Here is a 56,277-nt window from a genome sequence, read left to right as displayed (position 1 = left end):
GAGGGTGGACGTGGTGGAGCTCGAACCCCAGGTGATCGCCTGGCACGACGGCGAGCTGGGAGAGGCCGCCGAGTACGTGCACCAGGACCCGCGATGCAGGGTCGTCAACGCCGACATCGTCGCGTGGCTGGAGGAGGCCGCCTCCGCCGACAAGCCCGTCCGCTACGACGTGATCTGCCTGGACACCGACAACGGGCCCGACTGGACGGTGGTGGAGAACAACAACCGCCTCTACGAGGCCTCGGGGCTGGAGCGGCTCACCCGACTGCTCACCCCCGGCGGGGCGCTGGTCTTCTGGAGCGCCAACGCGGTGCCCTCCTTCGAGGAGCTGCTGCGCGGGCGGTTCGCGTCGGTGGAGGTCATCGAGGTCCCGGTCGCCCGGGGCGTGCCCGACAACCTCTACCTGGCACGCGAACCGCTGACGTGACCGGGGACGCGCGGCGCCACCGTCAGTGCGGGGCCTGCCGGGGCGCCCGGGCCTCCCGGGGCGCCCGCGCACGCGCCCAGGAGCCCCGGACACGTGCGAGCGGGACGGCGGCGTAGGGCGAGTCCACCGGAGGCTCAGCTCCGGGTGTCGGACATGTAGGCCGTGAACTCGTCCAGGGTGATCAGCCCGTCGCCGTCCTCGTCCATGGCCTTGATCGCCCCCAGGGCCTGGTCCTCGGTGCAGCTGTCCCCCAGGCGGTGCATCAGGTCGGCGTACTCCTGGGCGGAGATGCGCCCGTCGCTGTCGGCGTCGACGAACGCGAAGGTCGTCGCGTACTCGTTGGTGTCGGGCATCTTCGTCTCCAGGGGCTCGCGGGGCGGGATCCGGCGAAAGGCTACCGGTAGGCGCCGCCCGTGTGGAGTGCGCCACGGCGTCCGGCACCCAGCGGACCACTCGACATGGACCAAGGGTCACCGGGCCGGTGCTTTCGGTGGCGCCACGCGGCCGACACAGTGAATCGAGTCGTCGCCTTCATCTTTCGTTCACCTTTTCTCTCTTCGCTGCTCAGACGAGGGCTCTTGCATGGGAGTGTGCCCGGCGAACGCGCCGGGACTTCCCGAAACGGGTCGGCGGTCCCCCTGCCGGCTGAGGTTCAAGAGTCAAGGATTTCTACGTGATCTCTAAGAAGTGGCTTCAGGTCGCCGGTGTCGCCGGAGCTTTTCCTTTCATCCTCACCGCCTGCGGTGGCGGCGATGACGCCGATGCCTCCGGTGGAGGCAGCGAGCTGTCCGGACAGATCCAGATCGACGGCTCCAGCACCGTGGGCCCGCTCTCCGAGGTCGCCGCCGAACTGTTCATGCAGAAGAACTCCGGAGTCCAGGTCTCGGTCGCCATGTCGGGCACCGGCGGCGGCTTCGAGCGGTTCTGCAACGGCGAGACCGACATGAACGACGCCTCCCGCGAGATCTCGGAGGAGGAGGTCGCACTCTGCGAGGAGAACGGCATCGCCTACGAGGACGTCCAGGTCGCCAACGACGCCCTGGCCCTCGTCGTCAACCCCGAGAACCCGGTCGACTGCCTGACCGTCGACCAGGCCAAGCAGATCTGGGACGAGGGCTCCTCCGTCACCACCTGGGGTGACGTCGAAGGCCTGGAGAGCGGTGACATCGCGGACTCGGAGATCACCCTCTACGGCCCCGGTACGGACTCCGGCACCTTCGACTACTTCACCGAGGCGATCAACGGTGAGGAGGGCCGCATCCGCACCGACTACACCGACATCGGCGAGGACGACCAGGCCGCCGTGGTCGGCGTCGAGGGCGACGTCAACGCCATGGCCTACATCCCCTACTCCTACTTCACCGAGGCCGGCGACTCGATCAAGCCGCTCCAGATCGACAGCGGCGAGGGCTGCGTCGAGCCGACCCTGGAGAACGTCCAGTCGGGCGCCTACACCCCGCTGGGCCGCGGCCTCTTCGTCTACGCCAGCGACGTCGCCCTGGAGCGCGAGGAGTCGGTGGCCTTCATGAACTTCTACATCGAGAACTCCACCGAGATCACCGAGACCGCCGGCTTCATCCCGCTGACCGAGGAGCAGATGACCGCCAGCAACGAGCAGATCGCCTCGCTCACCGGTAACTGACGAACCCCGACCTGAGAGCCAATCAGCCATGGCACACAGCAGCATGGCGGCTTCCACGGCCGGCGCGAGCCCGCGCCGGCCGTTGGCGGGCGCCGGAACATCCCGCTGGGGGGAGAAGGTCATCAAGACCTTCCTCGCCCTGTGCGCGGCCTTCTCCATCCTGGTCACGACGGGGATCGTCATCTCCCTCGTCGTCCCGACGGTGAACTTCTTCGGCCAGATCCCGCTGGTGGAGTTCCTGACCGGCACGACCTGGGCCCCGGCGTTCGCCAACCCCTCCTTCGGCGTCCTGCCGATCGTCGTGGGCACCCTGATCGTCGTCGTCACCGCGCTGGCGGTCGCGATCCCGGTCGGCCTCGCCTCGGCCATCTACCTGTCGGAGTACGCCTCCTCCCGGGTGCGCAAGGTGGTCAAGCCCGCGCTGGAGGTCCTGGAGGGCATCCCGACCGTCGCGATCGGCCTCTTCGCGTTCTTCTTCATGCGTCCGCTGGCCGAGCGGTACCTCCCGTTCCTCCCCTGGGACACCCCGTTCTCCATCGGTATCGCCGGTGTGGCCGTGGGCCTGCTGATCGTCCCGCTGGTCGCCTCCGTCTCCGAGGACGCGATGCGCTCGGTCCCCGCCGGACTGCGTGAGGGCGCCTACGCCCTGGGCGCCAGCAAGATGCGGGTGTCGATGCGTGTGATCTTCCCGGCCGCGATCTCCGGCATCATCGCCGCGGTCGTCCTGGGCACGTCGCGCGCCATCGGCGAGACGATGGTCGTCCTCATCGCCGCGGGCGCCGGAAACCCGAACCTGACGTTCAACTGGTTCGGCTCGGCCCAGACCATGACCGCCTACATCGGCGGCACCGCCACGGGTGACATCTCGCAGGGCACGGTCGTCTACGACACGATCTTCGCGGTCGGCGCCCTGCTGTTCACGATGACCCTGACCATGAACATCATCGCGACCCGCCTGGTCCGCCGCTTCCGTGAGGTGTACGAGTAATGGTCATCCAGAAGGGCAAGCAGCCCCAGAGGGCGCGCCTGGCCGTGGCGGGGGCACGCAACGCCACCGAGAGCGTGTTCGGCGCGAGTTCGCGCGCGGACCGCATCGGCAACGTGCTCTTCCGCTCCCTGCTGCTGCTCGGCATGGGATTCGCCCTCCTCGGCATGGTGTCCATCATCGTCTGGTCGTTCGTCGACGGCGCACCCCGGCTGGACATGAACCTGATCACCGCGGGCCCCTCCTCCATCACGCCGGAGACCGCCGGATACCGCACCGCGATCCTCGGGTCGCTGTACGTGATCGGCGGCGTCATCCTGTTCATCGTCCCCGTGGGCGTGGGCGCGGCGGTCTACCTGGAGGAGTACGCCGACCAGACCCGGTGGTGGAACCGCCTCATCGAGGTCAACATCCAAAACCTCGCCGCGGTGCCCTCCATCGTCTTCGGCATCCTGGGCCTGGCGTTCATCGTGCGCGGCCCGCTCGACCTCGGCTTCGTCGCCGCGGCGGGGTCGCTCACACTGTCGCTGCTGGTCCTGCCCACCGTCATCCTCGCCTCCCGCGAGGCGATCCGGGCCGTGCCGCCGTCCACCCGCCTGGGCTCCCTCGGGCTGGGGGCCACCCAGTGGCAGACCATCTGGCACCACGTCCTGCCCGGAGCGCTGCCCGGCATCATCACCGGCGTCATCCTGTCCGTGTCCCGCGCCATCGGTGAGGCGGCACCGCTGCTGCTGGTCGGCGCGGTCACCTTCGTGATGTTCGACCCGTCGTTCTTCGAGGGCCAGTTCTCCGTGCTCCCCGTCCAGATCTTCAACTACGCGGGCCGCCCCCAGGAGGAGTTCCGCGTGCTGGCGTCCGCGGGCGTCATCCTCATGCTGGCCGTGCTCCTGGTGATGAACTCCTTCGCCATCTGGCTGCGCAACCACTACGAGAACAAGAACGCGAGGTGAGCACGGTGCCGGACAACAGTGGGCACGAGACCACCGGGACCGCTCCCGGGACCACCGGGACGGCTCCCGGGACCGCTCCCGGAGGCGTCGGCACCGCCTCCCCGGACGAGGTCCCCGTGTTCGAGCTCGGTGACGTGTCGGTCTCCTACAACGGGAACCCCGCCCTGGCGGGCGTGACCATGGACATCGGCGCCAAGGAGATCACCGCGTTCATCGGTCCCTCCGGCTGCGGCAAGTCGACCCTGCTGCGCTCCCTGAACCGGATGAACGACCTCATCCCGGGAGCGCGGGTGCGGGGGGAGCTGCTGTACAAGGGCACCGACCTGTACGGCGCCTCCGTGGACGCGGTCCAGGTCCGCAAGCGCATCGGCATGGTCTTCCAGAAGCCCAACCCCTTCCCCAAGTCGATCTACGACAACGTCGCCTTCGGCCCCCGCACCGTGGGGATGAAGGGCAGCATGGACGAGATCGTGGAGAAGGCGCTGCGGGGGGCCGCGCTGTGGGAGGAGGTCAGCGACCGGCTCCGGGAGAGCGCGTACAGCCTCTCCGGCGGACAGCAGCAGCGGCTGTGCATCGCCCGCGCGATCGCGGTGGAGCCCGACGTCATCCTGATGGACGAGCCCTGCTCGGCGCTCGACCCCATCTCGACGGTCCGGGTCGAGGACCTCATGGCGGAGCTGAAGAACCACTACTCGATCGTCATCGTCACCCACAACATGCACCAGGCCGCGCGTGTGGCCGACCGCACGGCCTTCTTCTCGGTCCAGGTCGACGACACGGGACGCCGGATCGGCCAGTTGATCGAGGCCGACGAGACGGGGACGATCTTCACCAAGCCGACGGACAAGAGGACTGAGGACTACATCAGCGGCAGAGTCGGATGAGCCGGGTGTCTCAGAGTGTCGCCACACAGAACAGGACCACGGAGCACGGACGGGGCCCGGCCCCTGCTGCTCGCCGCGGAAGGGGACCGGGAGGTGGCCGCCGAGCTCGGTGAGGTGCTCTCGGCCGAACCGGTCAACGTCCTGTACTGCGCCGACACCCGGGACGCGCTGGCGCTCCTGGAACGCAGCGCCCCCGACGCCGTGCTCGTGGGCCCCTTCCCGGGGCCCTTCAGCACGCCGGACTTCCTGAGGTCGGTGCGACTCTCGGACCGCGCCCTGCCCATCGCCGTGGGGGCGCCGGCGGGGGACGCGGGATACGCGGACCGGGCGCGTGCCCTGGGCGCGACCCTCGTGGTGCAGAGGCCGTACCGGAGGGAGGGCCTGGTCACCGCGCTGAGATCGCTGCTCGGCGGACACGCCGGGCACACGGGGCCCTCCGCGGTCCTGGGGCCCATAGAGCTCGGGAGACTGCGCATCGAGGGCACCGCGCCGGAGTTCCTGCTCGACGGCCGGCCGGTGCCCGTTCCCCCCACCGAGTTCCTGCTGCTGCGGTACCTGGCGGAGCGGGTGGGCGCCGTCGTTCCCCGGCACGAGCTGGTCCGTGCCGCCTGGGGGGACGCCGCGGTACGCGGCAACACCCTCAACGTCCACATCATGCGTCTGCGCAAGAGGCTGGAGGACGGCGGGCCCCGGGCGCGGTGGATCACCACGGTCCACGGGATCGGTTACCGCTTCACGGTTCCCGGAGCCGACGGGGAGTGAACGGCCGGGGACGGGGGGCGCGCGGACCTTCGGCGTCAGGAGGCCGCGTCCGCGTCGAGCCGGTAACCGATGCCCCGCACCGTGTGGATGAACCTGGGCCGGGCCTCGGAGTCGCCCAGCTTGTGCCGCAGGCGGCGGATGTGCACGGCGATCGTGTTGTTGACCGGGGGCAGCGGCTTGTGCCAGACCTCGGTCCACAGCTCCTCGCGGCTGACCACCCTGCCGTTGTTCCTGAGCAGGAAGTCCATGATCCCGAACTCCCGCAGCGCCAGGTTGACCGGCTCGCCGTCCACGAACAGCCGGTGTCCCAGCGCGTCCAGCTCCAGCGCGCCCGAGCGCAGCGCGGTGGGGGAGACGGAGCGGTCGGAGCCGCCTCCGTCCGGCCCCGGCAGCGATCCGCGCAGCAGGGCCGCCAGCTCCGGGATCCGGTAGGGGCGGCTGACGCAGGCGGTGGCCCCCACGGCCAGCGCGCGCATCGCCCGCTGGGAGTCGCCGGGGCCCACTCCGATGAGGATGGGGATCTCCGTCGCCCGCCGGGTCACCCGTACCAGCGTCTCCAGGTCCACCTCCGGCGGGTCCGCGCTGGTCACCAGGGTGTCCGGGCGCATCATCCCCACCCGCAGCAGCGCCTCGGCGCCGTCCACGCACACCGTGATGTCCACGTCGTGTCCGCTCAGCGACAGCACCAGTTGGTGGGACTGCTCCGACTCCGGCTCCACCAGGAGCACGCGAATGGGCCCCTCGGGCCGCCCCGCGCGCTCCATCACGCCGTCCTCGGCCGGTGCGGCCGGGAACGGAACGGTGGCGGAGGATGTGAGCGCGGTCATGGGAGGTCCACTTCGTCTAAGAGGGGACTGCGGCAGACTGGCCGGCCCGGCCCGGTGGAGCCCCTGCCTGCGGCCACATCTGTCCGGAGGGGGCTGCGATGGGCGGTCCAGTCCGGTTCAGCGCGGCTCAGCCGAAGCGGCCCCCTGTCGGCGGCCACATCTGTTCGGAAGAGCTGCGTCGGGCGGTCAGCGCGGCTCAGCCGAGGCGGCCCCCTGTCGGCGGCCACATCTGTTCGGAAGAGCTGCGTCGGGCGGTCAGCGCGGCTCAGCCGAGGCGGCCCCCTGTCAGCGGCCACATCTGTTCGGAAGAGCTGCGTCGGGCGGTCCAGGTCGGCTCAGCCGAAGCGGCCCCCTGTCGGCGGCCACATCTGTTCGGAAGAGCTGCGTCGGGCGGTCAGCGCGGCTCAGCCGAAGCGGCCGCTGATATAGTCCTCGGTCCTCTGGTCGGAGGGCTTGCTGAAGATCGTCGCGGTCTCGTCGAATTCCACGAGGCTGCCGTAGCGGTCGCCCCCGTCGTCCACGCCGGCGGTGAAGAACGCCGTACGGTCGGACACGCGCGCCGCCTGCTGCATGTTGTGCGTGACGATCACGATGGTGTACTCGCTGGCCAGCTCGTACATCAGGTCCTCGATCTTGAGGGTCGCGATGGGGTCGAGCGCCGAGCAGGGCTCGTCCATCAGGATCACCTCGGGGTTGACCGCGATCGCGCGGGCGATGCACAGCCGCTGCTGCTGTCCGCCGGAGAGGGCGAAGGCACTGGCCTTCAGCTTGTCCTTGACCTCGTCCCACAGCGCGGCCTTCGTGAGCGACTCCTCGACGATCTCGTCCAGGCCGTTCCGGACACCCATGATGCGCGGGCCGAAGGCCACGTTGTCGTAGATCGACTTGGGGAACGGGTTGGGCTTCTGGAAGACCATGCCGATGCGGCGGCGCACCTCGATGGGGTCCACCTCGGGGCCGTACAGGTCCTCACCGTGGTAGGTGACCTCTCCCTCGACGCGTGCGCCGGGGATGAGGTCGTTCATGCGGTTGAGGGTGCGCAGGACGGTGCTCTTGCCGCAGCCGGACGGGCCGATCATGGCGGTGATCTGGCGGGGGCCCACCTTCAGGTCCACGTCGCGCACGGCCTTGTTGTCCCCGTAGTAGACCGAGAGGCCGGAAACGTCGAAGACGGGGTCGCCCAGGCCGGGAACCTCGCGGTTGTACCGGATGGTGTCGGGGACGACGCGACCGGTCTCGGTTCCCGAGAGGGATGCGGTGTTGCTGACAGACATGGGGCCACTTCCGTGTCGGACGGTGCTCGCGCGTTCATGGAGGGCGGAACCGGCGGAGCGCGGTCGTATCCCATGGAAATATGCCTGTGTGAAGTGTGGGTGAACGAACCCCGTGACCGAGGTGAACGTGGGCGGTGGACTCGGCGGACCCGTGAACGCCGGGCGTGGTCCGCCCGTCACCGAAGGAGTTCGCCAGGGGACTCTCCGCCTCGCGGCCGCGCCGACCAGCCCGCCCGCGGGACCTCCTCGCCCCCTCCCACCACGGCGGAGAGCGAGCACGGGCAGATGACCGGGTACGAACCCGTTGGTGACCTCCCGTCCTGTCTGGACGGATTTCTCCGCTTCCCCGGGCGGCCCGAGGGCTCGCGACGGGAAGCGGATCGGAGTCCGTGCGTCCGGCCCCGGACACACGAGTGCCCCGGACACCCCACCGTGGCGGGGTGTCCGGGGCACTCGGGATGTGGGTCTACTCCTGGGCGTCCTGGGACTCGGCGCCCTGCTCGTCGATCTTCTGGCGGACCTCGTCCATGTCCAGCTCCCGGGCCTGGGTGACCAGGCTCTCCAGAGCCTCGGCGGGCAGTGCGCCGGGCTCGTTGTAGATGACGGTGCGCTCGCGCACGATCATCAGGGTCGGGATGGACTGGATCTTGAACTCGAAGGCGAGTTCGCGCTGCGCCTCGGTGTCCACCTTGGCGTGCACGATGTCGGTGTGCTTCTCCGAGGAGGTCTCGAACACCGGGGCGAACTGCCGGCAGGGACCGCACCAGTCCGCCCAGAAGTCGATGAGGACGAAGTCGTTGTCCTTCAGCGTTTCCGCGAAGTTGTCCTTGGTGAGCTCGACCGTGGGCACGTGGTCTCCTGTATCTGTTCGTTGGTTGGTGTCGACCGTCGGCCAACCGCCATCTCTCGTGACTACAGCGGTCGTGCCCACTCGTTTGTTCCGCATGCGTCCCGAAGACTACGGGCCGTGCCGGTCGACCGGTTGTTTTCCGCCTAAACAAGCTCTACATACCTGTTTGGGCGGAAAGATGAGTGATGGTTAGTGTCAGAGGGGTACGTGCCCGGCATGGCGGCCCTCGTGGACCTCACGGAGGCCGGACACACGAGTTCCCTGGTGAAAGGGGTGAGCGATTGGGTTCCGAGACGCGCCCGGAGGACTCACGGGGGGCGAAGCGGTTGGTCGACTACCGTTTCACCCTCGCCAACGAGCGGACCTTCCTCGCATGGATCCGCACCGCGCTGGCCATCCTCGCCGGTGCCGTCGCCGTCCTGCACCTGCTCCCACTCGACTGGGCCCAGGTGCCGCGCACCGCGGTCGGCCTGGTGCTGGCGGGGCTGGCCGGGGTCATCACCGTCTACGCCCCCCTGCGCTGGTACCGCGTGCAGAAGCTCATGAGCCGTGGCGAGGCCCTGAAGATGAGCGTGCTGCCGGTGATCACCACCTTCGCGGTGGGACTGGTGTGCGCCCTGGTGCTGTTGGGCAACCTGCTGTGACTTCTTCCGCCGAGCCCCCCAACGAACCCTTCGCCGAGTCTCCCGACGAACCCCCTGCCGAACCCCCCACCGAACACAACGGCTCCGGCCTGCAACCCGAGCGCACGCTGCTGGCCTGGCAGCGCACGATCGCCCTGTTGGTCGTGGTGGGGCTGCTGTTCCTGCGCGGCTCGCTGGTGCCCGGCGGTGACAACGTTCCGGAGGCGCCCCTCGTGGTGCGCGTGGCGACGATGGCCGTGCTGCTGGTCATCGGGCTGGTGCTGGGGTTGCACCTGTGGTTTCGGTGGCGCGCCTGCGAGCACGGTACGCGTGTTCCGGAGACGGGAAGGCCGCCGCTGTACCTGGCGCGTCCGTGGGCGATGGCGGTCCTGTGCGCGGGTGTCCTCGCCCTGGTCGGTGTTCTGGTGCTGACGGTGCTTCTGGGCCTCTGAGGGAGGATGGGGCGGTTCGGAACGCGTCCGCGTCGATCCGGTCCTCCCCGTGCTCCCGGTGCCTTCCGGTACCGCCGTGTCCCTCGTGCCGCCGTGCTCCCTCGGGAGCCGGGGCGGACTCGTCGCAGGGGGAGTCGCTCCGCCGGACGGGTGGTGCGTCCGGCGGGTCCTATGCCCTTGTCGGGCCCGCGGCCGGGTACCCGGTGCGGCTGCCCTCGGCGGGCGTGGAGCGCACCGTGTCCGGGGTGGGTGGCCGCCCCTTCCGCGGAAGGGGGCGCGACTGCCCCGGTACCCGTCCGTTCACGGGTCGTGTGGACCAGCCGGGGCGGAGAGGGCGCCCGGGCCGGCGGCGGCTCGGCTCACACCGGCTCGGGGACCGGTCCCTCCGTGCGGCGGTGCTCCACGATCGACCGGATGATGTCGTTGAGGTCGCGCTCGGGCCGGTACCCGATCAGCCGCGCGGCCAGCGACGTGTCCGGGTAGCGGCGCTGCATGTCCTCGTAGCCCTCGCCGTAGGCCTCCTCGTAGCCGACGAAGGTGATCGGGCTCCTGGACCCGGTCAGTTCCACGACCCGGTCGGCGAGCCCCTTGATGGAGACCTCCTCGTGTCCGCCGAGGTTGACCGCCTGGTTGTAGGCCTCCGGTGCGTCCATCAGCAGCGGGAGCGCGGGCACCACGTCGAACACCGAACCGAAGCAGCGGCGCTGCGTGCCCGTGCCGTACACGGTGATGGGCTCGTCCGACATCGCCTGGTCGACGAAGCGGGGCACCACCATCCCGTAGCGGCCCGTCTGGCGGGGGCCGACCACGTTGAAGAAGCGGGTGATGACGCACGGCACGCCGGACTCGACGCCGTGCACGTAGGCCACCAGTTCGTCCAGGCTCTTCGCCGCGGCGTAGGACCAGCGGCTCTTGGTGGCCGGGCCGTAGACGCGGTCGTCGCCCTCCTTGAGCCCGTCGGCGTCGTTCTTGCCGTAGACCTCGCTGGTCGAGGCGACCATGTAGGGCACCCGGTGCGCCACGGCCGACTCCACCACGTTCTCAGTCCCGTGCAGGTTGACCCGCAGGGAGCGCAGCGGGTTGTCGACGATGTTGTACACGCCCACGGCCGCGGCCAGGTGAAACACGGTGTCCGCCTCCGAGACCAGGGAGTCGACCAGGTCGCGGTCCAGAACGTCGCCTTCCACGAAACGGAATCCGGGTGAACCCTGTGCCTGCACCAGGTTTCCCAGGGACCCGGTCGACAGGTCGTCCAGGACGGTGACCCGATGGCCCCGGGCGATCAGGTGATCGCACAGGTGCGAGCCGATGAAACCGGCTCCACCAGTGACTACAGCTCTCATGGTTTCCCCTCCACTACGGTGTGCCTCTGTCTTCTTCACTGGGACGGTTCGTATGCGGCCGGCCGGGCCGCATGTGGGACGGGAACGATGCGCCGGGACACACGTGAGGCGCGGGACGCGGTCCCGGAGCGGTCAGGCCAGGCAGCGCAGTACGTGGAAGCCCTCTCCGAGCGCGACCCCGGCCTGCATGCCCCGCAGGACGGCGAGGCTGCGCAGGGTGGCCTCGGAGCGCGTGTGCGGGTGCTGGTGGTGCTGCGACCCGTACAGCTCCATGCCGTGGAGCTTGTCGGCCATCTGAACCTCGTCCAGTTCCACGACGAGGTTGGGCGGGCACAGCGGCTCCGAGCGCCAGTGGTCGGCGGCCTCCTCGTAGGCCAGCACCAGCCGCGGGTGGTGGCGCAGCGCGGCGTTGGACGGGCGCAGGGCGGTGTGCACGGCCTCGGCCGTGGCCTGGTGGTCCTGGTTGTAGCTGGCGCGGTGCGGAGTGAGCACCACGGTGGGACGGATCCGCTCGACCGCCAGCGGGCTCTCGCGCTCGATCAACTGGGTGAGGTCCACCCGGGCGACGGAGTCGAGTCGCAGGTGGTACTGGTCGCCGGGGAAGGCCATGTGCCAGTCGTCCCAGCGGAAGTGGTCGGCGACCTTCTTGATCTCCGCGTAGCGCTCCTCTGCGGTGGAGAAGCCCTTGGGAGACAGGTCGGCGGTGTCCCCGACGGTGAGGAACTGTACGAAGACCTCCGCGCCCGCGGCCTTGGCCTTGCTGATGAGGCCGCCGCAGCCGAGCATCTCGTCGTCGGGATGGGGTGCGTACACCAGTATGCGTTCCTGTGACCAGTCCGTCGTCATGCGGTTTCCGTTCCTTGCCCAGAGGGCGATCGATGGTTGCCAGGACCTTGCGAGCGGGGCCGCGCGCGGTGGCGCGGAAGTGTCGTGGACCCGTCCGGGTCAGTTCTGGGCTCTCGCCCGCCGGAGTACGTCCAGTGCCTCCGGTCCGGTGTTGAGAAGGAGGTCGATCGCCGACAGGCGGGGCACGAAGTCGTCCGGGCCGCGCGCGTGCTGCGGGTACACCGGGTGCCGGAAGTCCTGCCACTGGACGTCGATCCCGTAGCGTCGCAGGACCTCGGGCTCCAGGTAGTCCCTCGCCCCGTCGCCGGAGAGCATGGTGGTGGCCCCCGCCTTGGCGCAGATCTGGGCGAGGAGCTCGCTCTTGTGCCCGGGGAAGTCCCCCATCTCGCTGGCGAGCAGCAGCGGCGTGTCGATGCCGAGTCCCCGCATCAGCATGCGTGTCGTCGCGATGGCCAGGTCGGCGAGGCCGTTCCACTCCTGTTCGTACAAATGGGTGATCTCGTCACGGTAATCCCGCCAGTACGGTGACTTGCGGTAACAGTGTTCCGCGAGTGCCTTGTAGTGTCTGGTCTTCCATTTCTGGCCGTTGTCAACGATCTTGTCCCGTATGCGGTCGTTCCGGCGGCCCTGGACGACCGGGACGGTGAGCAGGACGGGCTCTCCGCTTCCTGCCACATAGTTTCGGTTCTGCCACCCGCGCCGTTCGAACTGAACATTATCCAGCATTACGAAACGGTCGGAACGGTCAATCTTGTCCAAAAGTCCGAGCCATGGCAGGTAGTGCGGTTGATGGAGCGCCACAGTGGCGCCAGCGGTCCTCCCGCCGGTCGCGGCGTCACGGCTCCCCGGCACGGAGTCCCGGGAGCCGCCGGCACGGTCAGGCGACGGGGATGACGGTACGCCGATCACGCCAGGCATTCTCCTTCTCTCCGTAGGTCACTTTGCGCGGATTTTCCCGGGACCTGTACGTTCCGGGGTAAACCTGTGTCGCTCCGCGTTCCCGGCTCACAAATATCTTCTTATGGGTACCACCTAACGCAAGCTCGTGCATACGATTTGCGTGGCCTACATAGGACGTGAAACCGGGTGAACCTCTCGGTGTCGTAAGGCGTCAATCTAACACCGGCTTTGTGGGTTAATGCCGGTCCGAAATCGAGAACTTCGGAAGGTCCTAGCGCTGTGCGTACCGCACGTTTCATCGGTGGCCTGCTGACAGGGCTGGTCGCCCTGGCCCTGGCCGTTGCAATCTTCGTCTACTGGTTCGGCTTCGCGACGGACATGGCCGCGGCCTCGGGCCTGGGCGCCCTCGGCTACGCGTTCCTGTGGCTGTCCTTCGGCGCCAACCTGCTGCTGTGGACCGTCATCGGGCTCATGCGCCTGGGTGAGGACTCGGTGCGCGCCGCGGTCCGGCCGCTGGGGTCCGGGCGCCGCCGTGCCGTCGGGGGGAAGGCGGACGACCGCGTCCTGGTCGGCGCGGGCACCGCCCGGGCCGAGCGGGGCGGGGACGCCGCCGAGGGGGAGTTCGCGCGCGCCCCCGCGGAGCGGCCCGAGGTCACCGGCCCCGCCGGAGCCGCCTCACTGGCCGTCGTCATCCCGGCGCACGACGAGGAACCCGTCATCGGCGGGGCCATCGCCTCGGCGATGGGACTGTTCGACCGCTGGGACATCTACGTGGTCTCGGACTCCTCCGGGGACTCCACCGCCGCGATCGCGGCCGGGACCGGCGTGAACGTCCTCGAACTCCTCACCAACCGCGGCAAGGCCGGGGCCATCGAGGCGGTCCTGGAGGAGTTCGCGCTGACCGACAACTACGACGGCGTCCTCATCCTGGACGCCGACACCGAGCTCGACCCCGGGTACGTCGAGGGAGCCAGACGGCAGTTGGCCGATCCGTCGGTGGCGGCCGTCGCGGGCTTCGTGGTCTCGGAGTGGAAGCCGCGCCAGCGGACCTTCGTGGGCCGGATGATCTCCGCCTACCGGGACCGCCTGTACTTCATGCTCCAGTACCTCATGCGCTTCGGGCAGACCTGGAGCCGCACCAACACGGCCTTCATCGTGCCGGGCTTCGCCAGCGTCTACCGCAGCGAGGCACTGAGGGAGATCGACGTCAACCCCAGGGGGCTGGTGATCGAGGACTTCAACATGACCTTCGAGGTGCACCACAAGCGCCTCGGGCGTGTCTCGATGAACCCCGACACCAAGGCCTACAGCCAGGACCCCTTCACCTTCCGGGACTACTACAGGCAGGTCAGCCGGTGGACGCTGGGGTTCTGGCAGACCGTCCGGCGGCACCGGGTGTGGCCGAGCCTGTTCTGGGTGTGCCTGTCGCTGTACATCCTGGAGGTCGTGCTGGTCTCCGTGGTGCTGCTGGCCACCGCGGTGGTCGGACTGTTCGTCCTCGCCGGGACGGTCGGCGGCGAGCCGTTCCTGAGCCTGCCGTTCTTCGGTGAGACCTTCACCGCGGTGACGGCCTTCCTGCCGCTGCTCGCGATCGCCATCGGCCTGTTCGTCCCGGACTACATGCTCACCTGTCTGATGGCGGCGATCCGGCGGCGGCCGTCCTACCTGCTCTACGGGCTGCTCTTCCTGCCGATCCGGCTGGTGGACGCCTACCTCACGCTGCGGATGATCCCCAGGGCGTGGACCACCGAGTCCGACGGCCGTTGGAGCAGCCCCGACCGCGTCTCGGGCGGGTGATCCCGCCTGGTGGGGGGCACGTCCGACGCGTGGTCCCGGCTGACGGCGACTCCGTTCGGCGGGCGGTCCCACCTGCGCGGATGTGAGATGGTCCGGCCCCGCCCACCCCGGGCGCCCGCGGGGCCGGACAGCGTTTAGGCTGAGTCTCGCCCGCTCACGGACCGCTTCGCGCGAGGACGCCGGGGCGGGACACAGTCGTCGGATGGGGGTGTGGATCAGCCGTGGACAAGAGGCGTGTGTCGTTCGCGTCGTACCGGGTGCTCGCGTACGTGACCGGAATCTTCCTGCTGGGCCTGACCTTCGTGGCCATGCCCGCCAAGTACCTGGTCGGGGAGACCGCCCGGTTCTCCCTGGTGGGCGCGCCCCAGGGCATGGAGCACTGGTTCGGCCCCGAGTCGCCGCTCATGCTGTTCATCGCGATGCCGCACGGCTACATCTACATGGCGTACGTGTTCGTGGTGCTGTGGGTCGCCCTGGACCGCCGCTGGGGCGCCGGGCGCACGCTGGGCGTGGCGCTCGCGGGCACGATCCCCGTGCTCGGGTTCGTGGTCGAGCACCGGATCGTCAGGTCGGAGCAGGCCAGGGACCGCGAGGCCGGCCGGGTTCAGGAGTCCGCGGCCGCGGGCTGATCCTCCCCGCCCCGTGCGGTCCCCCCGTCCTTTGAGGCCCGCTCCCCCCGGGAGCGGGCCTCCTTGACCTCCCGGCGCATCAGGAGGATCCAGAAGGCCACGCCGGAGACGCCGAACATCATCCACTGCACCGTGTAGCTGAGGCTGCGCCAGTTGACCTTGGTCTCGGTGGGCGGCTCGGGCGGCGGCACCGGGGTGAGAGAGTCGGTGGCCGGGTCCTGCGCGGGCAGGATGACGTAGCCCTCGTAGAGGCGGTAGTCCCACTCGTTGACCAGCACGGACGTGGCGATGCGCCCGACCTGGCCCTCCGAGACGTCCACGGGCACGGCTCCCTCGGCCCTCACGGGAGGCAGGAGCCATCCGGTGGCCGTGACCTCGCCCTCGGGGACGGGCGGGATGTCCTGGCCCTCCTCGGCCCAGCCCCGGTTCACGGTGACGGCGGTGCCCTCGCCGGTGACGAGGGGGACGACGACGTCGTATCCGCCCACACCGCCGGAGACCCGGGGCACCAGCAGTTGGGCCTCGGCGTCGTAGTGGCCCGTGGCCCTGACCGCGTTGTTGGCGAAGAAGTCCGGGTGCATGTACTCGCCCGGCTCCAGCAGGTCGGAGAGGGGCACGGCCCCGTCGAGGTCCTCGACCGGGTTGGTGATGACCTCCCGGTCGGGCTCGAAGGCCCGGACGAACTGCCACGAGGTCCCGGCGACGCAGACGGCGGCGAGCAGGACCACCAGCAGGTGGATGCCGAGCCAACGCGGGCTGAGGAGTGGTGATCTCACCGGACCAGGCTATGCGCGCTCTCCGGGCTCCCCGTCATGACCCCTGATTGACGCTGACCACATGGACTTGGTCTCGCACCTGCCAAGGAATGGTGATCACTTTAAGTAGTTTCCTGTGACTCAGGGTTGTTCTTCGGAGGTGGGGTGGGTAGTGTCTCTATCAACGCGGAACGACAGGGTCGATTCCGCGGCAGGCCTTCGAGGCCGCGACTCCAGGGGGGAGGAGCCGCTGGCCGTTTCCCAGCGCGAGGGTCGTTTCCGTACTTTGAGGGGGGATGCGGAGGCGACCCTCGCCACCTCGTAGACGGGGGCGTTTCCACCGGTCGGTGGAGGCGCCCCCGTCGGCGTTGCCGGGGTCCGGGCCCGGCGTCTCGGCCCTCAGGGGACGTCCTGGATCCGGTGCTCGCGTAGATCGGTGAGATGGCGCGCGGCGGTCACGAAGTCGTTGTCGTCGTGCAGGACGACGAGCCCGTGATGGGCGGCCGTCGCGGCGATGAGCAGGTCCACCGAGGACAGGGCCCGGTGCGCGCCCGAGCGCAGGAGCCTGTACTGGGCGGACTCCACCCACTGCCAGGAGCTCTTCGGTACGGGAACGCTCGGGTACAGGGACTCGAACATGTCGTTGAACTGCTCGTACTCATCCAGATTGCGCGCGGAGCGCCGGAACTCGACGCGCTGTACCGCGCATGAGCCCACCGCGCCCTCGGCGATGACCCCTTCCCACGCCCGCCTGTACTTCGGATCCCTCAGTACGCGCCACAGGGCGGACGAGTCCACCAGGTACCGGATCACGTGTACGGCTCCTTCTCGGCCGCACGCCGTTCCTTCCAGCCCTCGTAGTCCCAGTCCTTGGCCAGGTCGGCGAAGTGCTCCAGGGCCGCGATCCGTCGGTGCCTCTCCGTGTACTCCCGAAGAGCCAGGTTCACGGTCTCCTTCTTGGTGCGCGCGCCGGACAGTCGCATGGCCTCCTGCAGGGCCTCGTCATCGATGTCGACCTGGGTCAGGCTCATGCTCCACCTCGAATCATGGTGATGTACAGGATCATCATATCCCTTGTACATCACCATGACTCGGCTGATCGGGAGCGTGAGCGTGGTGCGCCGGCGTGTCAGCCCATGGTCTTCTGGCCGTCCAGCGACTGTGGGCAGGCACAGCGCGCTGTATCGGCGTCACCGCGGATAGCGGCGTTCCCTGAGCCCGGGCCGGGCTCTCACCCCTGGTCGAAGGCGAAGACGCGCACCGGGTCCAGACGCAGTTCGTACGGACCCAGGCAGTCGGCGACCAGGGTCGCGACACGGTTCCCGCAGGAGCAGGCACGGTTGGCGCCCCGGTCACCGCTCGGCCCACAGCAGCCGAGTCCGCTTCGGCCGTCTGGCGGCGACCGGAGCTCCGGGGCGTCCTCCGGGTGTATGACGATGCTGCTCCGCGGGTCGCCGGGGGCCGCGAAAGCCCGTTCCCGGAACATCCGTCCGGGCTCGGCCGCGTAGTGCCCTCGCGGCACGGTGGAGGGTGCGAGGAGCGTCCTCGGATCCCGGTCCTCCTCGGCGGGCGGGTTCGGGACGGCGGGCAGCTCCACTAGGTCCGGAGTGATCCGTACGCCGCACCTGGGACACAGGAAGACGGTCATGCCCGCTATTGTGCGCGTTCGCCGACCCTATGGTGCGCGCGGGTACCGGAGTCCGCGCACACCGCCATGGGGGCTCGGGAAGGTGCGCCGGCGTGTCAGCCCATGGTCTTCTGGCCGTCCAGCGACTCGCGCAGGATGTCGGCGTGTCCGCAGTGCTGCGCGGTCTCGCGGATCATGTGCAGCAGCACGTCGCGCGCGGACCACGAGGTGTTCTCGGGGAACCACGGCGCCTTCGGCAGCTCATGGCCGACCTCCAGGTCGGGCAGTTGCGCGACGAACCGATCGGTCTCCTCGGCGGCCCGCTCGTAGTCCTCCAGGGCGCCGGCCAGGGTCTCGTCCCCGAGCAGCCGGAAGCTCTTCACCTGCTCCTCGAACGCGGACGGGTCCTCGTAGTCCACCTCGGCGTCGTGCATCGCCCCCTCGCGGATGAAGCGGATCCAGTTGCGCTCGACCAGCGTCACGTGCTTGACCAGACCGCCGAGGGTCAGCTCGCTCGCCGTGGTGCGCTTCGCGGCCTGTGCGTCGTCCAGGTCCCTGAGGGTGAAGCGCAGGAAGTCGCGCTGCTCTCCCAGGACCCGCAGGAGGGACGTGCGCTCGGCGTCCAGGACCGTGTTCTCCGTCGTTGCCGCCATGATGGCCACCGCCTTCTTCGTGTCCGACTCGGTAGTGGGACTCTAGGCAGCGAGGCGGTCAGGTTCTGTCCTCCACTCGACGGGAACCATGGAAAGCCTTGAAACTTTGGATAAGGGCTGGCAGATAGCCTGGCGTTCTGGCGACTCGGAGGTTCGATGACCTTGATTCCGCTCCAGCACCGGTTCGACGGACCCAGCCACGCACCCGTCGTGCTGCTCGTGCCGCCCTTCGGCACCAAGATGTCGGTCTGGGAGCCGCAGATGCCCGAACTCACCCGCAACCGGCGGGTCCTGCGGGTCAACCACCGCGGCCACGGCTCCTCCCCGGCACCTCAGGGCCCCTACACCGTCGAGGAACTCGCCCTGGACCTGCTCGGCCTGCTGGAGTCGCAGGGCCTCACCAGGGTCTCCGCCGTCGGTGCGGGATTCGGCGGATCACTGCTGCTGTGGATCGCGGCCAACTCGCCGCGCACGCTGGACCGCGTCGCCCTGCTCGGGGCGGCGTCCCGCACGCCCCGGATGCACGGCTGGGGCCGCGTCGCCTCGCGGGTGCGCGAGGAGGGCCTCGGCTCGGTGACCGCCGACGTGGTGCGGCCCTGGTTCACCCCGGACATGGGCGACGAGCGCCCGGAGGTCGTGGCCAGGTTCACCGAGGACTTCGGCGGACTCGACCCGGACGGCTTCGCCTCGGTGTGCGACGCGCTCGCCGGAATGGACCAGCGCCACCTGGTCTCCGCGGTGCGGGTGCCGACCCTGGTGGCGTCGGCCGCCCACGACCCGCTGCTGCCGCCCGGGTACGGACGCAGGCTGGCGGACGGGATCGACGGCTCCCGGTTCGAGGTCGTCTCGGGCGCCGCACATCTTCTCGGTGTGGAGAGGGCTGACAGGGTGAACGAGCTCCTGGTGGAGCACGTGGCCCGGTGACGGGGCGGTGGGGCCGGGGAACCTGAGGCCGGGGGTCAGACCGCGGCCACGGGGAGCAGGGGACAGTTGATCTCCAGCAGGTAGCCGTCGGGGTCGCGGAAGTGGGCCGCGCGGATGCCCCAGGCCGTCCAGTCCCGCGGCTCCATCACCTGGCGGGCGCCGTCCGCGACCAGCTTGGCGGCCGTGGTGTCCACGTCGTCCACCTCGAAGATCACCGCGAGCCGGTCCTGGTGGGGGAGCTTGGGGTCGGCCGCGTCGGTCTCCAGGGCCTCGGCCATCACCTCGCGCTGGTTGATGGCCAGCCGTGTTCCCGAGTCCACGTCGAACTCGGCGTAGCGGCTGTTCTCGTCGCCCCGGAGCAGGGGGAGCTTGAGGATCTCCGAGTAGAAGTGGAAACAGGCCTCGTAGTCGTTGACGAGCAGCCTGATGTTGGTGCAGCGCATGCGGCCTCCTGCCGGTCGGTGTCGCCGTCAGCACCATTGTCCCGCCTCGGGACCCGCGGACGGCTAGGGTCTGCTCCCTTGATCTGTCCTCTGTCCGCGGTGCCGTGTCCGAAACCCGCGCCTTCGGCACGGGGAACCGGGGCGGATCCCCACCGTGTGGCCGGAACCGGCCCTCCTCCCTCTTGCGAGTCCTGTTCTGTGCCTTTTCTGGCATTTCGTCGTTCTACGGCATGTCGTAGCGTGTCTTCGCTCTTATGTATCCTCTGTTCTCCAGGATGTAGTACATGTACTATCAATGGCAGTAGGACCGAGACGACATGGAGGGCTGATGTGATGGATTCAGTGGTCCGAGCGACGTCCAGGGCGAGCGCCCAGGCGTCGGGGACACCGGAGGAGACCGTGATCCAGGTCCGCGACCTGCGGATGAACTACGGCACCGCCGAGGTGCTGAGGGGAGTGGACCTCACCGCCCGGCGCGGTGAGGTGGTCGCCCTCCTCGGCCCCAACGGGGCGGGCAAGACCACCACCGTCGAGATCCTGGAGGGGTTCCGCAGGCGCTCCGCGGGCGGGGTGGAGGTGCTGGGGAGCGACCCCGAGCGCGGCGGTGAGGCGTGGCGCTCCCGGATCGGCGTGGTCCTGCAGTCCTGGCGCGACCACGGCGCCTGGAGGGTCCGGGAGCTGGTCCACCACTTCGGCCGCTTCCACGCGCCCTTCTCCGAGCCCGGGCGCACACGCCCCCACGACACCGACGGACTCCTGGAGACCGTCGGCCTCACCGAGCACGCGCACAAGAGGGTCCGCGAGCTCTCCGGGGGCCAGCGCCGCCGCGTGGACGTGGCCCTGGGCGTGGTCGGCCGCCCCGAGCTGCTCTTCCTCGACGAGCCCACGGCCGGGTTCGACCCGGTGGCCCGCCACGACTTCCACGAACTGGTGCACCGGCTCGCCGACGAGGACGACACCACCGTCCTGCTGACCACCCACGACCTGGACGAGGCCGAGAAGCTGGCCGACCGCATCCTCATCCTCGCGGGCGGGGTGATCGTGGCCGACGGCACCGCCGACCACCTCGCCTCCCTGCTGGTCCAGGAGAGCGAGGTCGTCTGGACCGCCGAGGGGCGGCGGCACGTCCACAGCACCGACAACCCCGCCCGCCACGTCGCCGAGCTGTACGCGGAGCACGGCGACGGCGTCACCGACCTGAAGGTCACCCGGCCCTCGCTGGAGGACGTGTACATGGCCATGGTCCAGCGCTACGAGTCCGGGGACGCCGAGAACGCCGCCGCCGAGTTCACGAGGGAGATCCGATGAACGCCAGGGCCAACGCCGTCAGAGCCGGGTTCTCCCGGGGATGGACCGAGTTCCGGGGGTCCTTCACCAACTTCCAGGAGCTCGCCGGCGGCTACCTGATGATGCCGGCCATCTTCGTCGTCCTCGCCGTCTTCCTCGGCCGGGAGCCGGTGGAGGGGGCCGATGTCTCCACGGGCACGGTGATGATGGCCGCCGGAGTCACCATGCAGCTGGTCATGCTGGGCGTGGTCACGGTCGCCCAGGTGCTCGGCACCGAGCGCGAGGACGGGACGCTGCTGCGGGCCAGGGCCACGCCGCACGGCATGCTCGGCTACGGGGTCGGCAAGGTCTGGCACATCCTGACCATGTCGACGGTGGCCCTGCTGCTGATGGTGGTGCCGGGGCTGCTGCTGGTCGACGGGTTCTCCCTGCGGGGCGTGGGAGGGACGCTCACCCTGCTGTGGGTGTTCGTGCTCGCGATGCTGGCCCTGGCCCCCGTCGGCGCGATCCTCGGCGCGACCCTGACCAACCCGCGCACCGGCGTGGGTCTGATCATGGTGCCCGTGCTGGGCCTGGTGATGACCTCGGGCGTCATGATGCCCGTCACGGTCATGGCCGACTGGATCCAGACCGCCGTCCGGTTCTTCCCCGTCTACTGGATCGGCCTGGGCGTGCGCGCGGCGCTGATGCCCGCCGACTACGCCGCCCTCGAACTGACCGGGACCTGGCAGCTGCCGCAGGTGGCCGGGGTTCTGGCACTGTGGGCTCTCGTCGGGTTCGCCGTCGCCCAGTGGGTGCTGCGGCGGATGGCCCGGCGCGAGTCGGGTTCGAGGGTCCAGGCGGCCCGGGAGAAGGCGATGAAGCGTGGCTACTGAGAACGGCAGGAGCGCGGCCGGGCGCCGCCCGAGGGCGGCGGCCGGAAGCGGCGAGACCATCTACAACCGGATCGCGATGCTGCGGGCCGAGCGGAACGTGTCCCGGCGCCAGTTGGCCGAGGCCCTGGGCGTGCACTACCAGACGGTCGGCTACCTGGAGCGGGGCGAGTACAGCCCCAGCCTCCACCTGGCGCTGCGTATCGCGCGCTACTTCGAGGTGCCGGTGGAGGTCGTCTTCTCCACCGAGCCCTTCCCCCGCATCGGCCAGTGACCCGACCCAGAAGAGGAAGTCCCCATGTCCTTCTCCAACGACGCCCCGACATCCCGCATCGCCCGGCTCCGGGCCTCCCGTGGCAGGCGGCGCGTCTACGCGGTCCTGGTCGTGCTGGCCATGCTGGCCGCCACGGTGCTCCTGGGCGTCATCAACTTCCGCTCCGGCACGACGCTGGCGCTGGCCGTCCTGCTGCCGGCCTTCCTCGTACTGGTGGTCGTGGGGATGGTGATCAGCACGCAACTGGGCCGGGCCACGGGGGCGAACCACCGCTACCGGAACCTGGACGAGCGCCAGCGCTTCGAGCTGGACCGGGCCACGCGGATCGGCCACCACGTGACGGCGGGCCTCATGCTGGCGGTGTTCCTCGTACTCGCCGTCCTGGAGGGCCCCTCGCCCGAGTCCGTGTCCTTCCCCGAGGAGCTGTTCATGCCCGTGCTGTGGGTGATCCTCATGGCGCACACCTCGGTCCCCGCCCTCTACCTGGCCTGGACCCAGCCGGACGAGGTTTCCGACGACGAGGACGAGCAGGTGTGAGGGGACGGAATCCGCAGCTCGTGGCCCTCTCCGCCTGCGTCGGGCCTCAGAGGATGTCCGGGCCCGCCCAGCCGTAGGTGTCGCGCTCGCGGATCCGGGCCAGCTCGTCCTCGGACAGCACGCGGGGCTCGCCGATCTGGCGGGCCCGCAGGTACGCGGCGCTGAGCCAGTCCAGCAGCCGCAGGTTCTCCAGCGCGTGGCCCAGGCTCCGGCCCAGGGCGAGGCCGCCGTGGTCGGCGAGCAGCGCGGCGTCGCGCCCCTTGAGCGCCTTGGCCGCGTGGTCGGCGATCTCCCCCGTGCCGTAGGTGGTGTACGGGGTGACGGTGACCGCCCCGCCCAGGGCGGCGGCGCGGTGGTGGATCGGGGGCAGCTCGGCCAGGACCGAGGACACCGCGACCGTGTCGGCGGTGAAGGCGTTCACCACGGCGGTGACGTCGCGATCGTGCTCGAAGGCCAGGCGGTGCACGGCGAGGTGCAGGGTGGCCTCGGCCGCGGGGTCGCGCCGCCCCTCGAGCACCCGGTCGTCGAGCGACATCACCGGGCAGTCGGCGGGCTGGAGTTGGTCGAGGGCGGCGCCGTGCGGCGTGACGACCACCAGGTCGCCGTTGCGGACGCTGACGGTTCCCGACTCGCCCGGGGCGGCACCGGCGCCCGCGGCGAGGGCGCGGGCGGTCAGACAGACGTCCCGACGTTCTTGTTCGAGCAGCATGCTTCCTCAGAGGGGAGCGCGGAGGTTGCGGACGAACCTACTTAGGTATGCCTCAACTACTTAGGCATACCTCAATGTACGTCAAATTCTCTTCCTCGTCTTCCCCAGACGGGGATGTCCTGGGCCGGTCCGAGCGCTACCCGGAGTAGTCATGTCCCAGGTGTGACGCGGGGAGCGCCACGGAGAGCCCTGTCGCGGCCGAGCGTTTCCCCAGACCAGGGCGTGGCATGGGGAAACTGTGACTTACGCGTCTTATGAGACGAGGCTGTTTGTGACTACCAATCTTGGGCAAACCGGCTCCGTGAACGAGCCCAACACAACTCTGCCGACCGTGCCGTACCTGTCGGAACCGGGATCGGCCACCGCCACCAGCCTGTACATCGACGGGGAGTGGAAGGCCGCCCGCAACGGCCGTGTCCGGGAGATCCTGGACCCCGCGGACGCCTCCGTCCTGACCATCGTCAGCGAGGGCGGCCGCGCCGACACCGAGGACGCCATCGCCGCGGCCCGGCGCGCCTTCGACGACGGGGAGTGGCGCGGCGTCTCCGACGACGAGCGCGGCAAGCTCGTCGGACGCGTCGCCGACCTCCTCCAGCGCGACCGCGAGGAGATCGCGGTCATGGAGTCCCTCGACACCGGCAAGACCATCGAGGAGGGCGGGATCGACGTCGACGACGTCACCAACGTCTTCCGCTACTACGCGGGCCTGGCCGGAAAGGACGCGGGACGCCTCGTGTCCGCCCCCGAGGGCGTGCACAGCAAGGTGGTCTACGAGCCCGTCGGTGTCTGCGGCATGATCACGCCCTGGAACTACCCGCTGCTCCAGCTCGCCTGGAAGATGGCCCCGGCCCTGGCGGCGGGCAACACCATGGTGGTCAAGCCCAGCGAGATCACCCCCGTCACCACCGCCAAGCTCGTCGAGCTCACCGCCGAGGCGGGCATCCCGCCGGGCGTGGTCAACCTGGTCCTGGGCAGCGGCCCCGACGCGGGCGCCCCGCTGTCCGAGCACCCCGACGTGGACCTGGTCTCCTTCACCGGCGGACTGGCCACCGGCAGGCGGATCATGTCGGCGGCCTCCGAGACGGTCAAGAAGACCGCCCTGGAGCTCGGCGGCAAGAACCCCAACATCATCTTCCCGGACGTGGACCTGGACACCGCGGTGGACTACGCGCTCATCGCCGCGTTCTTCCACTCCGGCCAGGTGTGCTCGGCCGGTGCGCGGCTCATCGTGCACAACGACATCCACGACGCCTTCACCACCGAGCTCGCCCGCCGCGCCGAGGCCATCCGCATCGGCCGCGGCCAGGAGGAGGGCGTGCGCTGCGGTCCGCTGGTCTCGGCCGAGCACCGCGCCAAGGTGGAGGCCGCCGTCGCGCGCGGTGTCGAGGAGGGCGCCCGGATCATCGCCGGGGGCAAGCGGCCCGACGACCCGGCCCTGTCCCAGGGCTACTTCTACCGGCCCACCGTGTTCGTCGACTGCGAGCACTCCATGGACATCGTCCAGACCGAGGTCTTCGGCCCGGTCGTGACCGTGGAGCGGTTCGAGACCGAGGCCCAGGCGATCCGGCTGGGCAACGACACCGACTACGGGCTCTCCGGCGGCGTGTGGACGGGCGACACCGCCCGGGGCGAGCGGGTCGCGGCCGCCCTGCGGCACGGAACCGTCTGGATCAACGACTTCGGCCCCTACATCCCCGGCGCCGAGTGGGGCGGCTACGGCCGGAGCGGCATCGGCCGCGAGCTGGGGTTGCAGGGCCTGGACGAGTACCGCGAGGCCAAGCACGTCTACCGCAACCTGGCGCCCGAGCCGCAGCGCTGGTTCGACTGACACAAGACCCGTCCCGGGCCGCCCCAGGCGGCTCGGGGTACCGAACGCCCGGTGGCGCGGACCCGTGTCCTCCGCCACCGGGCGTCCCGTGGCGACGTCCACGGCCCACACGAGAAGAGAAGCGGACACAGGTCGGTTTCCCCCCGGCATCCCCCTGGATCCCCTGGGCACAGACAACGAGAGGAATCGGACCGTGGCTCCAACCGAGAGCACCTACGACTACGTGATCGTCGGCGGCGGTACCGCCGGCTCGGTGATCGCCAACCGGCTCACCGAGGACCCCGGCACCACCGTGTGCCTGATCGAGGGCGGCCCCGACGACCGCGACCTGGAGCACGTGCTGCGCCTGCGCGACTGGCTGAGCGTCCTGGACAGCGAGCTCGACTACGGCTACACCACCGTCGAGCAGCCGCGCGGCAACTCCAACATCCTGCACTCCCGGGCCCGCGTGCTCGGCGGATGCTCCTCGCACAACACGCTGATCAGCTTCCGGCCCTTCGCCGAGGACCTGGACGACTGGGTCGCGGCGGGCGCCGAGGGCTGGGACAACGCCACCGTGCAGTCCTACGCCGACCGGATCAAGTGCAACATCGTTCCGATCGTGGAGAAGGACCGCAACGCGATGGTCAAGGACTGGGTGTCCTCGGCCGCGGAGGCGGCGGGCGTCCCGGTGGTGGAGGACTTCAACGCCCTGACCTCCCACGGCGGCGGCTTCTCGGGCGGAGCGGGCTTCCTGTCCATCGCCTACGACCCCTACACCGGCTACCGCTCCTCGGCCTCGGTGGCCTACCTGCACCCGATCATGGACGTGCGCGACAACCTCACCGTCATGCTGGAGACCTGGGTCGACCGGGTGGTCCTCGACGGAGACCGCGCCACCGGCGTCAGCGCCACGGCCAAGGACGGCACACGCGTCACGGTCAGCGCGCGCCGCGAGGTGATCCTGTCCGCCGGCGCCGTGGACTCCCCCCGGCTGCTCATGCTCTCGGGGATCGGCGACGCCGGGGAGCTGCGGGAGGTGGGCATCGAGCCCCGCCACGACCTGCCCGGCGTGGGCGAGAACCTGCTCGACCACCCCGAGTCGATCATCATGTGGGAGACCAGCGAGCCGGTCCCGGAGAACACGGTGATGGACTCCGACGCGGCCCTGTTCGTGCGGCGCGACCACAGCGATCCGCGCCCGGACCTGATGTTCCACATCTACCAGATCCCCTTCGACGACAACACGAAGCGGCTGGGCTACGACTCCCCGCCCGACGGATACGCGGTGTGCATGACGCCGAACATCCCCCGTTCCCGCTCGGTCGGCAAGCTCTACCTCACCAGCGCGGACCCGCAGGCCAAGCCCGCACTGGACTTCCGGTACTTCACCGACCCCGGCGGCCACGACGAGAGGACGATCGTGGACGGGCTGAAGATCGCCCGGGAGGTCGCCGCCACCGAGCCGTTCAGGTCCTGGATCAAGCGCGAGGTCGCCCCCGGCCCCGGCGTCCAGAGCGACGAGGAACTGTCGGAGTACGGCCGCCGCGCCGCCCACACCGTCTACCACCCGGCCGGCACCTGCAAGATGGGCGCCGCCGATGACGACACCGCCGTCGTCGACCCCCGGCTGCGCGTGCGCGGCCTGCGCGGTCTGCGCGTCGCCGACGCGTCGGTGTTCCCGACCCTTCCCACCCCCAACCCCATGGTCACGGTCCTGGCCCTCGGCGAACGCGCCGCGGACCTCGTCCGACAGGACGCCCTGGCCCCGGAGGACGCTTGATGAGTACACCGGTAGCCCCGGTAACCGAAACAGCCGCCGCGCGCGGTGACGCCGACGAGGTCACCTTCTCGGTCCGCAACCTGTGGAAGGTCTTCGGCGGAAACGCCGACAAGGTCGTCGGCACCGAACTGGAGAAGGCCGACCGGGACCGCGTCAAGGAGGAGACGGGGTGCACCGTCGCGGTGCGCGACGTGTCCTTCGACGTGCGCCCGGGCGAGGTCTTCGTGGTCATGGGCCTGTCCGGCTCCGGCAAGTCCACGCTGATCCGGTGCCTGACCCGGCTGATCGAGCCGACCGCCGGGCAGGTGCTGCTCGACGGCGAGGACATCGGCACGGCCACCCCCCAGCGGCTGCGCGAACTGCGCCGCCACAAGATGGCCATGGTCTTCCAGCACTTCGGCCTGCTGCCCAACCGCAGGATCATCGACAACGTGGCCTACGGGCTGGAGGTGCGCGGGACACCGCGCGCCGAACGCTACGAGCGGGCCCGCGAGATGATCGGGATGGTGGGCCTCGGCGGGTACGAGAACGCCCGTCCCGGCGAGTTGTCCGGCGGCATGCAGCAGCGGGTCGGCCTGGCCCGCGCGCTCGCCGTGGACCCGGAGGTGCTGCTGTTCGACGAGCCGTTCAGCGCCCTGGACCCCCTGATCCGCCGCGACATGCAGAACGAGGTCAGCCGCCTGCAGCGCGAGCTGAGGAAGACGTCGGTGTTCATCACCCACGACCTGCAGGAGGCCCTCAGGCTGGGCGACCGCATCGCGATCATGCGCGACGGGGAGATCGTGCAGGTGGGCACCCCGGAGGAGGTGGTGGGCCGACCGGCCAACGCCTACGTCGCCGACTTCACCTCCGACGTGGCCCGCACCACCGTGCTCACCGCCCGGTGGCTGGTGCGCGAGCCGTACCCGGACGAGCGCACGGACGGCCCGGTCACCGCGCCCGGCACCGTGCTGGCTGAGGTGCTGCCGATGCTCGCGGCGAGCACCGCGCCGGTGCGGGTCGTGGAGGGCGACACCCTCCTGGGCTACGTGGGCCGCGACGACGTGCTGCGCGCCATCGCCGAGGACCAGTTGGACGGCGCCGCCGCGGTCGCCGCCATCGAGGAGGCGTCGGACGACCCGTCCGAGGAGAGGGCGGTCCACTCCTCCGGGGACACCGTCGGCACCCGCGGTCCGGCCCCGGCCGGGAGTGGTGCGTGACATGACCACGATGACCCGACCCGTCACCGCCCCCTCGGGCACCGGTGGACGGGGCGACGAACGTGGCTCGGGAAACCCCCTGCGCCACACCTGGGTGCAGGCACTGCTCGTGGTCGCGCTGCTCGTGGCCGGCTACTGGGTGAGCCGCCTCCTGGGCCACCCGTCCTGGGCGGGCGGTTTCCCGACCCTCGCCGGCGACCGGTTCATGGCCTGGCTCGACACCGTCTACGCGTGGATCGTCGCCAACCGCAACGACAGTCCCCTGTTCCTGTACTTCTTCAACTACGTCTCCGTGGGACTGGGATCGGCCGTCGTGCTGGTCGACCGGTTCCTCGACCTCCTCACCTGGCCCGGCGTGACCCTCCTCGGCGTGTTCGCCGCCTGGCGGGTCGCCGGCTGGCGCGTGGCGCTCCTGGTGCTCGCCACCTTCGCCGTGTTCGCGCTGAGCGGGCTGTGGAACGCGTCGATGACGACGCTGGCGCTGATCATCACGTCGGTCCTCATCGCCCTGCTGACCGGCATTCCCCTGGGCATCCTCGCCGGACGCAGCGAGGGGTTCCACCGGGCCGTCCGCCCGGTGCTGGACTTCATGCAGATCATGCCCGCGTTCGCCTACCTGCTGCCGTTCGTGCTGCTGTTCGGCATCGGCAACCCGGCGGCGGCCGTGGTGACGGCCGTGTACGCCGTCCCGCCCGCCGTGCGGATCACCGCCCTGGCCGTCCGCGGGGTGCCCTCGGGGGCGGTCGAGGCGGCGGTGTCGACGGGATCCACGCCGTGGCAGGTCCTCACCAAGGTGCAGTTGCCGATGGCCAGGCGCACCATCCTGCTGGGCGTCAACCAGACGATCATGCTCGCGGTGTCCATGGTCGTGATCGCGTCGGTCATCGGCGCGGGCGGCCTGGGCGACGCGATCTACCAGGCGCTCTCCAAGGTCAACGTCGGCCAGGCGTTCCAGGCGGGCCTGGCGATCGTCATGCTCGCCGTCGCGATGGACCGGGTGACCGGCGCGGTGGGCCACGGGACGCGCACACCGGACATCCCCGGGCGCTACCGCCTCCCGGTCCTGGCCGGCGGGTTCGCCCTGGTGGCCGCGGTGGTCGCGGCGGCGCGCCTGACGGGCGTGCGCGGCTGGCCGCGTGAGGTCTCGGTCGACCTCAGCGACCCGGTGAACGCCGTGTACGGCGCGATCCAGGAGACGATCGGCTCCACCACGGAGGCGGTGGCCACGTGGCTGCTGGGGGCCGTGCTCACCCCGCTCGCCGACCTGCTGACGCACTCCCCGTGGTGGCTGGTGGTGCTCGCCGCCGCGGCCCTGGGATGGATCTTCGCCGGGGCGCGCGCGGCCGCCGTGTCCGGTGCGGCACTGGTCGCCGTGGGCCTTCTGGGCGTGTGGAACAACGCCATGGACACGCTGTCGCAGGTGCTCGTGGCCTCCCTGGTCACCATCGTGCTGGGCGTGCTGGTCGGCGTGGCGATGTCGCGGAGCGACCTGCTCGCGGCGGTCCTCAAGCCGGTCCTGGACGCCATGCAGACCCTGCCGCCGTTCGTGTACCTGATCCCGGCGGTGGCGCTGTTCACCATCGGCCGGGTTCCCGCCCTGGTGGCGGCGGTGGTCTTCGCCCTGCCGCCGGTGATCCGGCTGGTCGACGACGGGATCCGGGGCGTGCCCGAGCCGGCCCTGGAGGCGGCGCGGTCGCAGGGCTCCACCGGTTGGCAGCTGCTCACCAAGGTGGAGCTGCCGATGGCGCGCGGCTCACTCCTGCTGGCCGTCAACCAGGGGATCATCCTGGTGCTGTCCATGGTGGTCATCGGGGCCCTGGTCGGCGCCGGGGCACTGGGCAACGACGTCGTGGTCGGCCTGGCGCAGAGCCAGCTCGGCCTGGGACTGGCCTCGGGCCTGGCGATCGTGTGCCTGGGCCTGTTCCTGGACCGTGTGACGCAGGGAAGGAGGGCACAGCGTGCCTGAGTGGAGAGGTTCCCTGTTCAGGGTGCTGGCCGTGGGTCTGGCCGTGGCCATGGTGAGTTCGTGCGCGGTGCGCACCGACCAGGTCGTGCGCGACCCGGACACGGTGCGGATGGCCCTCAACGGCTGGGTGGGCTACGAGGCCAGCGCCGAGGTGCTGGCGTACGTCCTCCGTGAGGAGATGGGCTACGAGGTCCAGTTGCTCCGCACCGCCGAACAGGCGTCGTGGCAGGCGCTGGACCAGGGCGCGCTCGACGTGATCGTGGAGAACTGGGGTCACGAGGACCTCATGGAGACCTACGGTCCCGAGGGCAACGGCACCGTGGTCGACGGCGGACCGACCGGCAACGAGGGCGTGATCGGCTGGTACGTGCCCGCCTACGTGGCCGAGGAGTACCCGGAGATCACGACCCTGGAGGGCCTGCGCGAGCACACGGACATCTTCCGTACCGCCGAGACCGGCGACAAGGGGGAGTTCCTGGGCGGCGCGCCCGGGTTCGTCACCCAGGACCAGGGGATGATCAACGCGTTCGACCTGGACCTGGAGATCGTCTACGCCGGTTCGGAGGTCTCGCAGATCACCGAGGTCCGGCGGCGGTACGCCGACGAGGAGCCGGTGCTCTTCTACTTCTACGACCCGCAGTGGCTCCAGGAGGAGCTGGACCTGGTCAAGATCGACCTCCCTGCCCACGAGCCGGGGTGCGCCGACGATCCGGACCACGTGCCCTGCGACTACCCGGTCTACGACCTGAACAAGATCTTCAGGGCCGGGTTCGTGGAGGAGGACGGCCCCGCGTACCGGTTCCTGGACAACTGGACGTGGACCAACGAGGACCAGAACCAGGTGGCCAGGATGATCGCCGACGAGGGGCTCGACCCGAGCGAGGCCGCCGAGCGCTGGGTGGAGAACAACCCGGACGTGTGGCGGGACTGGCTCCCCGAGGGCGCCGCGAAGCGCTGACGTCCGCGGCGGCCGTCCGTGTCCGCCCGTCCGTGTCCGCCGGGCCGGGAGGTGTGTCCTCCCGGCCCGGCGGCGTGTCGGGGACCGGGCCTTTCCTCCGGCGACGCCTCCACCCCTTGCCACGGCGGGCGCGAGACATGAGAATCCTTCGTGTTCGTCGAGGGAGCGGAGGGCCATGCGCCGGGACCGGCTCGCCGCCGCCGTGGGAACCGTCCTGTTCCTGGACGCGCTCCGGGTGTTCCTGCCGTCGCTGATCACCCTGTTCGGCCAGGCCGGGTCGACCGATCCCGCGCTGATGGGCGCCTTCGCCCTCGCGTGGTTCCTGGCCCCCCTCCCCCTTGTCCCGCTCGCCCGCCGGATCGCGCCCACGGCGCTGGCCGCGGCCGCCGCCGTGGCGATGGCGGCGGGGCGCCTGGCGCTCCAGGCCACTGACGGCGGCGGCCCCCAGTTGTACGTCTCCGCCGCCACGGTCGGTGCGGGGGCCGTGTGGCTGGTGTGCACCGCGATGGCGTCCACCTCCGACGGCCGCCTGCGGGGCCGTGAGGTGGTGGTCGGGGTGGTGGCCGGAATCGCGGCCGGCACGGTCGTCCACACGCTCGTCGGTACCGTCGACCTCGTGTGGTGGCCGACCCCTGTGGCGTGGGGGCCGGTCGCCGCCGGGGCCGGCCTCTTCCTCCTTCTCCTGTACGGCGTCCGGAACACGGATCCGGGACCGGCTCGGCCCGTGCCGCCCCGGGCCTGGCTGCTCCTGGGCCCGCTGTTCCTCCTCTCCGGCCTGTACACCGCCAACCCGGCGGTGGGGCAGACCCTCGCGGAGTCGCCGCTGGGAGCCGCGGCCGTCGCCACGGGCGCCGTGCTGTCGGTGGCCTTCGCCTCGCGCCCGCACCTCCTGGGCGGGAGCCGGTGGGCGGCACCGGCCGTGCTCCTGGCCGCGCTGGTGTGGCTGGCGCTCCCCGGCACGCCTCCGGACGCGGCGGGCGCCCCGTCCGTGGCCGCGCTGGTCGCCGGGCAGCTCGCCCTGGCCGCCTGCGCGGGCCGGGCCGTGCTCCCCGGGCCCGGGCGGGCGTCGGCGGTGCGCACCGGGCTGGCCGCCGCGTCGGGGCTGCTGCTGTTCGTGGTGCTGGTGTTCGCGTTCTACTCCGCCTACGACCTGTACGTCCCCAACGCGTACGTGCCCTTCGCCGCCCTGGCGCTGCTCCTGCCCGCCGTGGCCTCCCGGGAGCCGCAGGCCCGCGAGGCCTCCGGCCGGCGCGGACTCGCGGTGGCCGCAGGGGCGGGCGCGCTCACCCTGGCCGCCACCTCCCTCCACCCGCTGCTCCAGGACCGGGGAGGCCCCGCGGCCGCCGACGGGAGGGGAGGGGGACTGCGCGTGGCCGCCTACAACGTCCGGATGGGCTTTGGCATGGACGGCCGTTTCTCCGCTTCGGAGCAGGCCGGAGCGCTGCGGGACCTGGACCCCGACGTCGTCGTCCTCAGCGAGGTGGACCGCGGCTGGCTGCTCAACGGCGGACACGACGGGCTGTCGGGTCTGGCGCGCGAACTCGGCATGACCCCCTACTGGGGACCCGCCGACGGGCCGCTGTGGGGAGACGCCGTGCTCACCGCCCTGCCGGTCACCCGCGAGCTGCGGCACCCGCTCACCCCGAGCGGCCCCACGGGGGCCCAGGCGCTGGAGGTGACCGTGGACTGGAACGGTACCGAGGTCACCGTGGTGTCCACCCACGTGCAGCCCGCGGACCACGGCTTCGCGGAGGCGTCCTCCAGACGGCAGCTGCGCGACGTCGCGGAGATCGCCCGACGGGCCCGGGAGCGCGGTGGCCCCGTCGTCGTGGCCGGGGACCTCAACATCGAACCGGACGATCCCGCGTGGGGCGTCCTCACCGGGCACGGGATGCTCGACGCGTTCGACGAGGCACGGCCCTTCCCCACCCTGCCCGGGGAGACGGGCTCCGACCAGCAGATCGACCACGTCCTGCACTCGGGGGACCTGGTGCCGAGCGACCCCGCGAACCCGGACGTGCCCCACTCCGACCACCGGCCGGTGGCCGTCACACTGACACCCGCGGACTGACCGTCGGGCGGGCCCGTCAGGCGGACCGGCCCTCGTACCTGCGGCGCCGCCCCACCCAGTACACGTTCACGCAGGCGGCGACGAAGCCCGCGCCGAACAGGACGACCAGCCACGTCTGGTCGGTCAGCAGGTAGGCGCAGACCGCGGCGGCCAGCAGTACCAGGGCGCCGAACACGGCCAGCACCATGCGAAACCCCAGGGCGCTCGCCGGGCGCTCGTGGCTGCCCAGGGGGCCCTTCAACCTGCCCCGTCGCATGACCCCAGCTCCTTTCACGCCTGCGTCTCGTCGTTGTCCTCCTCGACCCCTACCCATCGGAGGAGGGTGAACCGGGAGTGAGGACGACGGAATCCGCGCGAGCCGGCCCCTCTCCCCGAGCGGGGGGCGCAGGACCGGCTGGGACGAGCGGCGGGGGCGCCCCGGAGAGGGGCGTCCCCGCCGTACGCGTGTGGGGCTACACGCCGTCCATCAGGGCGGGCAGGGCGGACTCGTAGGCGGTGCGCAGCTCGGCCAGCGGGATCTCCACGGCGCCGCCAGGGTGGGTGACCGACAGGGCGTCGCCGCCGACCGCGCCGATCTCCGCCACCGGAACTCCGTGCGTGGAGGCGAGGGCGAGGAAGGCTTCCTCCTCGCCCGGTCGGACCGCCACGACGGCGCGGGCCGCGGACTCGCTGAACAGCGCGGTGAAGGCGTCGCCGTCGACGGTCACCCGCACGCCCTTGCCGCCGCGCAGCGCCGACTCGGCCAGGGCGACCGCGAGGCCGCCGTCGGACAGGTCGTGCGCGGCAGAAGCCAGGCCGCGGTCGGCCGCGGTGGCCAGCACCTCGCCCAGTGCGGCCTCGGCGGCCAGGTCCACGCGCGGCGGCATTCCGCCGAGGTGGCCGTGCACGACGTCCGCCCAGGCGGAGCCGCCGAACTCCGGCCGGGTCTCGCCCAGCAGGAAGATCCGCGCGCCGTCGGTGTCGAAGGCCGTGCGCAGCCGGGTGCGCACGTCGTCGATCACGCCGAGCACGCCGATCACCGGGGTGGGGTTGATCGCCACGTCGCCGGTCTGGTTGTAGAAGCTGACGTTTCCGCCGGTCACCGGGGTTCCCAGCTGCCGGCAGGCGTCCGCCAGACCGCGCGTGGACTCCGCGAACTGCCACATCACCCCGGTGTCCTCGGGCGAACCGAAGTTGAGGCAGTTGGTGACCGCCAGCGGGCGGGCGCCCGTGGCGGCGACGTTGCGGTAGGCCTCCGCGTACGCGAGCTGCGTCCCCGTGTACGGGTCCAGGCGGGTGTACCGGCCGTTGCCGTCGGTGGCCAGGGCCACGCCCTTGTGGGAGTCGTCGGAGACGCGGATCATCCCGGCGTCGTGCGGCGTGGAGACCACCGTGTCGCCGCGCACGTAGCTGTCGTACTGCTCGGTGACCCAGGACGGGTCGCCGATTCCCGGGGCGCCCAGCACGCGGAGCACCTGTCCGCGCAGCTCGGTGTCGTCGGCCGGCCGGGCGAGCGCGGCGGCGTCGTCCGCCTGGAGCGCGTCCTGCGACGCGGGCCGCGCGTACGGGCGCTGGTAGACGGGTCCCTCGTCGGAGGCGGTCCGCGGGGGCATGTCCACCACGGTCTCGCCGTGCCAGGTCATCACCAGGCGACCGCCGCGCTCGGCCTCCTCGGGGGTCACGTCGGTGACCTCGCCGATCTCGGCGGCCAGGATCTGCCACTTGTCGCAGACGGCCAGGAACTCGTCCATCCTCGCGGGTTCGACGATCGCCATCATGCGCTCCTGCGACTCGCTCATGAGGATCTCCTCGGGAGTGAGCCGGGGGTCGCGCAGCGGGACCCGGTCCAGTTGGACGCGCATGCCTCCGGTGCCGCCGGCGGCCAGTTCGGTGGTGGCGCAGGACACGCCCGCCGCCCCCAGGTCCTGGATGCCGACGACCAGGTCCTTGTCGAACAGCTCCAGGCTGCACTCGATGAGCAGCTTCTCCATGAACGGGTCGCCGACCTGCACGCTGGGCCGCTTGGCGTGCGACTCGTCGTCGAAGGTCGCGCTGGCCAGCACCGAGGCGCCGCCGATCCCGTCGGGGCCGGTGGTGGAGCCGAACAGCACCACCTTGTTGCCCGGGCCGGGCGCCTGCGCCAGCTTGATGTCCTCGTGGCGCATGACGCCCACGCACAGGGCGTTGACCAGCGGGTTGCCGACGTACCCGGCGCCGAAGCCGATCTCGCCGCCGATGTTGGGCAGGCCCAGGCAGTTGCCGTAGAAGGAGATGCCCGACACCACGCCGGGCAGGACCCGCTTGGTGTCGTCGGCGTCGGCGGGGCCAAAGCGCAGCGCGTCCATCACCGCGACGGGACGGGCGCCCATGGTGAGGATGTCGCGGACGATGCCGCCCACGCCGGTGGCCGCGCCCTGGTGCGGCTCCACGTAGGAGGGGTGGTTGTGCGACTCGATCTTGAACGTCACCGCACGGCCGTCGCCGACGTCCACCACGCCCGCGTTCTCACCCATGCCGACGAGCAGCGCGTCGTTCTCGGGCGCCTTCTCCCCGAACTGGCGCAGGTGCACCTTGGAGGACTTGTACGAGCAGTGCTCGCTCCACATGACCGAGTAGATGGCCAGTTCGGCTGAGGTGGGGCGGCGGCCCAGGATCTCGTGGACCCGCTCGTACTCGTCCTTGGCCATGCCCAGTTCGGCGTACGGCTGAGGTGTGTCCGGGCTGTCGTGCGCCACGTCGACGGTGTCGAGACCAGGTACTTCAGACATGCGTGGTTCCGTTCGGGATGTGCGGGTGTGGGCCGGGCCGTGGCATCCGCCCAACGGCGCGGAGCCATGGTCAGGGAGTGGAGGGCGGGGCGTCGCCCGCGTCACCGAGCATCAGCACCGCCGGCGACTCCGGGTCGTCGTGGGAGGAGGTGTCGGCCAGCATGTGCTCGCCGTCGCTGAGGAAGACCTGGTCCTCGCGCGCGCCCTCGGGCCGCTGCTTCTCCCAGCCCCGCTCGGTGAGGTGGGAGACCACGGTCTCGACGGTCTCGCGGGAGTCCTCGGGCAGTTCCCCGTCCTCCGTCATGACCATCACCAGCCGGACGCACGAGTCCTGCTCGCAGTACACGTCGGCCTCCGGGTCGGAGACGTAGGCCAGCCCGGACGGGGCCTGGCCGAGCACGTCCACGTCCGGAGCCGTACCCGGGGCCTGTCCGCCGTCCTGCGGGGCCTGTCCGCCGTCCTGCTGGCCCTGGCCCTGCGGCGGCGCGGCGGCGGGCGCGGTCCCGATGGCGTTGAACAGGCCCACGGCGGCGGACACCACCAGGCCCACGACGACCAGTCCGGAGAGGACGAACATCGTCTTTCTGGAGCGCAGCAGCGCCATCAACGGCCAAACCCCCTAGTGGGTGTACGGGTCAGGCGTTCACCGGCGAACCGGTGGCCAGGTGGGTGAGGATCGAGGTGAAGAATCCGAGGCCCTCGGTGGAGGGGCCGGTGAGCGCCTCCACGGCGTGTTCGGGGTGCGGCATGAGGCCGACGACGTTTCCGTGCTCGTTGGTGATCCCGGCGATGCCGCGGCGGGAGCCGTTCGGGTTGTCGCCGGCGTAGCGGACCACGACCCGGCCGGCGGCCTCCAACTCGTCCAGGGTGTGCTCGTCGGCGACGAAGCTGCCCTCGCCGCTCTTGAGCACCACCAGGATCTCCTGGCCCTCGGTGTAGGAGCTGGTCCACGCGGTGCCGGTGTTCTCCACACGCAGCACCTGGTCGCGGTTGACGAACCGCAGCGAGGAGTTGCGGGTCAGCGCGCCGGGGAGCAGGTGGCTCTCGCACAGGATCTGGAAGCCGTTGCAGATGCCGAGGACCGGCAGCGCGCCCGACCGGGCGGCCGGGACCAGCTCCGACATCAGCGGGGCGAACCGGGCGATGGCCCCGCAGCGCAGGTAGTCGCCGTAGGAGAAGCCGCCGGGCAGGACCACGGCGTCCACGCCCCTGAGGTCGGCGTCCGCGTGCCAGAGGGAGACGGGTTCGGCGCCCGCCAGCGCGACCGCGCGCGCGGCGTCCCTGTCATCGAGGGAGCCGGGGAAGGTGACGACGCCCACACGGGCTGTCATGAGCACACTCCGAGAGGTTGGATCGGACCCGCTCCCGCGGGAGCGGGGAGCGTTCGGCGAGGAGATGCCGGTGCCTGGCCCCGTCGTTGGAGACGGTGCGGCCGCACTTCGCAGCGTACCCGCTCACCTGTGCTCCGGTACGACGGCGGACCCTCCTGGAGGCCGCGTCTTGGGAGGATCCTCCAAGGAGGGGGCCCGTCACACGCCCGTGTCCGTGTGCGATCCGACGGGAACGGCGGGGCCGCACCGCCTGGTTCCGCGGATACGCGGTGCGTACGGCGGAGGGGACGCCGAGGGGTCGGCCGGGGGATGTGGTCTCCGTCACGGGGCGCTCCGGCGGGCCGGAGTGCGCCGCCCGGAGCGGAGGTGCTGTGGTGGACCGGAGGCGCCGCGTGGACCACCGCACTCCGCGTGGACGGTTCGCGGAGGCGGTCGTTTCACAGAAGGGCGTAGCGCTGGGCCGGTATTGGCCCGGCCTCCTCCTCCGACGGCGGTCCGTCGCACACGGTGAGCCTCTTTCGCAGGAGGACCGTCGTACGCGGCTCCTCCTCGAAGTCGACCTCGTCCATGAGATAGCGCATCAGCAAAATGCCCCTGCCCGATTCTGAGTCCAACGACGGGAGGGGCGTGTGATCGGTGGTGAGCCTCTCGGTCAGCGCCTCGGGATCGGGCGCCCTTCCGGTGTGGGATATCCGTAGTTCACACCACCGCCCGCCCATCTCGGCCTCGACCATGTAGTCGCGTGCGGGACCGCCGTGGTCCACCGCGTTGCTACAGGCTTCGGAAACGGCCAGGAGGATGTCGTCGACGCAGTTCCGGCACACTCCCGCTCGGACGAGCAGAGTGCCGAGGACGTCGCGTGCGACGGAGACCGTGTATGCCTGTCTGGGAAGGGAGATCGAGAAAACGGCGTCCATTCGTCCACCTCTCGTGCTCCGTTGTCGTGCTTTCGACCCGGCCTTGTCAGAGAACCTTCCCCGGAGACACGTGAAGTAAAACGAACAGCCGTGCCCGCAGGGGGACACGGCTGGATTTTTCCGGCACTTCCGGCACGTCGGACAGCATGCGAACGAATTCACGCTTTTCCCGTGCGGCGCGGGGAGATGCGGCCGTCACGGCGGAACCAGGACAGGAGTGTGGCCTATGTCATACGCGGTGCGAGGTGGATACTGAAGACAATCCCCGATTTCCGGAAAGATTCCGTCTTCCGTGAATCCCGCGGTGGTAAAGAAGCCACGTGAGACCGGACCGGGTTCCGTTCGGAAGCGTGTTCCCGGGAACGCGTCCTCCAAGGCGTGTCCGCCGGAGGGGGCCGCTCCGCCTACTCCTCCACGCGGACCTCGAAGTCCTCGATGACGGTGTTGGCGAGCATGGTCTCGGCCAGGCGGCGGACGTCGGCCAGCCTGGCCTCGTCCACCACGCCCTCGACCTCGACCTCGAAGCGCTTGCCCTGGCGGATCTCCTTGATCCCCTCGAAGCCCAGACGGGAGCAGGCCCCGGCGATGGCCTGGCCCTGGGGGTCCAGGATCTCGGGCTTGAGCATGACGTCAACAACGACGCGGGCCACAGGGTCCTCCACGGGGAAACTGGTGTGTGCCGCACGTGCCTGCGGCGGGCGGGCCACCCCCCGTCGGACCGGAGGGGGCGACGCAAGCGTACGGTACGTGGGAGTGGGTAGGCGTGCTGACCAGGAGGCGCGCCGCGTCTTTACCGCACACTGACCAGTACCGGCGACTGTAACGGGGCTCCCGTGACCCGTATCACGTGGATTGATGTCATCATTGGAAGTGCGCGGTGGCGTCTAACAGGGTGGAAGTGATCGTCCGGTCGTCCTGAGGGGGAATCTTGACGACTATCGAAATGGACCAGGCCTCCACGACTGGTGCCCACCGCGGTGAAGAGCAGGAGTTGGACTTCGCCACCGCGGTGACACCGTTCGCCGACCAGCTCTATCCCACGGCTCTGCGGATGACCCGCAACCCCGCCGACGCCGAGGATCTCGTACAGGAGACCTTCGCCAAGGCCTTCGCGAACTTTCACCAGTTCCGTGCGGGTACCAACCTTCGGGCCTGGCTTTACCGAATTTTGACCAACACCTTCATCAACACCTACCGCAAGAAGCAGCGCGAACCGCGGCAGGAGACCACCGACGAGATCAAGGACTGGCAGCTCGCCGCCGCCGAGGCGCACACGTCGTCCGGCATGAGGTCGGCGGAGAACGAGGTCCTGGACCACCTGCCCGACTCCGACATCAAGCAGGCGCTCGCCCGGCTGCCCGAGGAGTTCCAGGAGGTCATCTACCTCGTCGACATCGAGGGCTACGCCTACAAGGAGGTGGCCGAGCGCATGGGGACCCCGCTGGGGACGGTGATGTCCCGCCTGCACCGCGCCCGCCGCCAGCTCCGCGAGATGCTCGCCGACTACGCGCGCGACCGCGGGGTGCGTGTCCCCGCCGCCCACTAGGCCCGCCAGGGAGTGCTCGGCGGACACGTCCCCGGCGCTCTCCAGCCGGCCGGGGCGAGCCCGCGGCCCCGTCCCGCGCCCCGATCCCCCGTGCCCGCGGCGCTCCTCGCCGCGTCCCCGTCTCCCCGCACCCGCCCGGCCGGGAAGCCGCCCGCCGAGGCCCGGTCCCTCCGTTTCCTCACGACCACACAACACTTCCGACGCACTGGACGGCCCCTCGCCCGCGCGAGGGGCCGTCCGCGTGCCGTGCGCCCGTCGCGGGGCAAGTGCCCACAACGTTGCCGGAAAGCCCTCGCCGATGCTAGGAAGCCCTGCTAAACGCTCTGCCGGGCGACCGAGGATCATGGGGTCCGCAGCGGAAAAGGTGATGCTGAGGGCTTGCGCTCTCCATGGTGAGGTCTGTCACGATATGGGGAGGGCTGTCCACCCTCACCCACCACCCCGGGTGAGGGCGGGCCGTGATTCGGCCGATCAGCGTTCACCCACGCGAAGTCGGCCCCGACAACCCGAGGAGCAACGTGTCGGATACCACCGCGCACGAGAAAACGGAGCTCATCCAGCTCCTTACACCGGAAGGGGAACTGACGGGGCATCCCGACTATCCCCTGGACATCAGCGCGGAGGAGATCCGCGCGCTCTACCGTGACCTGGTCCTGGTACGCCGAGTCGACAGCGAGGCCGTATCCCTCCAGCGCCAGGGCGAGCTGGGCCTGTGGGCCTCACTGCTCGGCCAGGAGGCCGCCCAGATCGGCTCCGGCCGCGCACTGCGCGAGAACGACATGGCGTTCCCCTCCTACCGCGAGCACGGCGTCGCCTGGTGCCGCGGCATCGAGCCCAAGGAACTGCTCGGCATGTTCCGCGGCGTCACCAACGGCGGCTGGGACCCCCACGAACTGGGCTTCCACCTGTACACGATCGTGATCGGCAGCCAGGCGCTGCACGCCACCGGCTACGCCATGGGCGTCCAGCGCGACGGCGCCGTCGGCGAGGACGGCACGGCCGTCATCTCCTACTTCGGCGACGGGGCCACCAGCCAGGGCGACACCAACGAGGCGTTCAACTTCGCCTCGGTCAACAACGCCCCCGTGGTCTTCTTCTGCCAGAACAACCAGTGGGCCATCTCCGAGCCGCCGGAGCGCCAGGCCCGCGTGCCCATCCACCGCCGCGCCGCCGGGTTCGGCTTCCCCGGCCTGTTCGTGGACGGCAACGACGTCCTGGCCTGCCTCGCCGTCACCCGGGCCGCCCTGGACAACGCACGTGAGGGCAACGGCCCCACGCTCATCGAGGCGTTCACCTACCGGATGGGCGCCCACACCACCAACGACGACCCCACCCGCTACCGCGCGTCGGGGGAGTTGGACGAGTGGAAGGCCAAGGACCCGATCCTGCGGGTCCGCCGCCACCTGGAGCGCGGAGGCCTGGCGGACGAGGAGTTCTTCGCCTCCGTCGACGCCGAGGCCGACAAGCTGGGCGAGCAGGTGCGCACCGAGTGCCGGGCCCTGCCCGACCCCGAGCCCCTCGACATCTTCCACGAGGTGTACGCCGAGCCCAACGTCCAGATCGACCACCAGCGGTCCGAGTTCGCCGAGTACCTGGCCTCCTTCGAGGGTGCCGGCACTGAAGGGGGCCGTTAGGCCATGGGAACCAACCTCACCATCGGCAAGGCCATCAACGCGGGCCTGCGCGCCGCCATGGAGGACGACTCCAAGACCCTGATCATGGGCGAGGACGTCGGCCGGCTCGGCGGAGTCTTCCGGGTCACCGACGGCCTGTACAAGGACTTCGGCGCCGACCGGGTCATCGACACCCCGCTCGCCGAGTCCGGCATCGTCGGCACCGCGATCGGTATGGCCATGCGCGGCTACCGCCCCGTGGTCGAGATCCAGTTCGACGGCTTCTTCTTCCCGGCCACGAACCAGACCTTCACCCAGTTGGCCAAGATGCGCCGCCGCTCGGCGGGCAAGCTCAGCGTGCCCGTGGTCATGCGCATCCCCTACGGCGGCGGCATCGGCGCCGTGGAGCACCACAGCGAGTCCCCCGAGGCGTACTTCACGCACACGGCGGGCCTGCGCGTGGTGACGGTCGCCAACCCCGAGGACGCCTACTGGATGATCCAGCAGGCGGTGCACTGCGACGACCCGGTCATCTTCCTGGAGCCCAAGCGGCGCTACTACGAGAAGGCCGAGGTCGACACCGGGGCCTCCCTCGCCGAGGCGGTCCCCATGGGCGCCGCCCGCGTGGCCCGCCCCGGCACGGACGTGACCCTGCTGGCGTACGGGCCCATGGTCAAGACCGCCCTCCAGGCGGCCGAGGCCGACACCGACCACTCCGTCGAGGTGATCGACCTGCGCTCGCTGTCCCCGGTGGACTACCCGACCCTGTTCGCGTCGGTGCGCAAGACCGGGCGCCTGGTCGTGGCCCACGAGGCCCCGCTGTCGGGCGGACTCGGCGGTGAGATCGCGGCCCGGGTCACCGAGGAGTGCTTCTACCACCTGGAATCGCCGGTGATCCGTGTTGCCGCCTTCGACACGCCGTATCCGCAGTCGCGTCTTGAGGAGCACTACCTTCCGGACCTTGACCGCGTTCTGGACGGTGTTGACCGGGCGTTCGCGTACTAGGGGATCGGGGAAACCGAAGGACATGGCGATTCAGAAGAGTGAGCCCTCCGTCGGCGGCGTGCAGTCGTTCAGGCTGCCCGACGTCGGCGAGGGCCTGGTCGAGGCCGAGCTCCTCACCTGGTACGTCAAACCGGGTGACGAGATCGAGGTCAACCAGATGATCTGCGAGATCGAGACCGCCAAGGCGGTCGTCGAGCTGCCGAGCCCGTTCGCGGGCACGGTGCGGGAACTGTTGGCCGAGGAGGGCCAGACGGTTGAGGTCGGCGCGGTGATCATCACCGTGGACGACGGTACCGGAGGCGGCTCCCCGGCCGAGGGGGCTCCAAGCGAGAAGGCCCCGGCCGAGGAGGAGCGGGAGAAGCCGCTGGTCGGCTACGGCGAGAGGGCGGCCTCCACCCAGCGCCGCCCGCGCCGCCGTCCGGCTCCCTCCGGCCCGGCGTCCGCTCCGGCGCCCGAGCCCGAGCCCAAGGCCGCCGAGCCCGTGCGGCCGAGCACACCCGCCGAGGAGACCGGGCCCGGCCCGGTACCGGCGCCGGAGCGCCCGCTGGCCAAGCCGCCGGTGCGCAAGCTGGCCAGGGACCTCGGCGTGGACCTGGCGTCGGTCACCCCCACGGGGGAGGGCGGCGTCGTCACCCGGGAGGACGTCCGGTCCGCGGCCGAGGCCGCCCAGGCCCCGGCGGCCCAGGCGGCTCCGGAGCCGGAGGCGGCGCCCCGGACCGACCGTGCCGCGCGTGAGCGGCGCATACCCGTCAAGGGCGTGCGCAAGCACACGGCCGCGGCGATGGTCAACAGCGCGTTCACCGCGCCGCACGTCACCGAGTTCCTACAGGTGGACGTCACCAGGACGATGAAGGCCGTCGCGCGCCTGCGGGAGCGGCCCGACTTCGCCGACGTGCGGGTGTCCCCGCTGCTGCTGGTCGCCAAGGCCCTGCTCATGGCGGTCCGGCGGCACCCGGAGATCAACGCCTCCTGGGACGGGGACAACCAGGAGATCGTGGTCAAGGACTACGTGAACCTGGGGATCGCGGCGGCCACCGAGCGCGGCCTGGTGGTGCCCAACATCAAGGACGCCGACGCCATGGCCCTGCCGGAGCTCTCGGCCGCGCTGAAGCGGCTGACGGAGACCGCGCGGGAGGGCAAGACCAGCCCGGCGGACATGTCCGGCGGCACCATCACGGTCACCAACGTCGGCGTGTTCGGCGTGGACGCGGGCACCCCGATCATCAACCCGGGCGAGGCCGCGATCCTCGCCTTCGGGCAGATCCGGGACATGCCCTGGGTGCACAAGGGAGAGCTGAAGATCCGCAAGGTGACGACCCTGTCGCTGTCCTTCGACCACCGGCTGGTCGACGGGGAACTGGGCTCCAAGGTGCTGCGCGACGTCGGCGCCGCGCTGGAGGACCCGGAGCTGACCGCCCTGGCCTGGGGCTGAGGCGGGGGCCGAGGCAGGTAGGAGACAACGGGGGCCGGTGCGAGTTCGTCGCACCGGCCCCCGCCCGCGAGGGGGGCCGTCCCCAAAGGGGAGGAGGACGGCCCCCACACCCTCAGTGTTCCCCGTGGGTTTTTACCGACACATGGCACTCCGTCGGCCGGGCCGGAACCAGGGCGGGGCAGGGCCGGGTGCCGCTATCCGAGCAGGAAGGTGACGGAGAACAGCACGGGGATGGTGAGGAGGGTGGTCAGCAGCACCACGTCGCGGACCATCGCCTCGCTGGTGCGGTACCGGGTGGCGAAGTTGAACACGTTCTGGGCCGTGGGCAGGGCCGCCAGCACCACCACGGAGAACAGGGCGGAGTCGTCCAGGCCGAAGACCAGGGAGCCCAGGGCCCACGCCGCCAGCGGATGGACCACGGACTTGAGCGCCACGGCCACCAGGACCGGTACGCGTTCGGGGCCGCGGCCGGGGAACGCGCTGCCGTGCAGGGAGATCCCGAAGGCCAGCAGCATCGCCGGGACCGCCATGCCGCCGATCAGGTGGAAGGGCTCCATCAGCGGTTCCGGGGGCACCCATCCGGAGGCGGAGACGGCCACGCCCGCCAGGGAGGCGATCACCACGGGGTTGCGGACCGGTGTGCCGAGTGCCCGGCGCAGGACGGGGCCCGCCCCGCGCACGCCGCCGCCGCCCAGGTCCAGGACGGTGAGCCCGACGGGGGCCATGAACAGGAGCTGTGTCAGCAGGACGGGCGCGACCACGGACGCGTCGCCGAGGACGTAGACGGCGATGGGGATGCCGAGGTTGCCCGCGTTGACGTACGACGACGCGAGCGCGCCGACGGTGGTCCGGCCCACGCCCCAGCGCCGTACCAGCCCGAGGACGACGAAGACGAGGGCCACGGCGGCCACGCTGAGCACGCTGACCAGGACCGGTGCGGACACCAGCACGGAGAGGTCGACGTCGGCCAGGATCGTGAACAGCAGGGCGGGACTGGCCACGTAGAAGGCGAGCCTGGTGAGCACCTCCTTGGCGCCCGGCCCCAGGAGGGGGAGCCTGCCGAGCATGTAGCCGATGACGACGACGCTGGTGATGACACCGAAACCGACCAAGACCCCGGACAAGGGGCGCCCCCACTGCGAACGCGCGACACGACCGTGAAGACGCTATCCGAGACCGCTCCGTGGCGAAACGGCGCAGATCACACCGCTTCGGGCGGAGGGTCCGGGCGCCGCCGCGGCGTCAGGTCCCGTCGGACGGGCTGGGGTCGGGGGAGGGACCGGGGGAGGGATCGGCCTCCTCCTCCGCCTCCTCCTCGGCTTCCTCGGCGGCCTGTTCCTCGGCCAGGCGCTCGGCCTCGGCCCGGTCGGCGGCGCGGGTCGTGCACACCTCCTCGGCCGGGGCGGAGGAGCCCTCCACGGCGACCACCGTGAAGCAGTACTCCATGACGGTGTCGTCCGTGACGACCTGCGCGGACACCGCGCCGGGGCCGGTCCGGGCCAGGGTGAGCGGGTCGTGGCCCCGGGGGCCGCCCAGGACGAAGAACGAGGCGGTGCCGCCGCTGTTGTCGGTCCAGGTCAGCTCGACGGCGCCGAGGTTGTCCGTCAGCGTGATCCCCGACGGCGCGGCGACCTCGGGCGGGGACTCGGGATCGACCACCCCGCCCCGGTCCGGGCCGGTCCCGGTCTCCTCGTCGGCGGGGGCGCCCGACTCCTCGGCGGGCTCCTCCACCTCGGAGGCGGCCGACACCGGTGTGCCGGAACCGGCCGCCGCGAACGTTCCGGACACCGCGGTGAGCACGAGGATGCCGCCCACGGCCACGGCGATGTGCATGTGCTTGCGCCAGCGCGCCTCGCCCCGCACGGGCTCGTCGGGGACGGACCACTCGGGGACGTCCTCCTGCCCGGTGTCCGGTTCGTCGTGGGGCAGGCGGGAGGTCTCGGCGGTGCCGCTCCATCCCTCGACACGGGACCAGGCGATCCGCGGCGAGATCTCCTCGCCGCGCAGCTTGGCCATCATGATCTCGGCGGTGCTGCCCGCGTCCGAGGCGGGCAGTCGGCTGCCCGCCTGCCCGTCCTCCGGAGGTGCCGGCGGCTCGCCGCGCAGGCTCCGGGCGCTGTCCAGCCGTGCGGAGGGAACGGGTGGCGGCTGGGGGCCGCTCAGCGGGCCCCGGGGTCCCGTGCCCGGATGCGCGCCGGGCGGTGCCGGTGGCCGGGGCGTTTCGTGCACCGCGTAGGGCGGTGGGGGTACGGAGCCCTGGCCGCCCGTGGGGCCCGGGTGGTTGCCGGAGGCGGTGCGGGGTTCGGCTGGCGGCGTCTGCGGTCCCGTGCCGGGGTGTGGAGTCTGTGGGCCGGTACCGGGGGACGGGATCTGTGGTCCCGTGCCGGGATGGGGAGCCTGTGGTCCCGTGCCGGGGTGCGGAGCCTGTGGACCGGTACCGGGGTGCGGGGGGTTCTGTGGCCCCGTGCCGGGATGGGGGGCTTGTGGACCGGTACCGGGGGGCGGGACCTGCGGACCCGTGCCGGAGGCCGACGGAGTGGTCTGCGGCGCACGTGCCTGTTCGAACGCGGCGGCGAACGCGGCGGCGCTGTCGTAGCGCTCCTCCGGCGCCTTCGACAGGGCGCGCGTCAGCACGCCCCGCAGCTTGCGGGACACGTCCTGCCGGGTGACCGGCGGAACGTCCTCGGTGAACACCCGGTGGGCGTGGTCGCGGGGGTGGAGCGCCGCACCGTCCTCGGGGGCGAAGGGCGGTCGGCCGACGAGCATCGTCCAGATGGTCGACGCGAGCCGGTACACGTCCGAGGCGGGTGAGCGCGGCTCCCCGCGCAGTGCCTCGGGCGGCGAGTGCGGGAACGCGTCGGTCCCGGGGCTCGGCGGGGGCATGGCCGTCCCGATCGGGTGCACGGAGCCGAAGCCGGTCAGAACCGGGGTGCGGCCCGCCCTCAGGATGTTCCCCGGGCTGACGGCGTCGTGGACCAGGCCCCGACCGTGTATCGCGCTGAGTGCGGCGGCCACGCTCCGGGCGATCGCCGCCGTCTCCTGTAGGGGAGCGGGGCCCCTGCGCACGAGCATGTCGGAGAAGGAGCCGTCCGCGTAGAACGGCAGCACCACGAAGAGGTCGCCCTCGGCCGTGGTGCCCGCGTCCACCAGGGGCACGACCCCCGGCACCCCGCCGAGATCGCGCAGGTGGTCGAGTTCGGCCCGGCCCGCGGCACGGGGCAGGACCTTGAGCACGACGTCCGCGCCGCTGGTGGTGCGCCGACCACGGACGAGGCGGGCGCGCGGTCCTTCGCGCAGCACGGTGAGCGACTCGTATCCGGGTGCCCATGAGGCGTGCTCGGAGCCGGACATGCGCGAGCGACCCCCGTTCGTGGTGGCGGCCCCCGGCCGTCAGGCACGGGGGATGGTGGTGCGGCGGGTCACAGCCGGCCGGGCAGAGGCTCCTCGGACGCGGGCTCGTGGATCAGTTGCTGACCGTAGTTCCCGAACCCGCGTTCCTCGTTGACCTCCTGCTGTCGGCCGAACGCCCCGATGAGGGCGATGACCCCGCAGATCAGTGCGGTGAGGATGAGACCGCCGATCACCGCCGGCCACACCTGCTGACGGCGCCGCCAGTAGCGGCTGGAACCGTAGAGCAGCGCCGACCGCAGTTGCCGGTGCCGCAGGGCGTCCGCCTGGAGGACGTACTTCTCCTCGTCGGGCGTGTAGTGGAACGCCTCGGGGAGCTGCGGTTCCGGATCCGCGGAGGGCGAAGGGGATGGCGCGGGGGTGGACATCGGCGATCAGCTTACTAGAACAGTCCGTCCAGGTACCGGGTGAGACGGCCGTATTTGTCCGCGGTGTCGCTGGTGGCCGTGATCATCTTCGAGAAGGCGGCGTTGACCTCGGAGAACTGCGCGTCGAATTCCTGGGCCTTGGCCTGGAACTGGGTGCTCCCGGAGCCCTCCCACTGGCTGACGGTGCTCTCGGACTGCTCGTTGATCTGGCTCATGATCGCGGTGAAGCGCGAGAGGTGGGCCTGCTGGTCGGAGGCGAGCCCTTCCAGGCCTCCGACATCGCCGTAGACGTCGAACTGAGCGGACATGGTGCACGCCTTTCTGTGGACGCGTGAAGGGGGTGGGGATCAGGCGTTGACGGGGCGGGACAGCCCGCCGAGGTCGTTCCCGGCCTGCGAGAGGTCGGCGGCGGAGTCGGTGTCGGTGATGTTGAACTGCTGCTGGCCCTCGTTCAGCTTGATGCCGTTCTGGCTGCACCAGTTCATGAGCTCGTCGAAGCGCTCGGTGAGCTGTTCGCGGGCCTGGCGGAAGTCGTTCAGCGCCTGGCCCTGGAGGGAGTCGCCGTCGTTGGACATGTCCTGGATGAGCTGGTTCATCTGGGTACGGAGGCCGTCGGACTCCATCCCGAGGTTCTCACCACCGGTCGAGAGCGCGTTGACGTTTTCGAGACCAGCGTGCTGGGACATCTGAACCCTTTCGGGGGTGGGTGTGTCACTGGACCCGTCCTCCGTGGGGCAGGGTGTCCGTCGCGGAACACGGGAGGAGGGGAGGATACGGACGATAGTAAGCGGATCGACGGCGGGTCAATGCTCGCGCACCTTCCGCCACACGGTTCACAGAGTGTTGATCACCTCTTCCGTCTGAGAGAACGCGAATGGACGGAGAAGCGTCTCAGTGGGATCGGTGAAGCCACCGGTCCCCGGGTTTCGCCGGTTCCGGATCCGGTCATGGGCGGCCGTCTCCGCAGTCGACGTAGTCGGTGATGCTGGCCGTGTACTCCTCGTGGGTGTCGAGGGTGTCCCAGAACTCGTCCATGTAGGCGTCGACGAGTTCGTCTCCGCCGACGGGTTCGCCGCACCAGGTGACTTCTTCGAAGTTGGTGGCGTCGTACAGGGACTTGTCGACCATTGTGGTGCCGCCTACCTCATCGGTTGTCCATTCATCCTTGTCGAATTCGACGAAGTACTCTCCTTCGTCCTCTTTGAGGATGTGGGCTTCGAAGAGGGCGTTCGGGCTTCCGGTGATGTCCTCGACGTCTTCTGCTGGTTCGTTCTCGGTGAGCATGCGGTCGAGGATGTGCAACATGACTTCCCGTTCGACCCATGAGCGGGAGACGTGTCCGGGGGGCAGACCTCCCATGTCCGGCTCCTCGGGCTCGGGCTCGGATGTGGAGCATGAGGTCAGCGCCGTACACATGGTCAGGGTGGCCACCAGGAAGACGGATGCGCGGCACGCCCGAAGAGTTCCTGGGGCCGGGGCTCCGGTCATGGGCGGCCGTCTCCGCAGTCGACGTAGTCGGTGATGCTGGCCACGTATTCCTCGTTGGTGTCGAGGGTGTCCCAGAACTCGTCCATGTAGGCGTCGACGAACTCCTCGCCGCTGACGGTCTCGCCGCACCAGGTGACCTCGTTGAAGTACATGGCGTCCGCGAGAGCGCCGTCTATCTGCCCGGAGTTGTGGACCGCCTCGGTTCGCCACTCATCGTGGTCCAGTTCGACGGTGTATCCGTCCTCGGTCTGTTGGAGGATTCGGGTGTCGAGCAGCCTGTCCCTCTTGCCGCCGATGTTCTCGGCGACTTGGTCCGGGTCGCCCTCGGTGAGCATGCGGTCGAGTGTGCGCACCATGACCTCCCGTTCGACCCAGAAGCGGGAGACGTAGTCCGCTGGAAGGCCTCCTCCGGGTTCGGACTCGGGTTCGGACGTGGAGCACGCGGACAGGGCCAGGCTCACGGCCAGGGTGACCGCCAGGAAAACGGGCGCACAGCCCTCGCGCGGGGGCAACGGGTCCTCCAGATCGTTTCGGTGACGATATTGTGTCCGACCGTGCGTCAGTTCTTCTCTTCCTCGCCCTCGCCGCTGTCCGGGAAGACACTTTTCGTGTCGTTGTAGGAGTTGTTGTACTGGATGACGAAGTCGGACACACGCTTGTCACCCGACTGGGTGCGGCCGTCGCTGGTGGTGATGTCCACGTCGTCCATGATGTTGCTGATTGCGCTATCCATGCGGTTGAGGTCCTGGTCCTCGTTGTCCGACCACTCGTTCGGGTTCTTCTCGACGTTGACCTTGACGGAGTCGTCGAAGACGAAGCCGTCTCCGATGTCCTCCGGGGAAAGCTGCACACCATCCCGCGTGATGGTGATGGCACCGCCGTCGATCAGGGTGTGGAACTCATCCGGGCGGATGACGCTGTTGAGCGTTTTGGGGTCTTTCTGCGACAGGTAGTCGAGAGCCTCGATCCGGAAGTTGCGCTCGATGTACTCGGCACCGGAGAAAGTCGGATGCCGCGGGAAGACCTCGTACTCGCCGTCGACGATCGCGTTCACGATGCTCTCCTCCCCGAGTTCCAGCCCCTTTGCGACAGCCGCACCGATGACCGGGATCTTCTCGGACAGGCCTCCGGCCTCGCCCACCACGAACTCGGCGATCTGTGTCTCGCGCTCGATGGTCTCGTCCAGGTCGGCGGTCCGGTCGGCGGACTCCCTCCGCAGGGCCTCCTCCAAAAGGGCCTGGAGTTGGCCCCCGCCGCGTGCCGTCTCCTCGTCCTGTCCGTTCCCGAGGAACGCGGCGGCCTCGATCTGCTGGTAGACGTCGACGGAGTTGACCACACGCCCGGCCGTCTCGTCGTTCCCCATCAGGAGCTGCATGTACATGGCGCGCTCCTCCGGGCCCATGGAGACGAAACTCCTGTCCGGGTCGAAGTCCTCGATGCCCGTCACCGGCTCGTTGTCGCGGAGCACGTCGCTGTCGGCGAAGCTGTAGATATGGGCGTCGAAGACGTCGGCGAGGCTGTCGGCCAGCTCCCCGTTGAACTGTGTGAACGAGGCGTTGGAGTACTCGTTGTCCCCCTCGGTGACGTCCACACCGGTGTTGACGAGGGCCTCGTGCATGTCCGCGTCGGTGATGGTCTCCATGAATCCGGCGAAGGCGTCCCCGGCGCGCTCACGCACGTCGGGGTCGTCGCTGTGGAGGTCCTCGGCGAGCCAGTCGGTGAGCTGGCGCGCGGTGTGGCCGTCGTCGTGCCACTCGTAGGTGAGCGTGCCCTCCAGCGCCCGCGTGCGCAGCTCCTCGTCGCCGTGGTCGACGCCCTCCTCCCCGCCGAGGTGCTCACCGGTGAGCATGTAGTAGTTGGCGTCCGTGTTGCGGCTGGCCGCGTCGATGATGTGGGAGACCTGCTCGGAGTCCGGCATCACCCCTTCGGGGTCGGGCATGTCGCCCCAGGCGTCGAGGAACGCGCCGGTGGTCAGGTGGAGGTTGGTCGACAGTCCGTAGCCGCCCTCCAGGTCCCCGTCCGTGTGTTCGAGGAAGGCGGAGAGCGCCTTCATGTCCATCCCCGTGCTCACCGGGGTGCCGGGAAGCTTGTTCTCCGCGTCGGGGTTGATCCACGTCCCCTCCACGGCGTACCGGAAGCTCTCGGGCAGCTTGTCGTACCCCCCGCCGAGCGACGGGTCCGAGAGCGCGAGCAGCCCGTCGCCGAGCGTGCCGAGGGCGTCCTCCCTCTCCTCGTCGCTCATGTCGGACCCGGCCATGAGGTCGGGGTAGACCATGATGCCCGCGCCGGTCCCGTTGGCTCGGTAGGGCTCCTCCAGGTGGGCGTAGAACTCCTCCAGGAAGGCGATCTCCTCCGAGCTGAGCTCCGTGCCGTTCTGCTGGTTCTGCCGGGCGCCGGTCCCCACCATCGAGAGCACGAGCATGATCTCGTGGTAGCGGTCGTCCAGCGGCTTCTCCCCGGACCAGTAGGCGGCGAGCTCCTCGGCGTACTCCTCGGCGTTCTCGGAGGTGAGGTCGCCGTCCTCGATGAGCGAGGAGTAGCGGGAGGGGTCGAGGTTGAGGAACGCCCAGTTGGCGTTGCCCGCGTCGATGAGCTTGCGGACGTTCTCGGGGGTCGGCCCCTGTTCGAGCAGCGTCCGCACCTCCTCGGCGCCGTCCTGGAGGCCCTGCCAGTTGGTCTGCTCGCGGGTGGTGAGCCCCTCCTGCACGGCGACGAGCTCGTCGTAGAGGGTCCGGCACCGCTGCTCGTCCCCGGCGCCCAGGTCCGTCCAGAGGAAGCCGTCGGCCTGGGGATGGGAGGAGGTGATGTGGTCGTCCTGGTACTTGGCGGGGACGGCGTTCTCCTTCTCCGTCCTGCTGCTCTCCCAGGTGGTGATCTGGGCGTCGCGCTCCTCGTGGAACGCCTTGACGACGTCCGCCCACATCTGGGCGACCGAGGCGGCGTAGGTGACGGAGACGGCGGCGTCCCGCCAGCTCTGCACGTCCTCCTCGGAGAGGCTCCGGATGTTCCAGGCGATGACGTCGGTGAACTCGCCGGCGGCCGAGTCGAAGCTCCCGCCGAGGTCGTCGGCTCGGCCGAGAAGGCGCGCGTTGAGGATCTCCAGGTCCGCCGCGCAGTCGTACATGGGCTTGGACCCGTAGTAGAAGTCGCGGGGGACGAAGATGACGGAGAAGGTTGCCACGGTCTTCCTTGGGACGGCGGGCGGGGGAGGGGAAGCGGCGCGGGGCAGGGCGGCGTGCGGTGCGGTCAGTCCTCGAAGTTGATGTCCCGGTGGGACTCCCAGGGGTGGTCGAAGCCCTCCGAGCTGTCCAGGTCGTTGCGCGCGATCTCCGCCGCGCCCGACTGGACGTTGTCGGCCAGGGCCAGGCCGAGCGCCTGGACGTCGATGAGGGCCTGGGCGGTGTCCTCCTTGAAGGTACCGAACCCGGCTCTGACGTCGTCGTGGCCGGCTGCGCCCCTGGCGTCCTCCATGAGGAGGTCGAACGCGTCCGCGAGTCCGGCCATGGCCGCCGCGAGCGTTTCGGCGTACTCACCGCCCTGCATTCCCTCGATCGGGTTGCCGCCCGCCTCGGTGCTCATGTGGGGGTCTCCTCTCCTCGAACACGGAACTCTCCGGGAGGGGGCGCGACGCCCTCCACGCACGGAAGAACCCGTTCACGGTCGTCGGCCCGGGCGGACCGGATCCGGATGACGGGTGTGACGCGCGGGTGGGGGCAGGAGTTCCGCGGTTTCCGTGAACGGGGGGAATAGTACCGAGAGAGGCGTCGCGTGTGTACTGTTCGCCCCGGATGTTCCCTTCTGTTCATGAGGGACCGCGCCCCGGGGGATCCGACCCCGTGGGGATCCGGGCCTCCTCCCACCGTCCGCCCCGGCGGCTCAGCCGGAGGGGCTCGCGCCGGGATCGGCCTCCGGCGCCTCCTGGGACCAGCGCACCACCAGCGGATAGCCGTCCATGGACGCGTCGTGGAACCGGGGGAAGAGCTCCTCCGTTCCGGCGACCCCGCCCTCCTCCAGGTCGACGCGGTACCACGCCTGCCCGGTCTGGAGGAGCAGGGCGTCGCGCCCGGGCGAGGGCGTGTACTGCACCACCGGGCCACCGCTGTCCTCCAGCAGCCGGGCGGACGTGTGGCTCTGCCCGTCGACGGTCACCAGGTAGGCGCCCGCCGCCGGCTGGGCGCTGTCGGGATCGGGGCCCAGCACGGCGGTCCCCCCGCCCCAGACCGGCGCGTCGTTGAAGGTCAGCCAGAGCCCCTCGCCGGTGTTCATGGAGGCGTTGACGACACTGCCGCCGGTCTCGCGCACCACCAGGACCGGACCGCCCGCCCCGGGCACCCGCCGGGTCGGCACGCTGTCGCGTACGTGCAGGGCTCCGTCCGGTGTGAGCGCCCAGTCGCTCGGACGACGCTGCTCTCCCAGGACGAGCGTGCCCTCCTGCTCCGGGGCGCCGCCGGGGGCGTCCAGCGGAACCGACATCACCTGCGGGGGCCGGGCGGCCTGTTCGTCGGTGGAGACGTACCAGAGCCGGTCGCCGTGGACGACCGGGTGGGACAGCACCTCGCCCGCGGCGGCGCCGACCGACTCCACCGGCTCGTAGGCGGGCGCCGCATCCCCGCCCTCCTCGGCGGCGGCGCCGTCCTCCCCGGGGCCGGTCAGCGCCGCGACGGTGATCGCGGACGGTTCGTCGGTGGCGTAGGCGAAGAACCGCCAGTCCTCGGAGAACTGCGCGTGCACCGGCAGGTCCGGTGCCATGGGGTCCACGGCCCCGTCGGGCAGGTCCAGCTCGTGGAGGGGCTGACCGGTCTCGGGGTCGTGGAACACCAGGACCTGGTCCTTCTCCGGATCGCCGCCCTCGTAGCCGCGGTGCAGCAGGGCGATCCCGACCAGGCCCCGCTCGGCGACCTCCTCCGCCGTCTCCGGAGGGTCCTCCGAACCCGAGGGCGAGCCTTCGCAGGCGGTGACGGCCATCAGGCACACGGCCGAGGCCGTGGCGAGCGAGCGCCGCATGGGTCTGCCTTTCGGAGAGGGGACGGGGACACGCAACCTGTGTGGGGCCGGACCTACGCCGGGGGTTCGCTCCAGCCGACCTGGACCAGGTCCGGGCGCCTGCCGCGCAGCGCCAGTTGCGCACGGCCCTGCGGCAGCGCCTTGGAGGCCGCGCCGTTGGCCAGGCGCCCCTCCATCCGGTCGCCGGAGAACAGCATGCCGGGTGTGGCCATGTCGCTGAGCGACTGGAGGACGGGCTCGAACATGGCCCGGGCCGTGCCGCCCGTGCGCCGTGCCGCGATGACGTGCAGGCCGAGGTCCGCGCCCTGCGGGATGTAGGGCGCCAGCGGTGCGAGCGGGTTGCTGCGCGAGGCGATCATGTCCATGTCGTCCACCACGATGTACAGGTCCAGGCCCTTCCACCAACTGCGTTCGCGCAGTTGCCTGGGGGTCACGTCCGGCCCCGGCAGGCGCTGCTTCAGCGACCCCGCCAGGTTGTCCGCGACCGCCTTGGTCTGCTCCGCGGTGGTGCAGTAGGCCAGCAGGTGGTCCTCGGGGACCAGTTCCAGGTGCGTGCGCCGGAAGTCGACCATCACCACGCCCAGCTCCGTCGACGGCCGTCGGACGATCTGCTCGACCAGGCCGCGCAGCAGCGTCGACTTGCCGGTCTGCGGGTCGCCGAACACCACCAGGTGCGGGTCCCGGTCCAGGTCGGTCGTGGCCGGGGCGAGCGAGCTCTCGGCCATGCCCAGCACGAGCTCCTTGCGCCTGCTCCTGCGGCCCCTGAGGAGCTCGTCCAGCCCGATCCGGGAGGGCAGGGTCCGCACGCCCTGCACCGCCTTCTGCGGCCAGCGCTCGCGGACCCGCCTGACCAGGTCGCGGATCCCGTCCGTGACGTCCTCGTCGTCGGCCACCCCGTCCACGCGCGGCAGCGCCACGTGCGTGTGGTGCTCCTCCGACGTCAGGCCGCGGCCCGGCGTGTCCTTCGGGAGCTCGTCGGCGGCCTTGCGGCCGATCCCCGAGTCCATCGGGTCGCTGAGCCGCAGCTCGAACCGTCCGCCGAACAGCGCCTGGAGGCGGGATCGGACCTGCGACGACGCCGCTCCGGTCAGGATGGTGTGCACGCCCAGGGACGGTCCCCGCGTGGCGATGTCCATCAGGAAGTCGTCCGCCGTGTCGAAGGCGTCGCGGACCGCGGACCACCCGTCGATCATCAGGAACAGGTCGCCCACCACGCTGTCGGGCAGCTTCCCCTCGGCCCGCGCCTGGCGCAGCGCCGCGGGGGAGTCCAGCTTGTGCTTCCTGAACGCCCTCTGCCGGCGGTCCAGGTGCCCCGACACGTCGGTGAGGATCCGCTGCACCCGTTCGGGGTCGGCGCGGCCGGCCACGCCCGCGACGTGCGGGAGCTCGTCCATCGCCTGGAGCGCGCCGCCGCCGAAGTCGATCGCGTACACCGCGACGCGGCCGGGCGGGTACCGCCACGCCAGGCTCGCGATGGCCGTGCGCAGCAGCGTCGACTTGCCGGACTGCGGGCCGCCCAGGACGACGATGTTGCCCTCGCCTCCGGTGAAGTCCAGCTCCGCCGGGATCACACGCTGCTCGCGGGGGATGTCGGTCAGACCGATGACCGCCTTGCACTCGGCCGGGTCGGGCTCGGTGCCCTGCCCGCGCAGGTCGTCGGCCTCGCCGAGGTCGGCCAAGACGGAGTCGAAGGGGAGCATCTCCGGCAGCGGCGGCAGCCAGACCGGCCGCACGGGGTCCGCGCCCGACTCGGCGAGCCGGTCCACGGTGACCTGGAGGGTGGTGCGCTTCTTCCGCTGGGGTCTGTTCTCCTCCTCCTTGGCCCTGATGGAGTCCACGAGCGAGTCCACCAGCGAGTTCGCGCCCGTCACCTTCGACAGGCCGTTGTAGGACAGCAGGGGCAGGACCGGGTCGGCCTCGTCCTTCTCCTCCTCCTGCCGGGGCGGCTCGTAGGGCTGGGAGACCATGGCGGCCTTGAACCGCTCGAAGACGGAGGTGTCCACCTTCAGGTACCCCGAACCCGGTTCGGGCGGCAGGTGGTAGGCGTCGCCCACGCCGATCGCCTCCCGGCTCTCGGCCTCGGAGAAGGTGCGCAGCCCCACCCGGTAGGACAGGTGCGACTCCAGGCCCTTGATCTTGCCCGACTCCAGCCGCTGGGTGGCCAGGAGCAGGTGCACGCCGATGGAGCGGCCGATGCGCCCGATCGCCACGAACAGCTCCGCGAAGTCCGGGTGCGCGGTCAGCAGCTCGGAGAACTCGTCGATGATGATGAGCAGGTGCGGCAGCGGCTCCAGCTCCGGGTCGTCCTCCCTGGCCGCCTCGTAGGCGTGCAGGTTGGGCAGGTTGCCCGCGTTCTTCAGGA

The 56,277-nt window shown here is 70.5% G+C and carries 56 protein-coding genes (2 of these 56 only partly in view); 25 read left to right on the top strand and 31 right to left on the bottom strand.

Annotation, left to right across the window (positions count from 1 at the left end; all coding sequences use genetic code 11):
- Positions 1-427 carry the 3' portion of a spermine/spermidine synthase domain-containing protein gene (locus NOSIN_RS21045; protein WP_077692406.1) on the top strand. The gene continues 326 nt to the left of window position 1, outside the view, so 427 of the gene's 753 nt are visible here — the last part of the coding sequence; the start codon falls outside the window, past its left edge; it ends in the stop codon at positions 425-427.
- Between the two features lie 134 nt (positions 428-561).
- On the opposite strand, the gene NOSIN_RS21040 is transcribed toward NOSIN_RS21045, so the two are convergent.
- Positions 562-780 carry an EF-hand domain-containing protein gene (locus NOSIN_RS21040; RefSeq protein WP_077692405.1) on the bottom strand — a complete coding sequence of 73 codons (219 nt, stop codon included), beginning with the start codon at positions 778-780 and terminating at the stop codon, positions 562-564.
- A 320-nt stretch (positions 781-1,100) separates the two neighbouring features.
- Here NOSIN_RS21040 and NOSIN_RS21035 point away from each other — a divergent pair, with 320 nt between their 5' ends.
- The 5 genes from NOSIN_RS21035 to NOSIN_RS21015 all read left to right on the top strand — a co-directional run bounded on the left by NOSIN_RS21035 (position 1,101) and on the right by NOSIN_RS21015 (position 5,650).
- Complete coding sequence (locus NOSIN_RS21035; protein WP_077692404.1) at positions 1,101-2,069, top strand: PstS family phosphate ABC transporter substrate-binding protein; 969 nt, start codon at positions 1,101-1,103, stop codon at positions 2,067-2,069.
- Positions 2,070-2,097: 28 nt separating this feature from the next.
- Complete coding sequence (pstC, locus tag NOSIN_RS21030; RefSeq protein ID WP_077692403.1) at positions 2,098-3,057, top strand: phosphate ABC transporter permease subunit PstC; 960 nt, start codon at positions 2,098-2,100, stop codon at positions 3,055-3,057.
- A complete protein-coding gene (gene pstA, locus NOSIN_RS21025; RefSeq protein WP_077692402.1) occupies positions 3,057-4,004 on the top strand; it encodes a phosphate ABC transporter permease PstA in 948 nt (315 codons plus the stop codon). Before pstC ends, pstA begins: the two co-directional genes overlap by 1 nt.
- 116 nt (positions 4,005-4,120) lie before the next feature.
- The gene (gene pstB, locus NOSIN_RS21020; RefSeq protein ID WP_216349829.1) at positions 4,121-4,888 is read left to right on the top strand and encodes a phosphate ABC transporter ATP-binding protein PstB; all 768 of its coding nucleotides are present in this window, start codon (positions 4,121-4,123) and stop codon (positions 4,886-4,888) included.
- 93 nt (positions 4,889-4,981) lie between these two features.
- Complete coding sequence (locus tag NOSIN_RS21015; protein ID WP_077692401.1) at positions 4,982-5,650, top strand: response regulator transcription factor; 669 nt, start codon at positions 4,982-4,984, stop codon at positions 5,648-5,650.
- 35 nt (positions 5,651-5,685) lie between these two features.
- Here the strand turns inward: NOSIN_RS21015 and NOSIN_RS21010 are convergent, their stop codons facing one another.
- The 3 genes from NOSIN_RS21010 to trxA form a co-directional block, all read right to left on the bottom strand.
- A complete protein-coding gene (locus tag NOSIN_RS21010; RefSeq protein ID WP_077692400.1) occupies positions 5,686-6,477 on the bottom strand; it encodes a response regulator transcription factor in 792 nt (263 codons plus the stop codon).
- Positions 6,478-6,881: 404 nt separating this feature from the next.
- Positions 6,882-7,751: a phosphate ABC transporter ATP-binding protein PstB gene (pstB, locus tag NOSIN_RS21005; protein WP_077692399.1), complete on the bottom strand. Its 870-nt coding sequence runs from the start codon at positions 7,749-7,751 to the stop codon at positions 6,882-6,884.
- A 466-nt stretch (positions 7,752-8,217) separates the two neighbouring features.
- On the bottom strand, positions 8,218-8,601 hold the full coding sequence (gene trxA / locus NOSIN_RS21000; RefSeq protein ID WP_077692398.1) for a thioredoxin: 384 nt from the start codon (positions 8,599-8,601) through the stop codon (positions 8,218-8,220).
- Between the two features lie 326 nt (positions 8,602-8,927).
- Here trxA and NOSIN_RS20995 point away from each other — a divergent pair, with 326 nt between their 5' ends.
- Entirely contained in the window at positions 8,928-9,245 is a 318-nt protein-coding gene (locus NOSIN_RS20995) for a YidH family protein (RefSeq protein WP_227014961.1), read from the top strand.
- Between the two features lie 89 nt (positions 9,246-9,334).
- A complete protein-coding gene (locus NOSIN_RS20990) occupies positions 9,335-9,676 on the top strand; it encodes a DUF202 domain-containing protein (RefSeq protein WP_218909228.1) in 342 nt (113 codons plus the stop codon).
- A gap of 359 nt (positions 9,677-10,035) precedes the next feature.
- On the opposite strand, the gene NOSIN_RS20985 is transcribed toward NOSIN_RS20990, so the two are convergent.
- The 3 genes from NOSIN_RS20985 to NOSIN_RS20975 all read right to left on the bottom strand — a co-directional run bounded on the left by NOSIN_RS20985 (position 10,036) and on the right by NOSIN_RS20975 (position 12,666).
- Complete coding sequence (locus NOSIN_RS20985) at positions 10,036-11,019, bottom strand: NAD-dependent epimerase/dehydratase family protein (RefSeq protein WP_077692395.1); 984 nt, start codon at positions 11,017-11,019, stop codon at positions 10,036-10,038.
- A gap of 132 nt (positions 11,020-11,151) precedes the next feature.
- Positions 11,152-11,865, bottom strand: coding sequence for a PIG-L deacetylase family protein (locus tag NOSIN_RS20980; RefSeq protein ID WP_077692394.1), 714 nt, complete (start codon positions 11,863-11,865; stop codon positions 11,152-11,154).
- Positions 11,866-11,964: 99 nt separating this feature from the next.
- Complete coding sequence (locus NOSIN_RS20975; RefSeq protein ID WP_375539668.1) at positions 11,965-12,666, bottom strand: WbqC family protein; 702 nt, start codon at positions 12,664-12,666, stop codon at positions 11,965-11,967.
- A gap of 378 nt (positions 12,667-13,044) precedes the next feature.
- Here NOSIN_RS20975 and NOSIN_RS20970 point away from each other — a divergent pair, with 378 nt between their 5' ends.
- Complete coding sequence (locus NOSIN_RS20970; protein ID WP_077692392.1) at positions 13,045-14,562, top strand: glycosyltransferase family 2 protein; 1,518 nt, start codon at positions 13,045-13,047, stop codon at positions 14,560-14,562.
- A 221-nt stretch (positions 14,563-14,783) separates the two neighbouring features.
- A complete protein-coding gene (locus NOSIN_RS20965) occupies positions 14,784-15,191 on the top strand; it encodes a DUF3817 domain-containing protein (protein ID WP_077692391.1) in 408 nt (135 codons plus the stop codon).
- On the opposite strand, the gene NOSIN_RS20960 is transcribed toward NOSIN_RS20965, so the two are convergent.
- The 5 genes from NOSIN_RS20960 to NOSIN_RS20940 all read right to left on the bottom strand — a co-directional run bounded on the left by NOSIN_RS20960 (position 15,167) and on the right by NOSIN_RS20940 (position 18,226).
- Entirely contained in the window at positions 15,167-15,967 is an 801-nt protein-coding gene (locus NOSIN_RS20960; protein WP_077692390.1) for an SURF1 family protein, read from the bottom strand. The two genes, NOSIN_RS20965 and NOSIN_RS20960, sit on opposite strands and share 25 nt — an antisense overlap.
- 378 nt (positions 15,968-16,345) lie before the next feature.
- The gene (locus NOSIN_RS20955) at positions 16,346-16,759 is read right to left on the bottom strand and encodes a PIN domain-containing protein (protein WP_077692389.1); all 414 of its coding nucleotides are present in this window, start codon (positions 16,757-16,759) and stop codon (positions 16,346-16,348) included.
- On the bottom strand, positions 16,756-16,977 hold the full coding sequence (locus NOSIN_RS20950) for a type II toxin-antitoxin system VapB family antitoxin (protein WP_077692388.1): 222 nt from the start codon (positions 16,975-16,977) through the stop codon (positions 16,756-16,758). Before NOSIN_RS20950 ends, NOSIN_RS20955 begins: the two co-directional genes overlap by 4 nt.
- Positions 16,978-17,177: 200 nt before the next feature.
- Positions 17,178-17,594 (bottom strand): hypothetical protein, encoded by a 417-nt coding sequence (locus NOSIN_RS20945; protein WP_077692387.1) that lies wholly within the window; start codon positions 17,592-17,594, stop codon positions 17,178-17,180.
- Between the two features lie 95 nt (positions 17,595-17,689).
- The gene (locus tag NOSIN_RS20940) at positions 17,690-18,226 is read right to left on the bottom strand and encodes a DinB family protein (RefSeq protein WP_077693691.1); all 537 of its coding nucleotides are present in this window, start codon (positions 18,224-18,226) and stop codon (positions 17,690-17,692) included.
- A gap of 156 nt (positions 18,227-18,382) precedes the next feature.
- On the opposite strand from NOSIN_RS20940, the gene NOSIN_RS20935 reads away from it, so the two are divergent.
- Positions 18,383-19,150: an alpha/beta fold hydrolase gene (locus tag NOSIN_RS20935; RefSeq protein WP_077692386.1), complete on the top strand. Its 768-nt coding sequence runs from the start codon at positions 18,383-18,385 to the stop codon at positions 19,148-19,150.
- 35 nt (positions 19,151-19,185) lie between these two features.
- Here the strand turns inward: NOSIN_RS20935 and NOSIN_RS20930 are convergent, their stop codons facing one another.
- Positions 19,186-19,593 carry a VOC family protein gene (locus NOSIN_RS20930; RefSeq protein WP_077692385.1) on the bottom strand — a complete coding sequence of 136 codons (408 nt, stop codon included), beginning with the start codon at positions 19,591-19,593 and terminating at the stop codon, positions 19,186-19,188.
- Between the two features lie 333 nt (positions 19,594-19,926).
- Here NOSIN_RS20930 and NOSIN_RS20925 point away from each other — a divergent pair, with 333 nt between their 5' ends.
- Genes NOSIN_RS20925 through NOSIN_RS20910 form a run of 4 tightly spaced genes read left to right on the top strand, consistent with a single transcriptional unit; the run spans position 19,927 to position 22,563 of the window.
- Entirely contained in the window at positions 19,927-20,901 is a 975-nt protein-coding gene (locus NOSIN_RS20925) for an ABC transporter ATP-binding protein (protein ID WP_077692384.1), read from the top strand.
- A complete protein-coding gene (locus tag NOSIN_RS20920) occupies positions 20,898-21,755 on the top strand; it encodes an ABC transporter permease (protein ID WP_077692383.1) in 858 nt (285 codons plus the stop codon). The genes NOSIN_RS20925 and NOSIN_RS20920 overlap by 4 nt, the downstream gene beginning before the upstream one ends.
- The gene (locus NOSIN_RS20915) at positions 21,745-22,026 is read left to right on the top strand and encodes a helix-turn-helix transcriptional regulator (protein WP_077692382.1); all 282 of its coding nucleotides are present in this window, start codon (positions 21,745-21,747) and stop codon (positions 22,024-22,026) included. The genes NOSIN_RS20920 and NOSIN_RS20915 overlap by 11 nt, the downstream gene beginning before the upstream one ends.
- A gap of 24 nt (positions 22,027-22,050) precedes the next feature.
- Complete coding sequence (locus NOSIN_RS20910; RefSeq protein WP_077692381.1) at positions 22,051-22,563, top strand: hypothetical protein; 513 nt, start codon at positions 22,051-22,053, stop codon at positions 22,561-22,563.
- Between the two features lie 46 nt (positions 22,564-22,609).
- Here NOSIN_RS20910 and NOSIN_RS20905 read toward each other — a convergent pair whose 3' ends face one another.
- The gene (locus NOSIN_RS20905; RefSeq protein ID WP_077692380.1) at positions 22,610-23,272 is read right to left on the bottom strand and encodes a class II aldolase/adducin family protein; all 663 of its coding nucleotides are present in this window, start codon (positions 23,270-23,272) and stop codon (positions 22,610-22,612) included.
- Positions 23,273-23,573: 301 nt separating this feature from the next.
- Between NOSIN_RS20905 and NOSIN_RS20900 the strand changes: the two genes are divergently transcribed.
- The 6 genes from NOSIN_RS20900 (at position 23,574) to NOSIN_RS20875 (ending at position 33,056) form a co-directional block, all read left to right on the top strand.
- Positions 23,574-25,100, top strand: a complete 1,527-nt coding sequence (locus NOSIN_RS20900) for an aldehyde dehydrogenase family protein (protein WP_077692379.1) — start codon at positions 23,574-23,576, stop codon at positions 25,098-25,100.
- Between the two features lie 193 nt (positions 25,101-25,293).
- A complete protein-coding gene (locus NOSIN_RS20895; RefSeq protein ID WP_077692378.1) occupies positions 25,294-26,862 on the top strand; it encodes a GMC family oxidoreductase in 1,569 nt (522 codons plus the stop codon).
- Positions 26,862-28,061, top strand: coding sequence for a quaternary amine ABC transporter ATP-binding protein (locus NOSIN_RS20890; protein ID WP_077692377.1), 1,200 nt, complete (start codon positions 26,862-26,864; stop codon positions 28,059-28,061). Before NOSIN_RS20895 ends, NOSIN_RS20890 begins: the two co-directional genes overlap by 1 nt.
- 1 nt (position 28,062) lies before the next feature.
- Positions 28,063-30,027 carry an ABC transporter permease gene (locus tag NOSIN_RS20885; protein WP_077692376.1) on the top strand — a complete coding sequence of 655 codons (1,965 nt, stop codon included), beginning with the start codon at positions 28,063-28,065 and terminating at the stop codon, positions 30,025-30,027.
- A gap of 49 nt (positions 30,028-30,076) precedes the next feature.
- Positions 30,077-30,985, top strand: a complete 909-nt coding sequence (locus tag NOSIN_RS20880; protein ID WP_077693690.1) for an ABC transporter substrate-binding protein — start codon at positions 30,077-30,079, stop codon at positions 30,983-30,985.
- A gap of 175 nt (positions 30,986-31,160) precedes the next feature.
- A complete protein-coding gene (locus NOSIN_RS20875; protein ID WP_077692375.1) occupies positions 31,161-33,056 on the top strand; it encodes an endonuclease/exonuclease/phosphatase family protein in 1,896 nt (631 codons plus the stop codon).
- Positions 33,057-33,072: 16 nt separating this feature from the next.
- Here NOSIN_RS20875 and NOSIN_RS20870 read toward each other — a convergent pair whose 3' ends face one another.
- The 6 genes from NOSIN_RS20870 to purS form a co-directional block, all read right to left on the bottom strand.
- On the bottom strand, positions 33,073-33,312 hold the full coding sequence (locus tag NOSIN_RS20870) for a hypothetical protein (protein WP_077692374.1): 240 nt from the start codon (positions 33,310-33,312) through the stop codon (positions 33,073-33,075).
- Between the two features lie 196 nt (positions 33,313-33,508).
- Positions 33,509-35,803, bottom strand: a complete 2,295-nt coding sequence (gene purL / locus NOSIN_RS20865; protein WP_077692373.1) for a phosphoribosylformylglycinamidine synthase subunit PurL — start codon at positions 35,801-35,803, stop codon at positions 33,509-33,511.
- 70 nt (positions 35,804-35,873) lie between these two features.
- Positions 35,874-36,410, bottom strand: a complete 537-nt coding sequence (locus NOSIN_RS20860) for a hypothetical protein (protein ID WP_077692372.1) — start codon at positions 36,408-36,410, stop codon at positions 35,874-35,876.
- A gap of 28 nt (positions 36,411-36,438) precedes the next feature.
- A complete protein-coding gene (gene purQ / locus NOSIN_RS20855; protein WP_077692371.1) occupies positions 36,439-37,134 on the bottom strand; it encodes a phosphoribosylformylglycinamidine synthase subunit PurQ in 696 nt (231 codons plus the stop codon).
- 437 nt (positions 37,135-37,571) lie between these two features.
- Positions 37,572-38,051 carry an ATP-binding protein gene (locus NOSIN_RS20850; RefSeq protein WP_077692370.1) on the bottom strand — a complete coding sequence of 160 codons (480 nt, stop codon included), beginning with the start codon at positions 38,049-38,051 and terminating at the stop codon, positions 37,572-37,574.
- 404 nt (positions 38,052-38,455) lie between these two features.
- The gene (gene purS, locus NOSIN_RS20845; RefSeq protein WP_077692369.1) at positions 38,456-38,701 is read right to left on the bottom strand and encodes a phosphoribosylformylglycinamidine synthase subunit PurS; all 246 of its coding nucleotides are present in this window, start codon (positions 38,699-38,701) and stop codon (positions 38,456-38,458) included.
- A gap of 278 nt (positions 38,702-38,979) precedes the next feature.
- On the opposite strand from purS, the gene NOSIN_RS20840 reads away from it, so the two are divergent.
- The 4 genes from NOSIN_RS20840 to NOSIN_RS20825 all read left to right on the top strand — a co-directional run bounded on the left by NOSIN_RS20840 (position 38,980) and on the right by NOSIN_RS20825 (position 43,647).
- Complete coding sequence (locus tag NOSIN_RS20840) at positions 38,980-39,597, top strand: sigma-70 family RNA polymerase sigma factor (protein WP_077692368.1); 618 nt, start codon at positions 38,980-38,982, stop codon at positions 39,595-39,597.
- A gap of 518 nt (positions 39,598-40,115) precedes the next feature.
- A complete protein-coding gene (gene pdhA, locus NOSIN_RS20835) occupies positions 40,116-41,231 on the top strand; it encodes a pyruvate dehydrogenase (acetyl-transferring) E1 component subunit alpha (RefSeq protein ID WP_077692367.1) in 1,116 nt (371 codons plus the stop codon).
- Between the two features lie 3 nt (positions 41,232-41,234).
- Complete coding sequence (locus tag NOSIN_RS20830) at positions 41,235-42,215, top strand: alpha-ketoacid dehydrogenase subunit beta (RefSeq protein ID WP_077692366.1); 981 nt, start codon at positions 41,235-41,237, stop codon at positions 42,213-42,215.
- Positions 42,216-42,237: 22 nt separating this feature from the next.
- Positions 42,238-43,647: a dihydrolipoamide acetyltransferase family protein gene (locus tag NOSIN_RS20825; protein WP_077692365.1), complete on the top strand. Its 1,410-nt coding sequence runs from the start codon at positions 42,238-42,240 to the stop codon at positions 43,645-43,647.
- Positions 43,648-43,841: 194 nt separating this feature from the next.
- Here NOSIN_RS20825 and NOSIN_RS20820 read toward each other — a convergent pair whose 3' ends face one another.
- The 11 genes from NOSIN_RS20820 to eccCa form a co-directional block, all read right to left on the bottom strand.
- Positions 43,842-44,771, bottom strand: a complete 930-nt coding sequence (locus NOSIN_RS20820; RefSeq protein WP_077692364.1) for an AEC family transporter — start codon at positions 44,769-44,771, stop codon at positions 43,842-43,844.
- A gap of 118 nt (positions 44,772-44,889) precedes the next feature.
- The gene (locus NOSIN_RS20815; protein WP_077692363.1) at positions 44,890-46,998 is read right to left on the bottom strand and encodes a serine/threonine protein kinase; all 2,109 of its coding nucleotides are present in this window, start codon (positions 46,996-46,998) and stop codon (positions 44,890-44,892) included.
- A gap of 68 nt (positions 46,999-47,066) precedes the next feature.
- Entirely contained in the window at positions 47,067-47,423 is a 357-nt protein-coding gene (locus tag NOSIN_RS20810; RefSeq protein WP_077692362.1) for a hypothetical protein, read from the bottom strand.
- A 14-nt stretch (positions 47,424-47,437) separates the two neighbouring features.
- Positions 47,438-47,731: a WXG100 family type VII secretion target gene (locus NOSIN_RS20805; RefSeq protein WP_077692361.1), complete on the bottom strand. Its 294-nt coding sequence runs from the start codon at positions 47,729-47,731 to the stop codon at positions 47,438-47,440.
- Between the two features lie 39 nt (positions 47,732-47,770).
- Positions 47,771-48,109, bottom strand: coding sequence for a hypothetical protein (locus NOSIN_RS20800; protein WP_077692360.1), 339 nt, complete (start codon positions 48,107-48,109; stop codon positions 47,771-47,773).
- A gap of 259 nt (positions 48,110-48,368) precedes the next feature.
- Positions 48,369-48,782 (bottom strand): hypothetical protein, encoded by a 414-nt coding sequence (locus NOSIN_RS20795; protein WP_309232768.1) that lies wholly within the window; start codon positions 48,780-48,782, stop codon positions 48,369-48,371.
- A 125-nt stretch (positions 48,783-48,907) separates the two neighbouring features.
- Positions 48,908-49,423, bottom strand: a complete 516-nt coding sequence (locus tag NOSIN_RS20790; protein ID WP_077692359.1) for a hypothetical protein — start codon at positions 49,421-49,423, stop codon at positions 48,908-48,910.
- A gap of 47 nt (positions 49,424-49,470) precedes the next feature.
- Positions 49,471-52,092: a TPR repeat region-containing protein gene (locus NOSIN_RS20785; RefSeq protein WP_077692358.1), complete on the bottom strand. Its 2,622-nt coding sequence runs from the start codon at positions 52,090-52,092 to the stop codon at positions 49,471-49,473.
- A gap of 65 nt (positions 52,093-52,157) precedes the next feature.
- The gene (locus tag NOSIN_RS20780) at positions 52,158-52,490 is read right to left on the bottom strand and encodes a hypothetical protein (RefSeq protein ID WP_077692357.1); all 333 of its coding nucleotides are present in this window, start codon (positions 52,488-52,490) and stop codon (positions 52,158-52,160) included.
- A gap of 297 nt (positions 52,491-52,787) precedes the next feature.
- A complete protein-coding gene (locus NOSIN_RS20775; protein ID WP_077692356.1) occupies positions 52,788-53,915 on the bottom strand; it encodes a hypothetical protein in 1,128 nt (375 codons plus the stop codon).
- Between the two features lie 53 nt (positions 53,916-53,968).
- Positions 53,969-56,277: the 3' portion of a type VII secretion protein EccCa gene (eccCa, locus tag NOSIN_RS20770; RefSeq protein WP_236743483.1), read on the bottom strand. Its footprint extends 1,597 nt past the window's final position; the window shows 2,309 of its 3,906 coding nt (coding positions 1,598-3,906); the start codon falls outside the window, past its right edge — the gene reads right to left on this strand; the stop codon is at positions 53,969-53,971.

The organism is Nocardiopsis sinuspersici (assembly GCF_001998325.1).
Taxonomy (GTDB): Bacteria; Actinomycetota; Actinomycetes; order Streptosporangiales; family Streptosporangiaceae; genus Nocardiopsis; species Nocardiopsis sinuspersici.
The sequence above is the reverse complement of the archived record's forward strand: the minus strand, read 5'-3'. Positions and strand labels throughout refer to the sequence as shown.

Bases quoted from the DNA above. Each gene is read 5' to 3' on its own strand.
- pstC (WP_077692403.1), top strand. From the start codon at position 2,098: ATGGCACACAGCAGCATGGCGGCTTCCACGGCCGGCGCGAGCCCGCGC.
- NOSIN_RS20880 (WP_077693690.1), top strand. From the start codon at position 30,077: ATGGTGAGTTCGTGCGCGGTGCGCACCGACCAGGTCGTGCGCGACCCG.
- NOSIN_RS20830 (WP_077692366.1), top strand. From the start codon at position 41,235: ATGGGAACCAACCTCACCATCGGCAAGGCCATCAACGCGGGCCTGCGC.
- NOSIN_RS21040 (WP_077692405.1), bottom strand. From the start codon at position 780: ATGCCCGACACCAACGAGTACGCGACGACCTTCGCGTTCGTCGACGCC.
- NOSIN_RS20935 (WP_077692386.1), top strand. From the start codon at position 18,383: ATGACCTTGATTCCGCTCCAGCACCGGTTCGACGGACCCAGCCACGCA.
- NOSIN_RS20905 (WP_077692380.1), bottom strand. From the start codon at position 23,272: ATGCTGCTCGAACAAGAACGTCGGGACGTCTGTCTGACCGCCCGCGCC.
- NOSIN_RS20815 (WP_077692363.1), bottom strand. From the start codon at position 46,998: ATGTCCGGCTCCGAGCACGCCTCATGGGCACCCGGATACGAGTCGCTC.
- NOSIN_RS20775 (WP_077692356.1), bottom strand. From the start codon at position 53,915: ATGCGGCGCTCGCTCGCCACGGCCTCGGCCGTGTGCCTGATGGCCGTC.
- NOSIN_RS20890 (WP_077692377.1), top strand. From the start codon at position 26,862: ATGAGTACACCGGTAGCCCCGGTAACCGAAACAGCCGCCGCGCGCGGT.
- NOSIN_RS20810 (WP_077692362.1), bottom strand. From the start codon at position 47,423: ATGTCCACCCCCGCGCCATCCCCTTCGCCCTCCGCGGATCCGGAACCG.
- NOSIN_RS20920 (WP_077692383.1), top strand. From the start codon at position 20,898: ATGAACGCCAGGGCCAACGCCGTCAGAGCCGGGTTCTCCCGGGGATGG.
- NOSIN_RS20940 (WP_077693691.1), bottom strand. From the start codon at position 18,226: ATGGCGGCAACGACGGAGAACACGGTCCTGGACGCCGAGCGCACGTCC.
- pstA (WP_077692402.1), top strand. From the start codon at position 3,057: ATGGTCATCCAGAAGGGCAAGCAGCCCCAGAGGGCGCGCCTGGCCGTG.
- NOSIN_RS20825 (WP_077692365.1), top strand. From the start codon at position 42,238: ATGGCGATTCAGAAGAGTGAGCCCTCCGTCGGCGGCGTGCAGTCGTTC.
- NOSIN_RS20800 (WP_077692360.1), bottom strand. From the start codon at position 48,109: ATGTCCCAGCACGCTGGTCTCGAAAACGTCAACGCGCTCTCGACCGGT.
- purQ (WP_077692371.1), bottom strand. From the start codon at position 37,134: ATGACAGCCCGTGTGGGCGTCGTCACCTTCCCCGGCTCCCTCGATGAC.
- NOSIN_RS20870 (WP_077692374.1), bottom strand. From the start codon at position 33,312: ATGCGACGGGGCAGGTTGAAGGGCCCCCTGGGCAGCCACGAGCGCCCG.
- NOSIN_RS20985 (WP_077692395.1), bottom strand. From the start codon at position 11,019: ATGAGAGCTGTAGTCACTGGTGGAGCCGGTTTCATCGGCTCGCACCTG.
- NOSIN_RS20950 (WP_077692388.1), bottom strand. From the start codon at position 16,977: ATGAGCCTGACCCAGGTCGACATCGATGACGAGGCCCTGCAGGAGGCC.
- NOSIN_RS20945 (WP_077692387.1), bottom strand. From the start codon at position 17,594: ATGACCGTCTTCCTGTGTCCCAGGTGCGGCGTACGGATCACTCCGGAC.
- NOSIN_RS20930 (WP_077692385.1), bottom strand. From the start codon at position 19,593: ATGCGCTGCACCAACATCAGGCTGCTCGTCAACGACTACGAGGCCTGT.
- NOSIN_RS21010 (WP_077692400.1), bottom strand. From the start codon at position 6,477: ATGACCGCGCTCACATCCTCCGCCACCGTTCCGTTCCCGGCCGCACCG.
- NOSIN_RS20795 (WP_309232768.1), bottom strand. From the start codon at position 48,782: ATGGGAGGTCTGCCCCCCGGACACGTCTCCCGCTCATGGGTCGAACGG.
- purL (WP_077692373.1), bottom strand. From the start codon at position 35,803: ATGTCTGAAGTACCTGGTCTCGACACCGTCGACGTGGCGCACGACAGC.
- NOSIN_RS20805 (WP_077692361.1), bottom strand. From the start codon at position 47,731: ATGTCCGCTCAGTTCGACGTCTACGGCGATGTCGGAGGCCTGGAAGGG.
- NOSIN_RS20925 (WP_077692384.1), top strand. From the start codon at position 19,927: ATGGATTCAGTGGTCCGAGCGACGTCCAGGGCGAGCGCCCAGGCGTCG.
- NOSIN_RS20885 (WP_077692376.1), top strand. From the start codon at position 28,063: ATGACCACGATGACCCGACCCGTCACCGCCCCCTCGGGCACCGGTGGA.
- NOSIN_RS20780 (WP_077692357.1), bottom strand. From the start codon at position 52,490: ATGAGCACCGAGGCGGGCGGCAACCCGATCGAGGGAATGCAGGGCGGT.
- NOSIN_RS20875 (WP_077692375.1), top strand. From the start codon at position 31,161: ATGCGCCGGGACCGGCTCGCCGCCGCCGTGGGAACCGTCCTGTTCCTG.
- pstB (WP_077692399.1), bottom strand. From the start codon at position 7,751: ATGTCTGTCAGCAACACCGCATCCCTCTCGGGAACCGAGACCGGTCGC.
- NOSIN_RS20910 (WP_077692381.1), top strand. From the start codon at position 22,051: ATGTCCTTCTCCAACGACGCCCCGACATCCCGCATCGCCCGGCTCCGG.
- NOSIN_RS20980 (WP_077692394.1), bottom strand. From the start codon at position 11,865: ATGACGACGGACTGGTCACAGGAACGCATACTGGTGTACGCACCCCAT.
- NOSIN_RS20850 (WP_077692370.1), bottom strand. From the start codon at position 38,051: ATGGACGCCGTTTTCTCGATCTCCCTTCCCAGACAGGCATACACGGTC.